The 56465-nt window shown below is 64.8% G+C and carries 55 protein-coding genes (2 of these 55 running past the window's edge); 19 read left to right on the forward strand and 36 right to left on the reverse strand.

Translation table 11 applies throughout. The features are described 5' to 3' along the window. From accD to K2O51_RS25085, 25 genes are all read right to left on the reverse strand, one after another. On the reverse strand, positions 1 to 792 hold the 5' portion of the coding sequence (gene accD / locus K2O51_RS24970; RefSeq protein ID WP_011298454.1) for an acetyl-CoA carboxylase, carboxyltransferase subunit beta. It extends 81 nt beyond the left edge of the window; 792 of the gene's 873 nt are visible here — the first part of the coding sequence; the start codon lies at positions 790 to 792; its stop codon lies beyond the left edge, outside the window. Positions 793 to 983: 191 nt separating this feature from the next. Continuing rightward, the gene (trpA, locus tag K2O51_RS24975) at positions 984 to 1781 is read right to left on the reverse strand and encodes a tryptophan synthase subunit alpha (RefSeq protein WP_220630914.1); all 798 of its coding nucleotides are present in this window, start codon (positions 1779 to 1781) and stop codon (positions 984 to 986) included. Position 1782: 1 nt separating this feature from the next. After that, positions 1783 to 2697 (reverse strand): DNA-methyltransferase, encoded by a 915-nt coding sequence (locus tag K2O51_RS24980; protein WP_011298456.1) that lies wholly within the window; start codon positions 2695 to 2697, stop codon positions 1783 to 1785. Further along, positions 2697 to 3890 carry a tryptophan synthase subunit beta gene (gene trpB, locus K2O51_RS24985; RefSeq protein ID WP_140951970.1) on the reverse strand — a complete coding sequence of 398 codons (1194 nt, stop codon included), beginning with the start codon at positions 3888 to 3890 and terminating at the stop codon, positions 2697 to 2699. The genes K2O51_RS24980 and trpB overlap by 1 nt, the downstream gene beginning before the upstream one ends. A gap of 122 nt (positions 3891 to 4012) precedes the next feature. Beyond that, complete coding sequence (locus K2O51_RS24990; RefSeq protein ID WP_011298458.1) at positions 4013 to 4729, reverse strand: phosphoribosylanthranilate isomerase; 717 nt, start codon at positions 4727 to 4729, stop codon at positions 4013 to 4015. Beyond that, complete coding sequence (gene truA / locus K2O51_RS24995) at positions 4716 to 5537, reverse strand: tRNA pseudouridine(38-40) synthase TruA (RefSeq protein ID WP_140951966.1); 822 nt, start codon at positions 5535 to 5537, stop codon at positions 4716 to 4718. Before truA ends, K2O51_RS24990 begins: the two co-directional genes overlap by 14 nt. Positions 5538 to 5654: 117 nt before the next feature. After that, entirely contained in the window at positions 5655 to 8495 is a 2841-nt protein-coding gene (locus tag K2O51_RS25000) for a motility hub landmark protein FimV (protein ID WP_220630915.1), read from the reverse strand. A gap of 280 nt (positions 8496 to 8775) precedes the next feature. Beyond that, on the reverse strand, positions 8776 to 9912 hold the full coding sequence (gene asd, locus K2O51_RS25005) for an aspartate-semialdehyde dehydrogenase (protein WP_011298461.1): 1137 nt from the start codon (positions 9910 to 9912) through the stop codon (positions 8776 to 8778). Between the two features lie 90 nt (positions 9913 to 10002). Next, the gene (locus K2O51_RS35595; RefSeq protein ID WP_258234652.1) at positions 10003 to 10134 is read right to left on the reverse strand and encodes a hypothetical protein; all 132 of its coding nucleotides are present in this window, start codon (positions 10132 to 10134) and stop codon (positions 10003 to 10005) included. A 101-nt stretch (positions 10135 to 10235) separates the two neighbouring features. After that, positions 10236 to 11303 (reverse strand): 3-isopropylmalate dehydrogenase, encoded by a 1068-nt coding sequence (gene leuB / locus K2O51_RS25010; RefSeq protein WP_011298462.1) that lies wholly within the window; start codon positions 11301 to 11303, stop codon positions 10236 to 10238. 35 nt (positions 11304 to 11338) lie between these two features. Then, positions 11339 to 11989: a 3-isopropylmalate dehydratase small subunit gene (gene leuD / locus K2O51_RS25015; protein ID WP_011298463.1), complete on the reverse strand. Its 651-nt coding sequence runs from the start codon at positions 11987 to 11989 to the stop codon at positions 11339 to 11341. Positions 11990 to 11999: 10 nt separating this feature from the next. Continuing rightward, positions 12000 to 12128, reverse strand: a complete 129-nt coding sequence (locus K2O51_RS25020) for an entericidin A/B family lipoprotein (protein ID WP_011298464.1) — start codon at positions 12126 to 12128, stop codon at positions 12000 to 12002. Between the two features lie 14 nt (positions 12129 to 12142). Continuing rightward, on the reverse strand, positions 12143 to 13552 hold the full coding sequence (gene leuC / locus K2O51_RS25025; protein WP_140951986.1) for a 3-isopropylmalate dehydratase large subunit: 1410 nt from the start codon (positions 13550 to 13552) through the stop codon (positions 12143 to 12145). A 319-nt stretch (positions 13553 to 13871) separates the two neighbouring features. Beyond that, positions 13872 to 14573, reverse strand: coding sequence for an ABC transporter ATP-binding protein (locus tag K2O51_RS25030; protein WP_011298466.1), 702 nt, complete (start codon positions 14571 to 14573; stop codon positions 13872 to 13874). Next, the gene (gene livG / locus K2O51_RS25035; protein WP_140951983.1) at positions 14573 to 15346 is read right to left on the reverse strand and encodes a high-affinity branched-chain amino acid ABC transporter ATP-binding protein LivG; all 774 of its coding nucleotides are present in this window, start codon (positions 15344 to 15346) and stop codon (positions 14573 to 14575) included. Before livG ends, K2O51_RS25030 begins: the two co-directional genes overlap by 1 nt. A gap of 8 nt (positions 15347 to 15354) precedes the next feature. Continuing rightward, entirely contained in the window at positions 15355 to 16632 is a 1278-nt protein-coding gene (locus K2O51_RS25040; protein ID WP_140951962.1) for a high-affinity branched-chain amino acid ABC transporter permease LivM, read from the reverse strand. 12 nt (positions 16633 to 16644) lie between these two features. After that, positions 16645 to 17571 carry a high-affinity branched-chain amino acid ABC transporter permease LivH gene (gene livH / locus K2O51_RS25045; protein ID WP_011298469.1) on the reverse strand — a complete coding sequence of 309 codons (927 nt, stop codon included), beginning with the start codon at positions 17569 to 17571 and terminating at the stop codon, positions 16645 to 16647. A gap of 115 nt (positions 17572 to 17686) precedes the next feature. Next, the gene (locus K2O51_RS25050; protein ID WP_011298470.1) at positions 17687 to 18802 is read right to left on the reverse strand and encodes a branched-chain amino acid ABC transporter substrate-binding protein; all 1116 of its coding nucleotides are present in this window, start codon (positions 18800 to 18802) and stop codon (positions 17687 to 17689) included. Between the two features lie 527 nt (positions 18803 to 19329). Next, positions 19330 to 20631: a citrate synthase gene (gltA, locus tag K2O51_RS25055; RefSeq protein ID WP_011298471.1), complete on the reverse strand. Its 1302-nt coding sequence runs from the start codon at positions 20629 to 20631 to the stop codon at positions 19330 to 19332. 44 nt (positions 20632 to 20675) lie between these two features. After that, a complete protein-coding gene (locus K2O51_RS25060) occupies positions 20676 to 20963 on the reverse strand; it encodes an FAD assembly factor SdhE (protein ID WP_011298472.1) in 288 nt (95 codons plus the stop codon). Between the two features lie 93 nt (positions 20964 to 21056). Next, positions 21057 to 21758, reverse strand: a complete 702-nt coding sequence (locus K2O51_RS25065; RefSeq protein ID WP_011298473.1) for a succinate dehydrogenase iron-sulfur subunit — start codon at positions 21756 to 21758, stop codon at positions 21057 to 21059. Positions 21759 to 21792: 34 nt separating this feature from the next. Beyond that, a complete protein-coding gene (gene sdhA, locus K2O51_RS25070; RefSeq protein ID WP_011298474.1) occupies positions 21793 to 23571 on the reverse strand; it encodes a succinate dehydrogenase flavoprotein subunit in 1779 nt (592 codons plus the stop codon). Between the two features lie 3 nt (positions 23572 to 23574). Then, positions 23575 to 23940 carry a succinate dehydrogenase, hydrophobic membrane anchor protein gene (gene sdhD, locus K2O51_RS25075; RefSeq protein WP_011298475.1) on the reverse strand — a complete coding sequence of 122 codons (366 nt, stop codon included), beginning with the start codon at positions 23938 to 23940 and terminating at the stop codon, positions 23575 to 23577. Between the two features lie 11 nt (positions 23941 to 23951). After that, positions 23952 to 24362 carry a succinate dehydrogenase, cytochrome b556 subunit gene (sdhC, locus tag K2O51_RS25080; RefSeq protein WP_011298476.1) on the reverse strand — a complete coding sequence of 137 codons (411 nt, stop codon included), beginning with the start codon at positions 24360 to 24362 and terminating at the stop codon, positions 23952 to 23954. A gap of 247 nt (positions 24363 to 24609) precedes the next feature. Further along, entirely contained in the window at positions 24610 to 25473 is an 864-nt protein-coding gene (locus K2O51_RS25085) for a GntR family transcriptional regulator (protein ID WP_011298477.1), read from the reverse strand. Positions 25474 to 25851: 378 nt separating this feature from the next. Here K2O51_RS25085 and K2O51_RS25090 point away from each other — a divergent pair, with 378 nt between their 5' ends. From K2O51_RS25090 to K2O51_RS25120, 7 genes are all read left to right on the forward strand, one after another. Then, a complete protein-coding gene (locus K2O51_RS25090; protein WP_011298478.1) occupies positions 25852 to 26835 on the forward strand; it encodes a malate dehydrogenase in 984 nt (327 codons plus the stop codon). Between the two features lie 137 nt (positions 26836 to 26972). Further along, entirely contained in the window at positions 26973 to 27953 is a 981-nt protein-coding gene (locus K2O51_RS25095; RefSeq protein WP_011298479.1) for an HpcH/HpaI aldolase/citrate lyase family protein, read from the forward strand. Positions 27954 to 28018: 65 nt separating this feature from the next. Further along, positions 28019 to 29200, forward strand: coding sequence for a bifunctional 2-methylcitrate synthase/citrate synthase (gene prpC / locus K2O51_RS25100; RefSeq protein WP_011298480.1), 1182 nt, complete (start codon positions 28019 to 28021; stop codon positions 29198 to 29200). 209 nt (positions 29201 to 29409) lie between these two features. Beyond that, positions 29410 to 29946, forward strand: a complete 537-nt coding sequence (locus K2O51_RS25105; protein ID WP_011298481.1) for a hypothetical protein — start codon at positions 29410 to 29412, stop codon at positions 29944 to 29946. 268 nt (positions 29947 to 30214) lie between these two features. Beyond that, positions 30215 to 32920, forward strand: coding sequence for an aconitate hydratase AcnA (gene acnA, locus K2O51_RS25110; protein ID WP_011298482.1), 2706 nt, complete (start codon positions 30215 to 30217; stop codon positions 32918 to 32920). Between the two features lie 228 nt (positions 32921 to 33148). Next, positions 33149 to 33289: a hypothetical protein gene (locus K2O51_RS25115; RefSeq protein ID WP_166487010.1), complete on the forward strand. Its 141-nt coding sequence runs from the start codon at positions 33149 to 33151 to the stop codon at positions 33287 to 33289. Positions 33290 to 33388: 99 nt separating this feature from the next. Beyond that, on the forward strand, positions 33389 to 34591 hold the full coding sequence (locus K2O51_RS25120) for a DUF2863 family protein (protein ID WP_011298484.1): 1203 nt from the start codon (positions 33389 to 33391) through the stop codon (positions 34589 to 34591). Between the two features lie 71 nt (positions 34592 to 34662). Here the strand turns inward: K2O51_RS25120 and trmB are convergent, their stop codons facing one another. Then, positions 34663 to 35340: a tRNA (guanine(46)-N(7))-methyltransferase TrmB gene (trmB, locus tag K2O51_RS25125; protein WP_041679664.1), complete on the reverse strand. Its 678-nt coding sequence runs from the start codon at positions 35338 to 35340 to the stop codon at positions 34663 to 34665. 161 nt (positions 35341 to 35501) lie between these two features. Here trmB and K2O51_RS25130 point away from each other — a divergent pair, with 161 nt between their 5' ends. Then, entirely contained in the window at positions 35502 to 37097 is a 1596-nt protein-coding gene (locus K2O51_RS25130) for an ABC transporter substrate-binding protein (protein WP_011298486.1), read from the forward strand. A gap of 40 nt (positions 37098 to 37137) precedes the next feature. Here the strand turns inward: K2O51_RS25130 and K2O51_RS25135 are convergent, their stop codons facing one another. The 3 genes from K2O51_RS25135 to K2O51_RS25145 all read right to left on the reverse strand — a co-directional run bounded on the left by K2O51_RS25135 (position 37138) and on the right by K2O51_RS25145 (position 40037). Next, on the reverse strand, positions 37138 to 38010 hold the full coding sequence (locus tag K2O51_RS25135) for a class I SAM-dependent methyltransferase (protein ID WP_181184508.1): 873 nt from the start codon (positions 38008 to 38010) through the stop codon (positions 37138 to 37140). 71 nt (positions 38011 to 38081) lie between these two features. Continuing rightward, complete coding sequence (locus tag K2O51_RS25140) at positions 38082 to 39224, reverse strand: PLP-dependent cysteine synthase family protein (protein ID WP_011298488.1); 1143 nt, start codon at positions 39222 to 39224, stop codon at positions 38082 to 38084. Positions 39225 to 39356: 132 nt separating this feature from the next. Beyond that, positions 39357 to 40037, reverse strand: a complete 681-nt coding sequence (locus K2O51_RS25145; RefSeq protein ID WP_235679762.1) for a lipocalin-like domain-containing protein — start codon at positions 40035 to 40037, stop codon at positions 39357 to 39359. Positions 40038 to 40061: 24 nt separating this feature from the next. Here K2O51_RS25145 and K2O51_RS25150 point away from each other — a divergent pair, with 24 nt between their 5' ends. Together K2O51_RS25150 and K2O51_RS25155 are read left to right on the forward strand one after the other, a co-directional pair. Beyond that, the gene (locus K2O51_RS25150; RefSeq protein ID WP_011298490.1) at positions 40062 to 40430 is read left to right on the forward strand and encodes an ArsR/SmtB family transcription factor; all 369 of its coding nucleotides are present in this window, start codon (positions 40062 to 40064) and stop codon (positions 40428 to 40430) included. Next, entirely contained in the window at positions 40427 to 41509 is a 1083-nt protein-coding gene (locus tag K2O51_RS25155) for an SRPBCC domain-containing protein (protein WP_220630916.1), read from the forward strand. Before K2O51_RS25150 ends, K2O51_RS25155 begins: the two co-directional genes overlap by 4 nt. A gap of 15 nt (positions 41510 to 41524) precedes the next feature. On the opposite strand, the gene K2O51_RS25160 is transcribed toward K2O51_RS25155, so the two are convergent. The 3 genes from K2O51_RS25160 to K2O51_RS25170 form a co-directional block, all read right to left on the reverse strand. Continuing rightward, positions 41525 to 42028, reverse strand: coding sequence for a DNA-deoxyinosine glycosylase (locus tag K2O51_RS25160; RefSeq protein ID WP_011298492.1), 504 nt, complete (start codon positions 42026 to 42028; stop codon positions 41525 to 41527). 90 nt (positions 42029 to 42118) lie between these two features. Next, positions 42119 to 44020, reverse strand: a complete 1902-nt coding sequence (gene htpG, locus K2O51_RS25165; RefSeq protein ID WP_011298493.1) for a molecular chaperone HtpG — start codon at positions 44018 to 44020, stop codon at positions 42119 to 42121. Between the two features lie 128 nt (positions 44021 to 44148). Beyond that, positions 44149 to 45687 (reverse strand): aminotransferase-like domain-containing protein, encoded by a 1539-nt coding sequence (locus K2O51_RS25170; RefSeq protein WP_011298494.1) that lies wholly within the window; start codon positions 45685 to 45687, stop codon positions 44149 to 44151. A gap of 84 nt (positions 45688 to 45771) precedes the next feature. On the opposite strand from K2O51_RS25170, the gene K2O51_RS25175 reads away from it, so the two are divergent. The 8 genes from K2O51_RS25175 to K2O51_RS25210 all read left to right on the forward strand — a co-directional run bounded on the left by K2O51_RS25175 (position 45772) and on the right by K2O51_RS25210 (position 51645). Next, entirely contained in the window at positions 45772 to 46449 is a 678-nt protein-coding gene (locus K2O51_RS25175) for a VOC family protein (RefSeq protein WP_011298495.1), read from the forward strand. A 42-nt stretch (positions 46450 to 46491) separates the two neighbouring features. After that, positions 46492 to 47205 carry an alanyl-tRNA editing protein gene (locus K2O51_RS25180; protein WP_011298496.1) on the forward strand — a complete coding sequence of 238 codons (714 nt, stop codon included), beginning with the start codon at positions 46492 to 46494 and terminating at the stop codon, positions 47203 to 47205. A gap of 5 nt (positions 47206 to 47210) precedes the next feature. Further along, the gene (locus K2O51_RS25185; protein ID WP_011298497.1) at positions 47211 to 47849 is read left to right on the forward strand and encodes a LysE family translocator; all 639 of its coding nucleotides are present in this window, start codon (positions 47211 to 47213) and stop codon (positions 47847 to 47849) included. A gap of 25 nt (positions 47850 to 47874) precedes the next feature. Further along, positions 47875 to 48867 (forward strand): DMT family transporter, encoded by a 993-nt coding sequence (locus K2O51_RS25190; RefSeq protein ID WP_011298498.1) that lies wholly within the window; start codon positions 47875 to 47877, stop codon positions 48865 to 48867. Between the two features lie 11 nt (positions 48868 to 48878). Beyond that, on the forward strand, positions 48879 to 49334 hold the full coding sequence (locus K2O51_RS25195) for a RidA family protein (RefSeq protein WP_011298499.1): 456 nt from the start codon (positions 48879 to 48881) through the stop codon (positions 49332 to 49334). 17 nt (positions 49335 to 49351) lie between these two features. Further along, positions 49352 to 49681: a DHCW motif cupin fold protein gene (locus K2O51_RS25200; RefSeq protein ID WP_011298500.1), complete on the forward strand. Its 330-nt coding sequence runs from the start codon at positions 49352 to 49354 to the stop codon at positions 49679 to 49681. A 43-nt stretch (positions 49682 to 49724) separates the two neighbouring features. Further along, the gene (locus K2O51_RS25205; RefSeq protein ID WP_011298501.1) at positions 49725 to 50909 is read left to right on the forward strand and encodes an aminotransferase-like domain-containing protein; all 1185 of its coding nucleotides are present in this window, start codon (positions 49725 to 49727) and stop codon (positions 50907 to 50909) included. A 91-nt stretch (positions 50910 to 51000) separates the two neighbouring features. Continuing rightward, complete coding sequence (locus K2O51_RS25210) at positions 51001 to 51645, forward strand: glutathione S-transferase family protein (RefSeq protein ID WP_011298502.1); 645 nt, start codon at positions 51001 to 51003, stop codon at positions 51643 to 51645. A 21-nt stretch (positions 51646 to 51666) separates the two neighbouring features. On the opposite strand, the gene K2O51_RS25215 is transcribed toward K2O51_RS25210, so the two are convergent. Next, positions 51667 to 52314: a LysE family translocator gene (locus K2O51_RS25215; protein WP_011298503.1), complete on the reverse strand. Its 648-nt coding sequence runs from the start codon at positions 52312 to 52314 to the stop codon at positions 51667 to 51669. A gap of 375 nt (positions 52315 to 52689) precedes the next feature. Here K2O51_RS25215 and K2O51_RS25220 point away from each other — a divergent pair, with 375 nt between their 5' ends. Next, on the forward strand, positions 52690 to 54366 hold the full coding sequence (locus K2O51_RS25220) for an L-lactate permease (protein ID WP_011298504.1): 1677 nt from the start codon (positions 52690 to 52692) through the stop codon (positions 54364 to 54366). A gap of 89 nt (positions 54367 to 54455) precedes the next feature. Here the strand turns inward: K2O51_RS25220 and K2O51_RS25225 are convergent, their stop codons facing one another. The 3 genes from K2O51_RS25225 to parC form a co-directional block, all read right to left on the reverse strand. Continuing rightward, positions 54456 to 54986: a chromate transporter gene (locus K2O51_RS25225; protein ID WP_220630917.1), complete on the reverse strand. Its 531-nt coding sequence runs from the start codon at positions 54984 to 54986 to the stop codon at positions 54456 to 54458. Next, positions 54983 to 55540 (reverse strand): chromate transporter, encoded by a 558-nt coding sequence (locus K2O51_RS25230; RefSeq protein ID WP_220630918.1) that lies wholly within the window; start codon positions 55538 to 55540, stop codon positions 54983 to 54985. Before K2O51_RS25230 ends, K2O51_RS25225 begins: the two co-directional genes overlap by 4 nt. A 113-nt stretch (positions 55541 to 55653) precedes the next feature. Then, positions 55654 to 56465 carry the final stretch of a DNA topoisomerase IV subunit A gene (gene parC, locus K2O51_RS25235; RefSeq protein ID WP_011298507.1) on the reverse strand. Its footprint extends 1531 nt past the window's final position, so 812 of the gene's 2343 nt are visible here — the last part of the coding sequence; its start codon lies beyond the right edge, outside the window; it ends in the stop codon at positions 55654 to 55656.

The raw sequence follows: 56465 nt of genomic DNA on the forward strand, positions 1-56465 counted from the left end.
GATCATGTCGATGGCGCCCTTCTGCAGCAGGAATTCGGCGCGCTGGAAGCCTTCCGGCAGCTTTTCGCGCACGGTCTGCTCGATCACGCGCGGGCCGGCAAAGCCGATCAGCGCCTTCGGCTCGGCGATCACGACATCGCCGAGGAACGCGAAGCTGGCCGACACGCCACCCATGGTCGGGTCGGTCAGCACGCTGATGAAAGGCAGCTTCGATGCCGAAAGCTGGTTCAGCATCGCCGTGGTCTTGGCCATCTGCAGCAGCGACAGCAGGCTTTCCTGCATGCGCGCACCGCCCGTGGCGGTAAAGCAGATGAACGGCACCTTTTGCTCGAGCGCCGCCTGGGCGCCACGCACGAAGCGCTCGCCGACCACGGAGCCCATCGAGCCACCCATGAACTCGAACTCGAAGCAGCTCGCCACCACCGGAATGGTGTGGATCGCACCGCCCATCACGACCATCGCATCGGTCTCGCCGGTCTCGTCCATGGCGGCCTTGATGCGGTCGGGGTACTTCTTGCTGTCCTTGAACTTGAGTGCGTCCACCGGCACGATTTCCTGGCCGATTTCATAGCGGCCTTCGGCGTCGAGCAGCGCGTCCAGGCGCGCGCGCGCGCTGATGCGCATATGGTGGTCGCACTTCGGGCAGACGTGCAGGTTGGCCTCGACGTCGGTCCGGTACAGGGTGGACTCGCACGACGGGCACTTGACCCACAACCCCTCGGGAATGCCCTTGCGGGTACGGGGGTCGGTCTGTTGAATCTTGGGAGGCAGGAGTTTATCCAACCAGCTCATGAAAGCTCCTTTCGGATGACTGCCGCTCGCGATGCGCGACTTGCGCTACGCATTGGCCCGGTGAAACCGGAGGAACGGCAGGGAATCAACCCGAGAATTTACCATGCCGGCATGGTTCGGCCGAAGCAGAACACGCATGGCGCGCAGGCTCCGGCACTTTTTCGCCACCATCAGGCAGCCAACTCATCACTTCAGGCGTCCAGCGCCTCGCGAATTCCGGCGATGAACGCACGCAGCGATTCTACCGCGTGGCCGCGCGGCGCATCTTCGAGCAGCTGAACCAGCCGGCTACCGATCACCACGGCGTCCGCCACGCTGCCGATCGCGCGTGCCGTCTGCGCATCACGGATGCCAAAGCCCACGCCAACAGGCAGGTTCACGTGCTTCTTGATCAGTGGGAGGCGTGCCGCGACACTGTCGAGATCCAGCGTGGCCGAACCGGTCACGCCCTTGAGCGAGACGTAGTAGACATAGCCGCTCGCCACCTTGCCAACGGCCTCGATGCGCGCATCCGTCGAAGTCGGCGCCAGCAGGAAGATCGGATCGATGCCGTTGTCGCGCATCAGCACGGCGAACGACTCGCACTCTTCCGGCGGATAGTCGACCACGAGCACGCCGTCCACGCCAGCAGCACCAGCGGCCTTGGCAAATGCGGCCTCGCCCATGCGCTCGATCGGGTTGGCATAGCCCATCAGCACGACCGGCGTATCGGCATTGGTCTGGCGGAATTCACGCACCCACTGCAGCACCTGCGTGAGCGACACGCCATTGGCGAGCGCGCGCTCGGAGGCGCGCTGGATCACCGGGCCATCGGCCATCGGATCGGAGAACGGCACGCCGAGCTCGATCACGTCGGCGCCGCCGGCAACGAGTGCGTGCATCAGGTCCACCGTCAGCCCCGGTTCCGGGTCGCCTGCGGTAATGAACGGAATCAGGCCCTTCTTGTTCTGCGCGGCGAGAGCCGCGAATGTCTTCTGGATGCGTGACATATCAGGGAATCAGGTGAGGCAGCTGCGCCGACGAATCCTCGTCATTGGCAGCCGCCGATGTTGGGTTGCGGTCCGCCTCGGACCTGGCCAGTTGCGCGGCCGCGGCCACACGCCCGCGCGCCACCTCGACATACTCGGGATTGATCTCGAAGCCCGCGAAGCGCCGGCCATGGCGCAGGCACGCCACCGCGGTAGTGCCGCTGCCCGCGAACGGGTCCAGCACCAGCCCGCCCGGCGGGCAGCTCGACAGCACCATGCGCTCGACGATTTCCAGCGGCTTCTGCGTCGGGTGATTGGCGCGCTCGGGATCCTGGCGGTGGATGCGCGAGATGCTCCACAGGTCCTTCGGGTTGTAGCCCATCTCGAGCCACTTCTTGCCCTCGAAACGCGGGCGGCTGCGCGCCTTCTTGGTCTCCGGGTCGTACGGAATTCGCACCGGGTCCAGGTCGAAGTAGTAATCGCGCGCCCTGGCGAAGAAGCCGATGTTGTCGTGCACCGACGAATACTTGCGCGTGGTGCCGCCCATGCTCGGCACGCGACGGTCCCAGATGATCTCGTTGATCATCGTCAGGCGGCGCTTGAGCATCACGAACAGCTCCGGCGAATACTGCCACGTGCAGAACAGGTACAGGGTGCCCTTCGGCGCCAGCTTTGGGCAGACGGCATCCATCCAGCGCTCGGACCATTCGAGGTAGGCATCGCCCGACAGCAGGTCGGAATCATTGCCGTAGTCCTTGCCCAACCCATAGGGCGGATCGGCGACGACAAGGTCGACCGAGCCGTCCGGCAGGCGTGCAATGCCTTCGAACATGTCTTCCTGGAACAGCTGCAGCGCAGGCGCGTCCGGCGCACCGGGCAGGTCCGAAGCCCCGCCCAGGGCCAGCTCCGACGGTACGGAAGGTGGCAGCGCGCGCATCAGAGCTTGAGCCCCGAGCGTTCGGCGACGGTGTGCATGTCCTTGTCGCCGCGGCCGGACAGGTTCACCAGCAGCAGCTTGTCCTTGGGCAGTGTCGGCGCGAGCTTGCACGCGTAGGCGATCGCATGGCTCGATTCCAGCGCGGGGATGATGCCCTCGATGCGGCAGCAATCGTGGAAGGCCTTGAGCGCCTCCTCATCGGTGATCGGCACATACTGCGCGCGGCCGATGTCCTTGAGCCACGCGTGCTCGGGACCGACGCCCGGATAGTCCAGACCGGCCGACACCGAATGCGTCTCGATGATCTGCCCATTTTCGTCCTGCAGCAGGTAGGTGCGGTTGCCATGCAGCACGCCCGGCGTACCGCCGATCAGTGCCGCTGCATGGCGCCCCGTGTCCAGCCCATCGCCGGCGGCTTCGACACCGATCAGCTGGACGTCCTTGTGCTCGATGTACGGATAGAAGATGCCCATTGCATTCGAGCCGCCGCCCACGCAGGCGATCACGGCATCCGGCTGGCGGCCAGTCATCTCGGGCATCTGCACCTTGGCTTCCTCGCCGATCACGCACTGGAAATCGCGCACCATCATCGGGTACGGGTGCGGGCCGGCCACGGTACCAATGATGTAGAACGTGGTCTCGACGTTGGTCACCCAGTCGCGCATCGCTTCATTGAGCGCATCCTTGAGCGTGCGCGAGCCACTTTCCACCGGAACGACGGTCGCGCCGAGCAGCTTCATGCGATAGACGTTCGCGGCCTGGCGCTTGACATCCTCGGAGCCCATGTAGACCACGCACTCCATGCCGAAGCGTGCGGCGATAGTGGCCGTGGCAACGCCGTGCTGGCCGGCGCCGGTCTCGGCGATCACGCGCTTCTTGCCCATGCGCTTGGCCAGCAGTGCCTGGCCGATCACGTTGTTGATCTTGTGGGCGCCGGTGTGGTTCAGGTCCTCGCGCTTGAGGTAGATCTGCGCGCCGCCGAGCAGCTCGCTCCAGCGCTGCGCATGATAGATCGGCGACGGACGGCCGACGAAGTGCTTCAGCTCGCGGCGGAATTCGGCGTCGAACTCGGCGTCTTGCTGGTAATGGGCATAGGCCTCGCGCAACTCATCGAGTGCGTGGACCAGCGTCTCGGAGACGAAGGTGCCGCCATAGGGGCCGAAATGGCCACGGGAATCGGGCAGGTCGTACATGTCTGGGCTCTTCAGGTCAGCGGCCTTGCCTCGCGGGCAAGGGCGCAAATTTTGACTGCGATGCGAGCGGCGCTACTGCAATTCGCCGGGGCCATGGTGAAGGGGCCGATCTTGCGACCGCTTCATCCTGCCTCGGCACTGCGGACTGCGCGCACGAACGCGGCGATGCGGGCGTGGTCCTTCACGCCCTTGGCGGCCTCGACTCCGCTGCTGACATCCACAGCGTAGGGCCGCACGCGTTCAATCGCGCCAGCGACGTTTTGCGCGTTCAACCCACCACTCAAAACGATGCGAGGAGCGCCGTTTGCGTTCGGGTTGCCGGGAGACGGATGGTTGGAAGCAAGCCATGCCGGAGGGATCAGGGTCCAGTCGAAGACGTGGCCGCCGCCGCCATAGCCCTCGACGAAAGCGTCGAGCAGCAAGCCAGCGGCATCGCGGTATTGACCGGCGAATTCTACCAAATCGAGCCCTGGCCGCACACGCGCCGCGCGCAGAAAAGGCAGGCGGCAGCGCTGGGCGGTCTGGGTGCAGGACTGCGGGGTCTCGTCGCCGTGGAACTGGAGCATCGTAAGGGGCACACGCTCGGCGACGTGGGCCACGTCTTCCATCTCGGCATTGACGAACAGGCCGACCACGGACACGAACGGCCCCGCGACCTCGGCAAGTTCCGCTGCGCGGGCCAGATCCACATAGCGCGGACTGGGCGGATAGAACACCAGCCCGATCGCGTCAGCACCCGCGTCAACCGCGGCGCGGACGTCGTCCTCGCGCGTGAGGCCGCAGATCTTGATGCGGGTGCGGGCCGGTGCCGCGGCGTCGGCACGCTCAGGCTGCGTCATGGCGGAATACTCCGTGGAACAGGCTGGCGGATGGGTCCGCCACCGGAATCTTGTAAGCCTCAGGATACTTCACGTCCGCGAGGTAGAGACCGTCCGGCATGAAGGTGGGCGCTGCGAGCTTGCGATCACGGGCGGCGAGCACTTCGGCCAGCCATTCCGGCGGATAGCGTCCGCGCCCTACCGCCACCAGGCAACCCATCAGGTTGCGCACCATGTGATGCAGGAAGGCGCTCGCGCGGAAGCGCAGGAAGACCCAGTTGCCGTCCGCCTTCAACGTCACGTCATACATGGTCTTGACCGGTGACTTGGCCTGGCACTCGGCCGCACGGAACGACGAGAAATCCTGCTCGCCAAGCAGGCAGCGCGACGCGGCCTGCATGGCATCCACGTCAAGCCTCTGGCCCGGCGGCAACATAAGGTACCCGGCCCGGCCATGCGCGAGTGGCACGCGGTGCGGGCCAGTGTAGAGCGCGTAATAGTACATTCGCTCAAACGCCAGGAAACGCGCATGGAAACTCTCGTCGACCGGCCGAGCCCATTGCAGCGCGATCGACGGCGGCAGGAAAGCATTGATGCCGCGCACCCATGAGAACGTGGTGCGATCCAGCGTCGTGTCGAGATGGATCACCTGCCCCAGCGCATGGACGCCGGCATCAGTGCGCCCGGCAACGGTCGTCAACAGGCGCACGCCCGCGAAGCGCTCGATGGCGTCTTCGAGGTAATCCTGCACGGTGTTGCGATGCGGCTGCGACTGCCAGCCCGAAAAGGCGGCACCGTCGTAGTGGAGGCCGATGGCGATGCGGTTCATGGAGCGGGAAACTGGCCTGCGATGGCCGACAAAAACAAATGCGCCGGAAGGGACGCTTCCGGCGCATCACTTCGGGCCGCGGCATGACTGCCGCCTGCCCGGATCGTCGATGATAACTCAGACCACCTCAAGCAGCAGCGAACGCGCCTCCGCCTGCAGGTCGTCCTGCGACTGCTCCACGACTTCCTGCAGCAGCTCGCGCGCCCCTTCCTTGTCGCCGATCTCGATATAGGCGCGGGCCAGGTCCAGCTTGATCTGCATGTCGCGCCCACCGTCCATGCCGTCTGTCGACAGCGTGCTCGGCGAAACGCCCGGCGTGGTGTCGGGACCGGTGTCGCCCAGGGCGGCCAGATCGATCGGCTCTGGCAGTTTGCCGTCCCGGATCATGGTCGGCGAAGGAAGCTGCGTGGTCGCATCGGCTTCGTCCCTGGACTCGGTGGCGGCGTCGGCATTGAAGTCGAGCGAGAGGCCCGACATGTCGAATTCCATCATGCGAGAGCGGGTCGGCGTGTCCAGCCGGGGCACGTCTGCGAGGGTGTCGTCACCGTCGACCGGCAGCGTCAGGTCCAGGTCACCGTCGAACTTCGCTGCAGGCTCCAGCGGTGCGTCGGCGCGCATGGCGGTGTCGCTGAAGACCAGCGACGCCGACTCCGGCGCAATGATCGGATCACCAGCCGCCGGTGCCGGGAAGGCATCCAGCGGCAGCGCCAGATCACCCAGCGAAGGTTCGCGCGGCGCCACGGCCGGATCGTGCGACGGGTCCTGCGTGCGCCACTGGTCCGACGCCGGCGTGGACGTTTCCGGCCCGCTGCTCGTGTCCGGCGACACCGCCAGGTACAACGCATTGCCCGCATCGAGTGCGCGCCCCATTTCCGCGGCCTTGAGCCATTCCGCCCCTTGTCCGCCGGTCTGGGCGAACATCTCTTCTGCAATCACGCGGAAACCTTCCACATCCTGACGATTACTGTAAATCTCCAGGAGCTTGAGCCGGATCGGCTGCTGCTCCGGGTCCTTCTCGAGCGCTTCACGCAGGATCTCTTCCGCCTGCACGTCGCGCCCGTAGGCGATATAGACCTCCGCCTCGGCGAGCGGGTCGACCTCGCTGGCTTCCGGCATGTTGTTGCCGATGCGGAAATCCGCGCCGAACACGCTGTGCTGCGACGTGTCCACGCTCTGCCCGCCGGCTGCACCGAACAGCGAATTGGCGCCGGCCATCACGGTGCTTTCCTGCGACAGGATGGAGTCACCGAAGGCTCCGCCATCCGCCGACTTCTGCTGCTGGCGGCGACGGTAGATCGCATAGCCGCCAAGCAGCGCCACCAGCAGGCCACCACCGGGCAACAGCATAGGATTGGCCAGCAGACCGTCGAGGAACGACGGCTCCGGCGCCGGCTCGGCCTGGACCACGACCGGTGGACGCTTGGGTGCGGGCGCTGCAGCCTGTGCAGTGCTGGCACCGGCAACCGGTGCCGAGGCAGCCGGAGTAGCCGGACTAGTAGCCACCGCAGCGGTTGCCGCCGCTGCAGCCTGGGCCGGCGCGGCACTTGCGGCATCGACTTGTGCCGTCGGTGTGGCCGGTGCGGCCTGGGCCGGTGCATCAGTCTTAGGCGGTTCGGCCGCGACCACGGTCGGCGCCTTGGCTTCCGCCGGCGCAGCCTTTTCCGCCCTGCCCTTGTCGGCCGCAGCGGCCTGGTTAGCCTGGTTGGCCTGGTTGGCCTGGGATAGCTTGGCGATCTCGCTGTTCTTCAGCTCGAGCAGCTTCTGCATGTCGCCAACGTTCTTCTGCAACTGCGCCAGCCGCGATTCGGCTTCCTTCAGTTGCCGGTCGCGCGCGACGTTTTCCTCGGCCTGCGCGGTGGCATTAGCCTGGCCCGCGCGCTCGCCCTTGCTCAGCTTGAGTTCGTTCTGCGGACCAGCGGCCGGAACGGCCTGGTCCTGCACGCGCGCCGTGACATTGCCCGACTGCTGGCGCCCGCTGTCCGCCTCGACCGACTTCGCCGCGGCAGCACCAGCCAGCCGGCTGCGGTACGCGTCAAAGCCCTGCGTACGGGCCACCACCTCGCGGCGAGCGGCCTTGGGCGTGAGCGACTGCGCCTGCTGGCGCGAAGGCACCTGCAGCACCGTGCCGGATTTCAGGCGGTTGATATTGCCGCCGATGAAGGCATTAGGATTATTGCGGTACAGCGCGACCAACATCTGATCGAGTGATACGCCCTCCTGATCGAGCAGCGCATCGTTGGCGATCGACGACAGCGTGTCCCCGCGCTTGACCGTGTACGCTCCGCTTGCCGGTGACTCGCCCCCGGTGACAGCCTGAGCCGCGTGGCTACGACGACTGGCGGGCTGCCTCGCGGGCCTTGCGGCCTGCGCCTGCGCTTGGGCAGCGGGCTGCGTGCTCTGGGCGGCAGCCGGTGCGGGTTCCTGCAATGGCACCGGCGCCGGTGCGGCAGCCGGCGAGGCATCCGGCGTGGCGGCCTGCACGACCGTCGCCGGCGAGAAAGTCTGGTTGGAAGGCTTGGCCCCGGCGGGGTCAAGCAGGAAAGTATAGGCCCGCGACACCTTGCCGCTGGACCAGCTCATGTCGATCAGAATATCGACGAACGGCTCGCTGATCGGCTGGCTGGACCGGACCTTGGCCACGTAGCTGCCATTGGGACGGCGCTCGATATCGAGTCGCAAGCTGCTCACGGCCGGCAGATACGTCAGCCCCGCGCTTGCATACGCCGCCGGCGAGGCCAGCTTGACGTTCAATCCCGCTGCCTCTTCGGCAGTCACCCCGCTGATGTCGATCTCCGCCTGCAGCGGTTGCCCCAGATTCGACTGTACCCGCAATTGCCCGAACCCCGCGGCATACGCAGCTGGCTGCGCAAGCAGCAGCCCGAGAGCCGTGACGGCCAGCGTTGACCAGCGCTGACGGACGGTTGGCGCATTCTTCCGGCGATGTTGGCTCACACTCACCTTATGCTCCGTTATGTTTTAGTAGCGATAGAAACCCGACCCCAAAGCATTCACTCCGGCCAGCGGGCATTCTAGTGTGCCTCTCACCGGATTGCGCAAGCGTGCCGACGGAGGGCCGGCAAGCGGTCGCATGCCGGCGTATTGTGACGCATCGCCCGAAAAAATAGGCGTTCAGATGTAACAACGCCGCGCACGGGCGCGGCGTCACGGACAAAGCTGTTGTTTCTGTTGCCTGGCTGCAACGAAAGCCTCCAGGCATCAGCAACGTCGCTCCCCGGGATCAGGACTCGATCAAAATGCGCAGCATACGGCGCAGCGGCTCGGCCGCGCCCCACAGCAGCTGGTCGCCAACCGTGAAGGCCGACAGGTACTCGCCGCCCATCTGCATCTTGCGCAGGCGCCCGACCGGAATGGTCAGCGTGCCCGTCACGGCAGCCGGGGTCAGGTCGGTCATACTGGCTTCACGCGTGTTCGGCACCACCTTGGCCCACTGGTTGGCCGCCGCGAGCATGCCTTCGATCTCGTCCAGCGGCACGTCCTTGCGCAGCTTGATGGTCAGCGCCTGCGAATGGCAGCGCATGGCGCCAATGCGCACGCACAAGCCGTCGACGGCGATCGGCGTGGCGCCGGTCGCACCCAGGAAGCCTTCGCCGCGACCCAGGATCTTGTTGGTCTCGGCGCCGCCCTTCCATTCTTCCTTCGACTGGCCGTTGCCCAGGTCCTTGTCGATCCAGGGAATCAGATTGCCGGCCAGCGGCACGCCGAACTGCTTGGTTTCTTCGGCGGACAGGCCATGCTGCGTCGCCAGGATCTGGCGGTCGATTTCCAGGATGGCCGATGCCGGGTTATCCAGCAGCGACTTGACCGATGCGTTCAGCGTACCGAACTGCGTCAGCAGTTCGCGCATATGCTGCGCACCGCCGCCCGAGGCGGCCTGGTAGGTCATCGAAGTCATCCACTCGACCAGGTCGGCCTGGAACAGGCCGCCGAGGCCGATCAGCATGCAGCTGACCGTGCAGTTGCCGCCGATGAAATTCTTCACGCCCTTGGACAGGGCATCCTTGATCACACCCTGGTTCACCGGATCCAGCACGATGATGGCATCGTCCTTCATACGCAGCGACGAAGCCGCGTCGATCCAGTAGCCCTTCCAGCCCGCTGCGCGCAGCTTCGGGAAGACTTCGTTGGTATAGTCGCCGCCCTGGGCGGTCAGCACCACGTCGCACTTCTTCAGCGCGTCGATGTCGTTGGCATCCTTGAGCGTGGTTTCGTTCTTGGCCATGGCGGGCGCCTTGCCGCCGGCATTGGACGTGCTGAAGAAGACGGGCTCGATATGGTCGAAATCACGCTCTTCCTGCATGCGCTGCATCAGGACGCTGCCGACCATTCCCCGCCAACCGACGAGACCTACAATCATGATTTACCTCGGATGTGATTTTTACTTCCCCGCCATTTTCCTCGCCCGGCGTGGCTGCGCGGGGAAGACGGGCAGGCACGACGAACGGATCTAGGCGATCGCGGTTTTAATAATCGTTTTAATCGTCGTTGCGGTCTGGCCGAGCGAAATCGTGCCGACCGGGCCGCGGGTAACGGTCAGGGCAGCAACAGCAGTCAGGGTGGACTGGGAAAATCGGGCCATTCGCAGAGTCTACACGATTTTGCGGCGGTGCCGCAGCGTGGAAAATCGGGGACAAATAAAAGAAAAGGCGCTGCAGCGCAGCGCCTTTTCCGGATTGTGACTTACAGAGCGGCCAGTACGGCCTCGCCCATTTCGCGCGTGCCGACCTGCTTGCAGCCCGGCGTCAGGATGTCGCCGGTGCGATAGCCCTGTGCCAGCACCTTCTTCACGGCGTTCTCGATGCGGTCGGCCTGTTCGGCCTTGTTCAGCGAGTAGCGCAGCATCATCGCCGCCGACAGGATGGTCGCCAGCGGATTGGCGACGCCCTTGCCCGCGATGTCCGGGGCCGAACCGTGCGACGGCTCGTACAGGCCCTTGTTGTTCGCATCAAGCGAGGCCGACGGCAGCATGCCGATCGAGCCGGTCAGCATCGCGGCCTCGTCCGACAGGATGTCGCCGAACATATTGCCGGTGACGATTACATCGAAGCTCTTGGGCGCCTTGACCAGCTGCATCGCGGCGTTGTCGACGTACATGTGCGACAGCTCGACGTCCGGATACTCCTTGCTGACATCGATCACGATGTCCTTCCAGAACTGAAAGGTCTCGAGCACGTTGGCCTTGTCGACGCTGCACAGCTTCTTGCCGCGCTTGGCCGCGGCCTGGAACGCCACATGCGCGATGCGGCGGATTTCCGGCTCGCTGTAGCGCATGGTGTCGAAACCTTCGCGGGCGCCCTTGAACAGGCCGTCCGGCGCCTCACGCACGCCGCGCGGCTGGCCGAAGTAAATGTCGCCATTCAGTTCGCGCACGATCAGGATGTCCAGGCCCGCGACCAGTTCCGGCTTCAGGCTCGATGCGCCCGTCAATTCCGGATAGCAGATCGCCGGGCGGAAGTTGGCGAACAGCTGCAGGTGCTTGCGCAGGCCCAGGATGGCCTGCTCGGGGCGCAGCGCGCGCTCCAGGCTGTCGTACTTCCAGTCGCCCACGGCGCCGAACAGGATGGCATCGGCTTCCTTGGCCAGCTTCAGCGTGTTCTCCGGCAGTGGGTGGCCTTCGGCCTCGTAGCCGGCGCCGCCCACCGGGGCGGTTTCCATCTCGAACTTCTCGTCGAGCGCGTTCAGGACCTTGACGGCCTCGGCAACGATTTCCGGACCGATGCCGTCACCTGGCAGGACTGCGATCTTCATGCTGTGTTTTCCTTGTTTGATTTCCGCTGTGGCGTTCAGCCGACCACGCGGTTGTTCAGCCACGGCATCTTCGCCACGCGCTCGGCTTCATAGCTCTTGATCTTGTCGGCATGGCGCAGGGTCAGGCCGATATCGTCAAAGCCATTCAGCATGCAGTACTTGCGGAACGGGGCGATGTCGAACTCATAGCCCTGGCCCGACGGCGTGAGCACGACCTGCTTGTCCAGGTCGATGGTCAGCTTGTAGCCGTTGAACGCGTTGGTCTCGTTGAACAGGTGGTCGATTTGCTGCTCGCTCAGCACCACCGGCAGCAGGCCGTTCTTGTAGCAGTTGTTGAAGAAGATGTCGGCGAAGCTCGGCGCGATCACGGCGCGGAAGCCGTATTGCGAGAGCGCCCACGGCGCATGTTCGCGCGAGCTGCCGCAGCCGAAGTTGCGGCGCGCGAGCAGGATCGACGCACCCTGGTAGCGCGGCTGGTTCAGCACGAAGTCCGGGTTCAGCGGACGCTTGCTGTTGTCCATGCCGGGCTCCCCGACGTCCTTGTAGCGCCATTCGTCGAACAGGTTCGGGCCGAAGCCGGTGCGCTTGATCGACTTCAGGAACTGCTTCGGGATGATGGCGTCGGTATCGACGTTCTCGCGGTCCAGCGGCGCCACGAGGCCGCTGTGTACAGTGAACTTGTCCATGTCTCTTTCCTTACTTCTTGGCCGCGCGCTCGAGCGAGCTGCCGGCGGCCTGCGTGTCCTTGCCCAGACCGGCCATGGTGTTGCAGCCGGCCAGTTGCAGCATGCCGAAGCATGCCAGCAGAGCGATCAGGGTTCTCATCTGCAGCACTCCGCTCAGCCGAGCTTGCGGATGTCGACGAAGTGGCCTTCGATGGCGGCCGCGGCGGCCATCGCCGGGCTCACCAGATGGGTGCGGCCACCCGCGCCCTGACGGCCTTCGAAGTTGCGGTTCGACGTGGACGCGCAGCGCTCGCCCGGCTCCAGGCGATCGGCATTCATCGCCAGGCACATCGAGCAACCCGGCTCGCGCCATTCGAAGCCTGCGGCCTTGAAGACCTTGTCGAGCCCTTCGCGCTCGGCCTGTTCCTTGACCAGGCCCGAACCCGGCACGACCATCGCCAGCTTCACGTTCGAAGCCACCTTGCGGCCCAGCTTCTGCACCACCCACGCGGCGGCGCGCATGTCTTCGATGCGGCTGTTGGTGCAGGAACCGATGAACACCTTGTCCACGTTGATGCTTTCCATCGGCACGTTGGGCTGCAGGTTCATGTACTCGAGCGCGCGCTCCATGGCGTTGCGCCTGGTCGGGTCCTTTTCCTTTTCGGGATCCGGCACGCGGTCTTCGATGCTGACGACCATTTCGGGCGACGTGCCCCAGGTCACCTGCGGGCGGATGTCCTCGGCACGCAGCTCGATCACCTGGTCGAAACTGGCGCCGGCGTCCGAATGCAGCGTGCTCCAGTAGGCCACGGCCTGGTCCCACTCTACGCCCTGCGGCGCATACGGACGACCCTTCACGTATTCCAGCGTGACATTGTCCACGGCCACCAGCCCCGCACGTGCGCCGGCTTCGATGGCCATGTTGCAGACCGTCATGCGGCCTTCCATGGTCAGGTCGCGGATGGCCGACCCGGCGAATTCGATCGTGTAGCCGGTACCGCCGGCCGTGCCGATCTTGCCGATGATGGCCAGCACGATGTCCTTGGCGGTGCAGCCGCGCGGCAGCTTGCCTTCCACCTTGACCAGCATGTTCTTGGCCTTCTTGCCCAGCAGCGTCTGCGTGGCCAGCACGTGCTCGACTTCCGACGTACCGATGCCATGCGCGAGCGCACCGAATGCACCGTGCGTGGAGGTATGCGAGTCGCCGCACACCACCGTCATGCCCGGCAGCGTGGCGCCCTGCTCCGGCCCGATCACGTGCACGATGCCCTGGCGATGATCGTTCATCTTGAACTGGGTGATGCCGAAACTGTCGCAGTTTGCGTCCAGCGTATCGACCTGCAGCTTCGACACCGGGTCGGCGATACCTTCGCTGCGGTCAGTGGTCGGCACGTTGTGGTCCGACACCGCCAGGTTCGCGCTGATGCGCCACACCGGACGCTCTGCCATCTTCAGGCCTTCGAACGCCTGCGGGCTGGTCACTTCATGCAGCAGATGACGGTCGATGTAGAGCAGCGTAGTGCCGTCTTCCTCGACGTGGACGGTGTGGTCATCCCAGAGTTTGTCGTAGAGCGTCTTGGCCATGATGCATGGGGCGGCCAGCGTGCCATTCCGGCGGAAATGGCGCACGGTACCGCGCAAGTAGTTTGCAGGGATCTTTGTGTGGTCCGGCCGCCTCGTTACCGGGGCAGGACACGGCGACGGCAACCGCGATGATGACGCTGGAGGCCGTCGGAAGCGAGCGCTTTTTGCAATGCTTGACTTCTCAAGCGATTATGCCATGGGTGAGGCGCCGGCCTGCCCCGGCACAGCCTTGCGCTGCGCCGCGATTGGCGAAAGGGGGCTTTCGTGGATGGCGAAAGCCATACCGTCGCCCCCGCGACGCGGGAACGACGGCATGGGATCAGCCGCCCAGATAGGCTGCCTTGATCCGGTCGTTGGACAGCAGGTTGGCGCCGGTATCGGCCAGCACTACCTTGCCGGTTTCCAGCACGTAGCCGCGGTCCGCGACCTGCAGCGCCTTGTTGGCGTTCTGCTCGACCAGGAACACAGTGACGCCTTCGTCACGGATCGTGCGGATGATGTCGAAGATCTGCGCGATGATCAGCGGCGCCAGACCGAGCGTGGGCTCGTCAAGCAGCAGCAGGCGCGGCCGGCTCATCAGCGCGCGGCCGATCGCCAGCATCTGCTGCTCGCCGCCCGACATGGTGCCGGCGCGCTGGGCCGACCGCTGGTTCAGCCGCGGGAACAGCTTGAACACGTGCTCGATGCCCGCCTCGATGTCTTCGCGCTTGGCGAAGAATGCCCCCATCTTCAGGTTTTCCAGCACCGTCAGGCTCGGAAACACGCGCCGCCCTTCCGGCGAGATGGCCATGCCCATGCGCATGATCTCGTGCGTCGAACGGTTCGTGATGTCCTGCCCCTCGAACAGCACGCGGCCGCTCGACGCGCGCGGCGATCCGCACACGGTCATCATCAGCGTCGTCTTGCCGGCGCCGTTGCTGCCGATCAGGGTGACGATCTCGCCCTTGTTGACTTCGATCGATACGCCCGACAGCGCCTCGACGGCGCCGTAGTGGGTATGGACCTGTTCCAGCTTCAGCATCAGTCCTCTCCCAGGTAGGCCTTGATCACGCGCGGGTCGTTGCGCACTTCCTCGGGCTTGCCGATCACGATCGGCTTGCCGTGCTCCATCACCAGGATGCGGTCGGACACGCCCATCACCAGGCTCATGTCGTGCTCGATCAGCAGCACGGCGATGCCGTACTCCTTGCGCAACTGGTCGATGAGCTGCGACAGCTCGATCTTCTCTTGCGGGTTCAGGCCCGCAGCCGGTTCGTCCAGCATCAGCAGGCGCGGCTTCGTGATCATGCAGCGCGCGATCTCGAGCCGGCGCTGGTGACCGTACGACAGCGTGCCTGCCTCTCGGTTGGCAACCTTGGTCAGGCCCATGCGCTCCAGCCATTCGGCGGCACGCTCCAGCGCTTCACGTTCGGCGCGGCGATAGGCCGGCGTCGCGAACAGTCCGCGCAGGATGCCCGCCTGCACCTGCAGGTGCTGCGCGACCAGCAGGTTCTCCACCACGGTCAGGTTCTTGAACAGGCGGATGTTCTGGAACGTGCGCACCAGGCCCTTGCGCGCCACCATATGGCTCGGGAGGCCGGCGATGGCATGGCCGTCCAGCGTGACCTCGCCCGCCGTCGGCTTGTAGAAACCGCCGACGCAGTTGAACACCGTGGTCTTGCCGGCGCCATTCGGGCCGATGATCGCGAAGACCTCGTCGCGCCTGACATCGAACTCGATGCCATCCACCGCCAGCAGGCCGCCGAAGCGCATCTGCAGGCCGGAAACTTTCAGCAATTCCGCATTTGCATTCATCGCCGTACTCATCGGGGAAGCTCCACGTGCGGACGGCTCGCGGGCAGCAGGCCCTGCGGACGCCACATCATCATCAGCACCATCACCAGGCCGAAAATCAGCATGCGGTATTCGGCGAAACCGCGCGCCACTTCGGGCAGCACGGTCAGCAGGATCGCGGCGAGGATCACGCCCAGCTGCGAACCCATGCCGCCCAGCACCACCACGGCCAGCACCAGCGCCGATTCGATGAAGGTGAACGATTCCGGATTGACCAGTCCCTGGCGGGCCGCGAAGAACGCGCCGCCGATGCCCGCGAACGCCGCCCCCAGCGTGAACGCCGACAGCTTGATGCGGGTCGGGTTCATGCCCAGCGATCGGCACGCGATCTCGTCCTCGCGCAGCGCTTCCCACGCACGGCCCATCGGCATGCGGATCAGGCGGCTGGTTACGAACAGCGTGAAGCCCACCAGCAGCAGCGCGAGCAGGTACAGGAAGATCACCATGTGCTCGCCCTTGTAGTCCAGCCCGATCAGCTCATGGAAAGTGCGTGCGCCTTCGACGGTGGCGCTGCGCGCCATCTCGAAGCCGAATACAGTGGGCTTCGGAATGCCCGAGATTCCGTCCGGGCCGCCGGTGTACTCGGTCAGGTTGCGCGCGAGCAGGCGGATGATCTCGCCGAAGCCCAGCGTCACGATGGCCAGGTAGTCACCGCGCAGGCGCAGCACAGGGAAGCCGAGCAGGAAGCCGAAGGTGGCAGACATCGCTGCAGCAATCGGCAGGCATTCCCAGAAGCCGAGGCCGAAGTACTGGTTCAGCATGGCGTAGGTATAGCCACCCACGGCGTAGAAGCCCACGTAGCCAAGGTCCAGCAGTCCGGCGAAGCCGACCACGATATTCAGGCCAAGCCCGAGAATCACGTAGATCAACGCAAGCGTCGCCACATCCACCGCACCGCGCGAGCCGAAGAAAGGCCACACGAGGCCCACGACCAGCAGCACCCACACCGCCGCGCGCTGCTGGCCGACGCCGAGTTGCGGCATGGCCGGCATGCGCACGGCGCTGCCGGCACGCGACAGCAGCGGCTTGAACAGCTGGAACAGGAAGACCGCCGCCACGGCGATCCACACCGGCCGCCAGTGCGGCTCCAGCACGACCTTGTAGCCGTCCAGCTTGAGTTGCAGGCCGAGCACGGGAATGGTCAGGATGGCCGTCATCACCGCGGCCACCACGGCATTCTTCAGGGATTGCCCTGCGGGCAGGGCAGAAGCCCGGTTTGCGGGCATTGCAGAAGTCCGGTTTGTCATGTCGCGTCTCCCTCAGACCTTTTCCACGTCTGGCTTGCCGAGCAGGCCGGTCGGGCGGAACAGCAGCACCAGCACCAGCAGGCTGAAGGCCACCACGTCCTTGTATTCGGCCGGCATGTAGCCCGACGCGAAGGTTTCGACCAGGCCCAGCAGCACGCCGCCGAGCATCGCGCCCGGGATGCTCCCAATGCCTCCCAGCACCGCGGCGGTGAACGCCTTGATGCCGGCGATAAAGCCGATAAACGGATTGAGCTTGCCGATGGTCAGCCCGATCAGCACGCCGCCGACCGCGGCCAGCATCGCGCCGAGCACGAACGTGAACGAGATCACGCGGTTCGTATCGATACCCAGCAGGTTGGCCATGCGCATGTCCTCAGCGCACGCGCGGCACGCGCGGCCCATGCGGGAATGGCCGATGAACAGCGTCAGCGCGATCATCAGCACCAGCGTCACGCCGACGATCAGCAGACGGGAATATGGCACTGTGACGGTGAAATCGCTGCCCATCTGGAATTCGATGGCGCCCGAGATCAGGATCGGCACGGACACGTCGCGCGCACCCTGCCCGATCTGCACGTAGTTCTGCAGGAAGATCGACATGCCGATGGCCGAGATCAGCGGCACCAGCCGCGGCCCGCCGCGCAAGGGCCGATACGCCACGCGCTCGACCGCGAAGCCATAGCAGCCGGTGATCACGACGGAGACCAGCAGAGCGGCACCCAGCACCAGCGGCAACGGGTAGCCGGCCTGCACGCCGATGGCGGTCAGTGTGACCAGACCCACGTACGCACCGATCATGTAGATCTCGCCGTGGGCGAAGTTGATCATGCCGATGATGCCGTAGACCATCGTGTAGCCGATGGCGATCAACGCATAGATCGCACCCAGCGTCAGGCCATTGACCAGCTGCTGGGTGAACTGTGGAAGAAATTCGTTCATGGGGGGAAGCCTCAGGAAGTCGAAGCCCGGATGAAAGCCCGCGCCGAAGCCCGATAGCGGACCATCCCGCGGCCCCTTGTGGAGGCGCGGGATGGCTACGAAGGAAAGGCCGGGATCAGTTGGCGGCGGTCTTGCTGGCGTCCTTGTGCCAGGTGTAGACCACGAACTTGAAGGACTTCAGGTCGCCCTTGTCGTCGTACTCGACCTTGCCGATCGGGGTCTGGAAGGCGTTCTTGTGCATGTACGCCGCGACCTTGGTCGGATCGGTGCTCTTGGCGCCGGCGATGGCGTCGCCGAGGATCTTGACGGCGGCGTAGGACGGCATCTGGAACGGGCCGTTGGCATCACGCTTCTTGTCGGCGAACGCCTTCACCAGGCCTGCGTTGGCAGGGTCGGCCGAGAAGTCGGCCGGCAGCGTCACCAGCATGCCTTCGGAAGCCGGGCCCGCAATCGCGGTGACGTCCTTGTTGCCCACGCCCTCGGGGCCCATGAACGTGGCCTTCACGCCCTGCTCGCGCGCCTGGCGCATCAGCAGGCCCATTTCCGGGTGGTAACCGCCGAAGTAGACGAAATCCACGCCCTGCGACTTCAGCTTCGTGATCACGGCGGAGTAATCCGAATCGCCGGCGTTGATGCCTTCAAACAGCGCCACCGGGATCTTGGCGGCTTCCAGGTCCCTCTTCACCGAGGTAGCGATGCCCTGGCCGTAGGACTGCTTGTCGTGCAGCACGGCGACCTTCTTCGGCTTGACCTTGCTGATGATGTACTGGGCGGCAGCCGGGCCCTGCTGGTCATCGCGGCCGATGGTGCGGAAGATGAACTTGCGCTTTTTCGCTTCGGTCAGTTGCGGTGCGGTGGCCGACGGCGTGACCATCACAATGCCTTCGTTCTCGTAGATATCCGAAGCCGGGATGGTCGAGCCCGAGCACACATGGCCAATGACGTACTTAATGCCCTGGCTGACGATCTTGTTGGCCACGGCCACGGCCTGCTTCGGCTCGCAGGCATCATCCATCATCACCGCCTCGAACTTGTTGCCGCCGGCACCACCGGCTGCGTTGATCTGTTCAATGGCGGTCAGCGCACCGGCCTTGACCATATCGCCATACTGCGCCACGGCGCCGCTCATCGGGCCGGCAATAGCGATCTTCACGGTTTCGGCGTTGGCGGCAGCGCCAAGGGTGGCCAGCACGGCGGCCAACGAAATGGACGTAAGGCGGGAAAGCGTCATCAGGAGCTCCTCGATTGGTATTGTGGTCATACGGGCAAGAGACGGCATGACCTGCGCAATCGAACTACACCCCGCGGACGACAGAGAAACCAGGTCCGAGACGCGGAAGACGGGTCCGGCAAGAAGACAGCGAATGCGGGGCCCGGCATGTGTCAGCCCCCGGAAGGATCAGGGGAGCATGGTTCGGAAAGACAACGTTTGATGCGTTCTCTATTGCGCAAGCGCTGTCGCCTGCCCCGCTTGCCGCACGGCTTGCCGGAAGGGTGACCCGGCTGCCATCGGCAGAGCAGCCCGCATTATAGGGTCAAATTCCCTGCCGGATACGAAAATCGCACAACAAATGCGGAACCCGTTTGGTCGATCGCGACACAATTCACCACAAATTGCGCTTCTGACCACTCGAGGTGCAACTTCCTGCTACTGCGATCGCTGCATCGCACAAGACGCGTGACGCCGGAAAGACAAACGCCCCGGCGAGCCGGGGCGTTTGGGATTGCTGCGGTGCGCAGCCAGAGCGATTCCCGCGCTTAGCGCTTGGAAATGTCCGGCACGTCGCGCGAAGCGGCGCCGTTGAACAGCTGGCGCGGACGGCCGATCTTGTATTCCGGATCGGTGATCATCTCTTCCCACTGCGAGATCCAGCCCGGGGTACGAGCCAGCGCGAAGATGCAGGTGAACAGCGACGTCGGGATACCCAGCGCGCGCTGGACGATGCCCGAGTAGAAGTCGACGTTCGGGTACAGCTTGCGGCTGACGAAGTATTCGTCTTCCAGCGCGATCTTTTCCAGCTCCATGGCGAGCTTGAACAGCGGGTCGTTGTGCAGGCCCAGTTCGTTCAGCACTTCATGGCAGGTTTCGCGCATCAGCTTGGCGCGCGGATCGTAGTTCTTGTACACGCGGTGGCCAAAGCCCATCAGGCGCACGCCCGAGTTCTTGTCCTTGACCTGCTTGATGAACTCGCCGATGTTGTCGACGCTGCCGATCTCTTCCAGCATCTTCAGCGCGGCTTCGTTGGCGCCGCCGTGAGCCGGACCCCACAGGCAGGCCACGCCAGCGGCGATCGCTGCGAAGGGGTTCGTACCCGACGAACCGGCCAGACGCACGGTCGAGGTCGAAGCGTTCTGCTCGTGGTCGGCGTGCAGGATGAAGATTCGGTCCAGCGCACGCTCCAGCACCGGGTTCACGGTGTACGGGGCGCACGGCGTGCCGAACAGCATGCGCAGGAAGTTGCCCGAGTAGGACAGGTCGTTCTGCGGGTAGATGTACGGCTGGCCGATGTTGTACTTGTACGCCATGGCGACCATGGTCGGCATCTTGGCGATCAGGCGGATGGCCGAGATCTCGCGCTGGTGCGGATCATCGATGTCCATCGCGTCGTGGTAGAACGCGCTCATGGCACCGACCAGGCCGGTCAGCACGGCCATCGGGTGCGCATCGCGGCGGAAACCGCGCAGGAAGAACTGCAGCTGCTCGTGAACCATGGTGTGGTTCATGACGTGGCCGGTGAATTCTTCCTTCTGCTTGGCGTTGGGCAGTTCGCCCTTCAGCAACAGGTAGCAGGTTTCGAGGTGGTCGCACTTCTGCGCCAGTTGCTCGATCGGGTAGCCGCGGTACAGCAGCTCGCCCTTGTCGCCGTCGATGTAGGTGATCTTCGAATTGCACGAAGCCGTCGACATGAAACCGGGGTCGTAGGTGAACTTGCCGGTCTGGCCGTACAGCTTGCGAATGTCGATCACGTCCGGGCCTACGGTGCCCTTGTAGATCGGCAGCTCAACGCTGGGGGAACCATCGGAGAACGATAGCGTGGCTTTCACATCGGACGGCGTCATGTCGGATCCTTCAAATGCTGTGAATAATAATATTGACCAAATACTCAGACCGAACGCAGCAGGCCAATGATGCGCTGCATCGGGGGCGTGTCGAGCTCACCGTCTAGCTCCTTGCGGGCAAGGAGCAGGTCCATCAACTCGTTGTCGCTGAGCTCGAACAGCTCGCTCAGCGAAGCCACATCCTCATCGGACAGGCTCTCCTCGTAACGGTTGAAGAATCGCTCGACGATGATGTCGTTCTCCAGGAGGCCGCGACGCGCACGCCAGCGCAGGCGCGCACGCTTGTGCGGATCGGCCTGATGGGAGAAGGTGGTGGAGAGACTCTCGGTCATGGCTTCCTGCTTTCCGGCGCGCCCGCCTGATATAGCCGCTCAGGCTGACGCGCCGCTTACAACTACTGCTCTTTACTGCAAACCACCGTCGGATCAGACCGCGCGGCGGACCATCAGCTCTTTGATCTTGCCGATGGCCTTGGTCGGGTTCAGACCCTTCGGGCACACGTCCACGCAGTTCATGATGCTGTGGCAACGGAACAGGCGGTACGGGTCGTTCAGGTTGTCCAGACGCTCACTGGTGGCCTGGTCGCGGCTGTCCGCGATGAAGCGGTATGCCTGCAGCAGACCGGCCGGGCCGACGAACTTGTCCGGGTTCCACCAGAACGACGGGCACGACGTCGAGCAGCTCGCGCACAGAATGCACTCGTACAGGCCGTCGAGCTCGTCGCGCTCTTCCGGCGACTGCAGACGCTCTTTCTCGGGCGGCGGCTCGTCGTTGATCAGGAACGGCTTGATCGAGTTGTACTGCTTGAAGAAGTTCGTCATGTCGACGATCAGGTCGCGCACGACCGGCAGGCCGGGCAGCGGACGCAGCACGATACGGTCCGGCAGCTCGCGCATATTGGTCAGGCAGGCCAGGCCGTTCTTGCCGTTGATGTTCATCGCGTCCGAACCGCACACGCCTTCACGGCACGAACGGCGGAACGAGATGGTCTCGTCCAGCTTCTTCAGCTTGACCAGCGCGTCCAGCAGCATGCGCTCGTGACCGTCGAGCTCGACCTCGTAGGTCTGCATGCGCGGTGCCGCGTCCTTGTCCGGATCGTAGCGGTAGACTTCGAAAATACGCTTCATTTCTGTAGGTCCTGTTTTCTCTACGATGCGGTGCTCAGAAAGTACGGGCCTTCGGCGGAACGCTTTCCACCGTCAGCGGCTCCATCTTCACCGGCTTGTAGTCGAGGCGGTTGCCTTCGCTGTAGAACAGCGTGTGCTTGAGCCAGTTCTGGTCGTCGCGGTTCGGGAAATCGCTGTGGGCGTGCGCACCGCGCGATTCCTTGCGGGCAGCGGCCGAAATCATCGTTGCCTTGGCCACTTCCACCAGGTTGGCCACTTCCAGGGCTTCAACCAGCGCGGTGTTGAAGACCTTGGACTTGTCCTTCAGGTGGATGTTGTTGGCGCGCTCCGACACTTCCAGGATGCGCTCAACGCCTTCGTCCATCAGCTTTTGCGTACGGAACACGCCGGCATGCGACTGCATGTTCTTGCGGATGTCGTTGGCGACGTCCTGCGTGTATTCGCCCGACGACGTGGCCTGCAGCTTGGCCAGGCGCGACATCGCGAGGTCCGCGGCATCGGCCGGCAGCGGCTTGTGTTCCTTCTGCTTCAGGTTCTGGGCGATGATGTGGTTGCCGGCGGCACGGCCGAACACCACCAGGTCCAGCAGCGAGTTGGTGCCCAGGCGGTTCGCGCCGTGGACCGACACGCACGAGCATTCGCCGATCGCGTAGAAACCGTTCAGCACCTCGTTCGGGTTACCGTTCTTCGGCACCACGACCTGGCCGTGGAAGTTCGTCGGAATGCCACCCATCTGATAGTGGATGGTCGGGACGACGGGAATCGGTTCCTTGATCGCGTCGACGTTGGCGAACTTCATGCCGATTTCGCGGATCGACGGCAGGCGCTTCATGATGGTCTCGGCACCGACGTGGGTCAGGTCGAGCAGCACGTAGTCGCCGTTCGGGCCGCAGCCGCGGCCTTCCTTGATTTCCTGGTCCATCGAGCGCGACACGAAGTCACGCGGCGCCAGATCCTTCAGCGTCGGGGCATAGCGCTCCATGAAGCGCTCGCCGTCCTTGTTGCGCAGGATACCGCCTTCGCCGCGCACGCCTTCGGTGATCAGCACGCCCGCGCCGGCCACGCCGGTCGGGTGGAACTGCCAGAACTCCATGTCTTCCAGCGGCACGCCAGCGCGAGCGGCCATGCCCAGACCGTCACCGGTATTGATGAAGGCGTTGGTCGACGCAGCGTAGATACGGCCGGCACCGCCCGTGGCGAACAGCGTGGTCTTGGCTTCGAGGATGTAGACCTCGCCGGTTTCCATTTCCAGCGCGGTCACGCCCAGCACGTCGCCGTCCTGGTCGCGGATCAGGTCCAGCGCCATCCATTCGACGAAGAAGTGGGTCTTGGCGCGCACATTGCGCTGGTACAGCGTGTGCAGCAGTGCGTGGCCGGTACGGTCAGCCGCGGCGCAGGCGCGCTGCACGGGCTTTTCACCGTAATTGGCCGTATGGCCGCCGAACGGACGCTGGTAGATCGTGCCGTCCGGGTTACGGTCGAATGGCATGCCGAAGTGTTCGAGCTCGTACACGACCTTCGGGGCTTCACGGCACATGAACTCGATGGCGTCCTGGTCGCCCAGCCAGTCGGAGCCCTTGATGGTGTCGTAGAAGTGATAGTGCCAGTTGTCTTCGCTCATGTTGCCGAGCGAAGCACCGATGCCGCCCTGCGCCGCCACGGTGTGCGAGCGGGTCGGGAACACCTTGGACAGCACGGCCACGTTCAGGCCGGCTTCCGCGAGCTGGAGGGATGCGCGCATCCCGGCGCCGCCAGCACCGACGATGACCACGTCAAAGCGGCGACGCGGCAATCCAGTCTTGACTGCGACCATTTATTACACCCTCCAGAGAATCTGAGCAGCGTAGCCCGCACAACCGACGAGCCACAGAATCGTAAGAACTTGCAGCACGAGGCGCACGGCCATCGGCTTCACATAGTCCATCCAGATGTCACGTACGCCGATCCAGGCGTGATACAGCAGCGACAGGATGGTCAGGAACGTGATGATCTTCATCCACTGGTTGGAGAAGAGCCCTGCCCACGCTTCGTACGAAGCGCCGTTCGACAGCAGGAAGGCAATAGCCAGGATCACGGTGAACACCACCATGATCACAGCCGTGACGCGTTGCGCGAGCCAGTCTTTCAGGCCGTAGTGGGCACCGACGACAAGACGCTTGGGACCGATATTATTGTTTGCCACCTTGATTCTCCTCAGAACAGGCCGAACAGCTTCAGGCCGAAAATCAGGGTAAGCAGCAGGCTGACAACCAGCACGCTGATGGCAGACTTAGCCGAAGCGGGCTTGGAAACGCCGACGTGCACGTCCAGCAGCAGGAAGCGGATACCAGCGCAGAAGTGATGCAGATAACCCCAGATCAGGGCCAGCACAACCAGCTTGACGAAGCCACCGGACAACAGGGCCGAGAACTTTGCGAAGCTCAGTTCGGAGGTAATGCTCTGCTCAAACAGGTACAGAACAAAGGGAAGAAGAAGGAACATCATTGCGCCGCTCACGCGATGCAGGATGGACACCTTGCCGGCCCAGGGCAACCGGTATTTCGCGATCTGCGAGATACCGATATTCCGGAACTCCGGCCTGGCTTTGTTGACGGCTTCAGCCATGCGAGACCCCATTTTGCGGTAAACAAAAAACGAAACTGCCATTGCCCTGCATGCAAAAGAATGCATTGGGGCAAATCCATGAGATTTTAGCGCCTTTGTTGCGCGCCGCACCAATAATTTTCAGCTATCAGGCCCGGACAGCCGGCGCGCGACAATCGCACACGGCGCGTCGCGATGCGCCAAATCCACCCCTGCCACGCAACAGCTACCGCGATCATGACAATTGCCGCAATAATCCCGGCGGCATTCAGCTCAGGTCGTTCTGGTAATAGTGGCGCGTCGTCACATACAGGCCGCGCCGCACTTCGACCGGACGGTCGCCATACGTGTACGACACACGCTCGACTGACAGCAGCGGTGACCCGACCGGGACGGAAAGCAGGGCGGCCGCCGTCTCGTCGGCAGCCACCGCGCGAATCTTCTCAGAGGCCCGAATCATGCGGGTACCGAATTCGGCCTCGAACAATGCGTACATGGGGCCCTTCCACTCAGTCAGCTTCTCTGCCGTGAGCCCCTTGAAGTTGGCGCCGAGCAGCCAGATCTCGTCCAGCACGGTCGACTCGCCCGAAAATGTCAGCACGCGGCGAATCTGCACGACGCTGTCGCCGGTGCGGATATCGAGCAGCCGAGCGATCTCGGCGGGCGCGCGCAGCCGCTTGCATTCGAGCACGTGGCTGGCGCCATAATGCGGTTCGCCTTCGTCCGGCACCAGCCGCAGGAAGCGGAACTTGACCACGTCTTCGTGGTGGGTGGTGACGAAGGTACCCTTGCCTTGCCGCCGCGCCACCAGGTTTTCGGCCGCCAGTTCATCGATGGCCTTGCGCACGGTGCCCTGGCTGACCTTGTAGCGCGATGCCAGCTCCATTTCGCTGGGTATCATGTCACCCGGTTTCCACTCGCCCGATTGCAGGCTGCGCGTGATCAGGGCCTTGATCTGCTGGTAAAGCGGACTGAAAGTCGGCGACGGCACGGCGTGGACAGCGGTGGAAGGCGGCTGCTGGGAAGACGATGAGGAAGACGACGGCTGCGCCCCGGCGCCGGAGGTGGCGGCGGCAGAATCCTGCGCTCCGGGTAGGGCAGCGCCGGTCAGGGACGTAGGCAGGGAGGACATAGCCGGATTTCACCACAAAACGGCGAAGCCCGTCCAGCCTGACGTTAAACGTCTTATGTCTTATATAAGACATATGAATTGACATGAGGGGGAGCCCCGGCCTACACTCGCGCTGGTCCACGCCAGCGGCGCGCGTGACACAGACATGACAGCCGCTCAATCTGGCTAATGCGCCCCGCTTCGCAGTAGACTTACGCTTCGTTGCTTCACCATGACCCGTTGTGGCTACCCTCACCGGTTCCCCCAGTGGCTTTGCCACCTGGTTCCGGCAGAGTGCCGCTCCCCGCTGTGGCGACAACCAGCACGTGGTGACGAGCCTCCCCCTACGCGGCACGCCACCCACCGGTTTCCCCCATCTATTCGTTTGGAGATTTACTCATGGCTAAAGCCCCAATGCGCGTCGCAGTGACCGGCGCCGCTGGCCAGATCGGCTACTCCCTGCTGTTCCGCATCGCCAACGGCGACATGCTGGGCAAAGACCAGCCGGTCATCCTCCAACTGCTCGACCTGCCCCAGGCCCAGGCGGCCGTCAAGGGCGTGGTGATGGAACTGGAAGACTGCGCCTTCCCGCTGCTGGCCGGCGTGGTCATCACCGATGATCCGAAGGTTGCGTTCAAGGACGCCGACGTTGCCCTGCTGGTGGGCGCCCGTCCGCGCAGCAAGGGCATGGAACGCAAGGACCTGCTCGAAGCCAACGCCCAGATCTTCACGGTGCAGGGCAAGGCACTCGACGAAGTCGCCAGCCGCAACGTCAAGGTGCTGGTGGTCGGCAACCCGGCCAACACCAACGCCTACATCGCCATGAAGTCGGCACCGAGCCTGCCGCGCGAAAACTTCACCGCCATGCTGCGCCTGGACCACAACCGTGCCCTGTCGCAGATCGCCGCCAAGACCGGCAAGCCGGTGGCCTCGATCGAGAAGATGTTCGTGTGGGGCAACCACAGCCCGACCATGTACGCCGACTATCGCTACGCGACTGTCGACGGCAAGAGCGTCAAGGACATGATCAACGATCCGGTGTGGAACAACGACGTGTTCCTGCCGACCGTTGGCAAGCGCGGCGCCGCCATCATCGAAGCGCGTGGCCTGTCGTCGGCTGCCTCGGCTGCCAACGCCGCCATCGACCACGTGCATGATTGGGTGCTGGGTACCAACGGCAAGGTCGTCACCATGGGCATCCCGTCGAACGGCGAGTACGGCATCCCGGCCGACACCATGTTCGGCTACCCCGTGACCTGCGCCAACGGCAAGTACGAAATCGTCAAGGGTCTGGAGATCGACGCCTACAGCCAGGAAAAGATCAACATCACCTTGAACGAACTGGAAGAAGAGAAGGCCGGCGTGCAGCACCTGCTCGGCTGATCCTCGGACCCTGTCCGCATAGGAAACCGGAGCACCGCAACGATTCACGAATCGGCGCGGGCTCCGGTTTTTTTGTATTGGGCCCCTACCCTCGACTGTTTCGGCCCATCCCACAACCTTTCCCCACTGAAATCCAAGTGCATCCCTCCGAGGTCTTGTTCCAGGGCGAAGCCATCCCCATCCAGTTGCCGGTGTGTGACCACTACGCGGGCAGCGAAAAGCTGATGCTCAAGTCGCTGGCCCTGCAGCAAGAGCTTGGCCCCGTTTTCGACATCACGTTCGATTGCGAGGACGGTGCCGCCGTCGGCCTGGAACGCGAACACGCCGAACTGTGCGCAAGCCTGATCAACGGTCCGCTCAACGCCCACAACCGTGTGGGCGTACGCATCCATGACCCGGCCCATTCGTGCTGGAAGCAGGATGTCGACGTGCTGGTGCGCGCGGCAGGTACCCGGCTGGCCTACGTGGTCGTGCCCAAGGTGACCGACGTCGTCGAAGTGGCGCGCGTGACCGACCACGTCAACCAGGCAGCCCGCGCGGCAGGCATTGCCCGTCACATCCCAATCCATGTGCTGATCGAGACGCACGCGGCGCTAGAGCAGGCATTCGACATCGCTTCGCTGGTGCAGGTGGAATGCCTGAGCTTTGGGCTGATGGACTTCGTGTCGGCCCACCATGGCGCCATTCCCGGCGAGGCCATGCGCTCGCCGCAGCAGTTCGAACATCCCCTGGTCCGCCGCGCGATGCTGGAGATCTCCGCAGCGTGCCACCGCCACGGCAAGGTGCCTTCGCATAACGTCAGCACCGACGTCCAGGTGCCCCAGCGCGCGGGCGATGATGCGCACCGCGCGCGCAGCGAGTTCGGATACCTGCGCAAGTGGAGCATCCACCCGGGACAGATCGAGCCGATCGTCGCCGCGTTCCGACCCGGCATCGAGGAAATCGGCGCGGCCAGCCAGATTCTGCTGGCCGCCCATGAAAACAATTGGGCCCCGATCCGGCACGACGGCCAACTGCATGACCGTGCCAGCTACCGTTACTACTGGTCGCTGCTGCAACGCGCTCACGCCACCGGCACGCCGCTGCCGAAGAACGTGGCCGAGTTGTTCTTCGACTAGTCCGCGGCCCGCCCTGCACGCGCACAACAAGCATCCGGCATAGACCGATTCCAAAGGAGAACAGGATGTCCGCAGCCAATCACACCACCCCGGCAGACGCTCCGCAATCGGCGGGACCGAAGCCCAAGAAGTCCGTTGCCCTTTCGGGCGTGACCGCCGGTAATACCGCGCTATGTACCGTCGGCCGTACCGGCAACGACCTGCACTACCGCGGCTATGACATCCTGGACGTGGCCGATGCATGCGAGTTCGAGGAAATCGCCCACCTGCTGGTCCATGGCAAGCTGCCGAACAGGGCCGAACTGGCCGCCTACAAGACCAAGCTGAAGTCACTGCGCGGCCTGCCCGCCAACGTCAAGGCCGCGCTGGAATGGGTGCCTGCCTCGGCCCACCCGATGGACGTGATGCGCACCGGCGTGTCGGTACTGGGCACCGTGCTGCCGGAGAAGGACGACCACAACGCCCCGGGCGCTCGCGACATTGCCGACCGCCTGATGGCCAGCCTGGGCTCGATGCTGCTGTACTGGTACCACTACAGCCACAACGGTCGCCGCATCGAAGTGGAAACCGACGACGACTCGATCGGCGCCCACTTCCTGCATCTGCTGCATGGCGAAAAACCGTCAAAGCTGTGGGAACGCGCCATGCACACCTCGATGATCCTGTACGCCGAGCACGAGTTCAACGCATCGACCTTCACCGGCCGCGTGATCGCCGGCACGGGCTCGGACATGTACTCGGCCATCTGCGGCGCGATCGGCGCGCTGCGCGGCCCGAAGCACGGCGGGGCCAATGAAGTGGCCTTCGAGATCCAGAAGCGCTACGACAGCCCGGACGAAGCGCAGGCCGACATCGCCCGCCGCGTCGAGAACAAGGAAGTCGTGATCGGCTTCGGCCATCCGGTGTACACCATTGCCGACCCGCGCAACCAGGTGATCAAGGAAACCGCGCGCAACCTGTCGAAGGACGCCGGCTCGATGAAGATGTTCGACATCGCCGAACGCCTGGAAACGGTGATGTGGGACATCAAGAAGATGTTCCCGAACCTGGACTGGTTCAGCGCCGTGAGCTACCACATGATGGGCGTGCCGACCGCAATGTTCACGCCGCTGTTCGTGATCGCTCGCACTTCGGGCTGGGCTGCGCATATCATCGAGCAGCGCATCGACAACAAGATCATCCGCCCGAGCGCCAACTATACGGGCCCCGAAGATCTGAAGTTCGTACCGATCGGCAAGCGCAAGTGATTGGCATGTGAGGCCCAGGCACCTGAGGCGCGGCATGTGAAGCGCGCCTCCGCCACATTCGCGCAGTATCGTCCGGATTATGTAACGAAAGGACAGGCTGCTTGCCCTACTCCGCAAATCGTAGAGAATAGCGGCGGAATCTTGCCCAGGCTCCGGACTCTCCGGGGCTTGCCAGACCATAAAGACACAGACCCTGAAAGGTTATTCCCATGAAAAAGCTCATCCTCGCTGCGTGCATCGGCGCGTTCACCCTTGGTACCGTCGGCACCGTGATGGCCCAGGAACCGGCCAAGAAGACGACCACCAAGAAGGCGACCGCCAAGAAGAGCAAGGCAGCCCCGGCTGCCGAGACCGCCTCCACGCCGACGGGCGAGAAGTGGCAGTGCGAACTCGGCAACGTCCTGTACATCTCCGGCAACATGCTGCGCGATGAAGTGCTGACCGTGCACTGGCAAGGCCGCGACTACAAGCTGCCGCGCCAGTCCACCGTGACCGGCGCTGACCGCTACTTCGACGCCCGCTCCGGCCTGGACCTGGTGGTGATCCCGAGCAAGGCCATGTTGTTCAACAAGAACCTGGGCCAGCGCCTGGCCGACGAATGCCAGAACGCCGAGATGCAGGCCGGCGGCGCCGCGCCGACGCAAGCCGGCGGCCTGCGTGCGCCGGTGGCCTCGCCCCTGCTGGCCACGCCGCAGCAGCAACCGCAATCCGACGCCACGCAGCAGTCGGCGGCACCGAAGCAGTAAATCCCGCAGTTTCCCGGCCCAGCCTCCTCGAGGTTCGGGCCGGACCCGGCTTGCCATGCCGGCGGGGAATGGTTGCCGGCATGGCGGTCATGGCGCGAACACGGCGTTCGCCGGCCCGGCGCTGGCGACCCGTGAGCGCGGCAGTTAGAGTATCGGTGCGCAGCCGACATCGGACCGCGGTGATCGCCGTGGCGGCGCACCAAGGGGTCAGGTCCGAGTCAACGCCACTGCATCATTCCTCGCTAGGTTCCTCGATCGGAGTATGGCAATGCCCTACAACCTCAATAAGACGCTAAAAGAATTCAAGATCGGCTCTTCAGGCAACGGCCAGTTCTATTCCCTCCCCCAACTGGGCGAGGAGCTGAACGTGGCGATCGAACGCCTGCCGGTGTCGATCCGCGTGGTGCTCGAATCGGTGCTGCGCAATTGCGACGGCAAGAAGGTCACCGAGGAACATGTCCGCCAGCTTGCCAACTGGAAGCCGAACGCGGAACGCGTCGACGAGATTCCGTTCGTGGTGGCGCGTGTCGTGCTGCAGGACTTTACCGGCGTGCCGCTGCTGGCCGACCTCGCCGCCATGCGTAACGTGGCCGAGAAGATGGGCAAGAACCCCAAGCAGATCGAGCCGCTGGTGCCAGTGGACCTGGTCGTCGATCACTCGGTCCAGGTCGACCACTTCCGCGAAAAGAAGGCGCTCGACCTGAACATGCAACTGGAATTCCAGCGCAACAACGAGCGATACCAGTTCATGAAGTGGGGCATGCAGGCGTTTGACACCTTTGGCGTGGTGCAGCCGGGCTTCGGCATCGTGCACCAGGTCAATCTCGAATATCTCGCGCGCGGCGTCCATAAGAAGGACGGCGTGTACTACCCCGACACCCTGGTCGGCACCGATAGCCACACCACCATGATCAACGGCATCGGCGTGGTGGGCTGGGGCGTTGGCGGCATTGAAGCGGAAGCCGGCATGCTGGGCCAGCCGGTGTACTTCCTGACGCCGGACGTGGTGGGCGTGGAACTGACCGGCCGCCTGCGCGAGGGCGTGACTGCGACCGACCTCGTGCTGACCATCACCGAGATGCTGCGCAAGGAAAAGGTCGTCGGCAAGTTCGTCGAGTTCTTCGGCGAAGGCACGGCCAGCCTGGCGCTGCCGGACCGCGCCACGATCGGCAACATGGCGCCCGAGTACGGCGCCACCATGGGCTTCTTCCCGGTGGACGAGAAGACCATCGATTACTTCAAGGGCACCGGCCGCACGGAAGAGGAAATCGCCGCGTTCGAAGGCTATTTCCGAGCGCAAAACATGTTCGGTATCCCCAAGTCCGGCGAGATCGACTACAGCAATGTGGTCAAGCTGGACCTCGGCACCGTCGCGCCGTCGCTGGCAGGCCCGAAGCGTCCGCAGGACCGCATCGAGATCGGCAACGTCAAGAGCACGTTCAGCTCGCTGTTCAGCAAGCCCGTGGCCGAGAACGGCTTCAACAAGGAGCCGGCCGAACTCGATCGCACCTACCAGACCACGGACGGCATCGACGTCAAGAACGGCGACGTGCTGATCGCCGCCATCACGTCCTGCACCAACACGTCCAATCCGAGCGTGCTGCTTGGCGCCGGCTTGCTGGCCAAGAAGGCCGTGGAAGCCGGGCTGACGGTGGCGCCGCACATCAAGACGTCGCTGGCGCCCGGAAGCCGCGTGGTGACCGAGTACCTGACGGCCGCCGGCCTGCTGCCGTACCTCGAAAAGCTTGGCTTCGGCGTGACCGCCTACGGCTGCACCACGTGCATCGGCAACGCGGGCGACCTGACGCCGGAACTGAACGAGGCCATCGTCACGAACGACCTGGTCGCGGCCGCCGTGCTGTCGGGCAACCGCAATTTCGAGGCCCGCATCCATCCGAATATCCGTGCCAACTTCCTGGCTTCGCCGCCGCTGGTGGTGGCCTACGCCATCGCAGGCAATGTCACGCGCGACCTGATGACCGAGCCGGTCGGCAAGGGCAAGGGCGGCAAGGACATCTGGCTCGGCGACATCTGGCCGAGCTCGGAGGAAATCCACGCGCTGATGAAGTTCGCGATGGACGCCAAGACGTTCAAGGGCAACTACGAGCAGGTCAAGAAGCCGAGCAAGCTGTGGGGCGCGATCAAGGGCACCAAGGGCCAGGTCTACGACTGGCCCGCGTCGACCTACATCGCCGAGCCGCCGTTCTTCCAGGACTTCAGCATGGAGCCGTCCGGCGCCACTGCGAGCGTGCGCGGCGCACGCGCGCTCGGCGTCTTCGGCGATTCCGTGACGACCGACCACATCTCCCCGGCCGGTTCGATCAAGGACACCTCCCCTGCCGGCAAGTACCTGCTGTCGCATGGCGTGCTCAAGGCGGACTTCAACAGCTACGGTTCGCGCCGCGGCAACCATGAGGTGATGATGCGCGGCACGTTCGCCAACGTGCGCATCAAGAACCTGATGATCCCGCCCAAGGCCGACGGCTCGCGCGTCGAAGGCGGCCTGACGATCCACCAGCCGACCGGCGAGGAAATGTCGATCTACGACGCCGCCATGAAGTACATCGCCGAAGGCACGCCGACGATGGTGTTCGGCGGCGAGGAATACGGCACCGGCTCGTCGCGCGACTGGGCGGCCAAGGGTACGCAGCTGCTGGGCGTGAAGGCCGTGATCGCGCGCAGCTTCGAGCGCATCCACCGTTCCAACCTGGTCGGCATGGGCGTGCTGCCGCTGCAGTTCAAGGGCACCGACAGCGCGCAGACGCTGGGCATCACGGGCAACGAGACCTTCGACATCGAGGGCATCGAGGGGGATCTCAGGCCGCAGCAGGACCTGGTGCTGGTGATCAACCGTGCCAATGGCGACGTGCAGCGCGTGCCGGTGCTGCTGCGCATCGACACGCCGATCGAAGTCGATTACTACAACCACGGCGGCATCCTGCCGTTCGTGCTGCGCCAGCTGCTGGCCGCCTGAACCGGCTGAGGCAGCACCACGCCGCCCGCCATGCCCGGCCTACGCGCCGGGCGCGGCGGGCGGTTTTCGTTGGTTCCGAAGCGCCCCTCCCATCACCTGGCGCCATCGCCGGCATGTAAGTTCCACGCAAGCCGGGGCTGCCACACTGTCCCTCACAAGAACGGCGCTCAGCGCCCGCGGGACGGTGGTACGACCATCGCTTCCCCACCCATCATGACAGGAGACACCATGGTCAAGATCATCATCGCATTCGTTGTCGTCGCCGGCGCTGCCTTCTACCTGCTCAGCAAGGGCGGCGGCGACGTATCGATGGGCGGCGAGCAGCACGGCACCGAAACCCACGCCCCGGCCGCGCCCTCGCAAAAGTAAGATCGTTTGCAGGAGGTGCCGGCGGTATCGGGCTGGCATCATTCCTGTCGACGCAGCGAGTAGAATACCGTTTTACGCAAAAACGGATAATTTCACTCTATGGCAGGTTTTCGCCCCAAGGCTTCCCCGCGTCTTTCGCCCGATGCCGAGCGACTGGTGGCCGATGCGCTCGCCCTTGACGCATCGGGCAGCCGCATGGAGGACGCATACTGGGAACGGCGGCTCTCGCAACGCCTGGGCCGGCTGCTGAAGAACGGCAGCCAGACCGCGCTTGACGCGGCGCTCGAACACCTGTTCAAGCACAATGCGGATGCCTCGGACGTGCTGGCCGAACAGGCCGAGACGCTGGCCGAATCCGCCATGGTGGAAGTCGACGGCGTGCGCTATGACGCCCTGCTGGTGGCTGCCCCCATCCTCGCGCATACACGTTACGCGATTCCGTCCGGCTCGCTGAAGCCGGACCTCGCGCAGACGTTGGCTGTGCACCTGCAGGCGCATGTGCTGGCCACCGGCACCAAGGTCGCGCTGTCGCCGTACCTGTACAGCATCGACCAGCTGCCGCGCACGCACAGCGACACGTTCGCGCTGACACACAAGCTCGCGGCTGCCGCCCTGAGCGGTACCGTGCCGAAGGTCGACCTGCGCGACCTGCCTGAGACCGCACCGATCCTGGCTGATCCCCGCTACCTGCTGGCGGTGGTCGTCGCTCCGCACGAACAGGCGCTGTTCCGCTGGCAGGAAGATGCCAAGGAGCATCATGCCGAGCGCTCCACCTGCCTCGAGCAGTGGCGCAGCCAGGTGCAGGCCACCGTGGCGCTGCTGCTACCGGGCTGCGAGTTCGAGCTGCTGCTGCCGGATGCGTTCTTCCTGTCCTGCCGCGAGTCCGACAAGAGCATCCGCCCGCTGACCGTGCGCGCGGCCGTGAATTACCTGAGCGGCACGCTCGACGTTCCCGCCGGCCAGCTGGCGGCCGTTGTCGCGGCGTTCGGCGAGGAAGTGGTGGAAGAGTACCGTGTCGGCTTCACGATGCGCGGCGAGAAGGATGTGATCTACGGCATCGTCTGGCCCGTCTACGGCCGCGAAGCCGGCGAAGTCGATGCCGACGAAAAGGGCAACCCGCTCGAACAGATCTGCGAGGAACTGCGCAATGCCGGCGTCGAAGACATCTTCCGCCACGCCGCACTGTTCGATCCCGAGTACTGCGAAGACTGCGGCACGCCGCTCTATGCGGACCGCAACGGCGAGATCGTTCACGCCGAGCTGCCCGAAGATGCGCCGACACAGCAGCCGCTGTTCCACTGACGCGGAACGGCGCCACGGCGCCGCTTCAGCCCCATGCAACGGCCCGCACTGCGGGCCGTTGTGCTTTCCGCTTACCGCTGGGCTACGCAGCGCCAGAGGCCATGCCCTGAAGCCGCATACTTGCGCTCGAACGGCGTCATGGCGGTTTCAGGCTGCCACGCCTCGGTCACCGACGGCCGGCCCAGCATGCCCAGCGCCGTTACGAATTCGTCGACATAGACCTTCCAGTTGCTGCGGCACTCGAGATAATCGCCACAGGCCGCCAGCGCGGGAAAGACCGCATGCCCTTGCCAACGCCGACCCAGGTGGCCGATTTTCGGCCAGGGATTGGGATAGAGCACATAGTGCCGCGCCACCGGCACGCCATACTCCTGCAACACGCGCCACACATCGACCAGATCGGCCCGCGCCCAGCAGAAGTTGCCCGGTATCGGCGCGTCACCCCACCAGTCCTTGCCGGCGCCAAGGCGCTTTTCCGACTGATCCACGCCAATCACGAAATGGTCCGGGAAGGCCGTGGCCAGGCGCAGCGTGCTTTCGCCCACGCCGCAGCCTGCGTCGAGGATCAGCGGCACGTTGCCGGCTTGCCGCCAGCGCGCCAGCGCCTCGTCCAGCGCACGCCGGCTCACCTCGCCGATCGGCTTGCGGAACGGCTCGGCAAGATGGCGCGTCACACGCGCCGCGAGATGTTCGTGGATGTCGGACTGCGCCGAGACAATGGTGGGGGAATTGGCAAACATGGCCGCCATTTTACCGGCGCCAATCAACCGCATCTGATCGGAAAGCCTGCAGGGATGTCGTTTTGCCGGCACAATGCGGGCAAATTGCCTGACAACCGCTTGAGAACAGCCCATGGCCGCGCGCCCTCCTCGCCCGCGGCCGCCCGGGCCAGCATGAGGAGCCTAGCGCCATGAATTCCCGCCGCCCGTCCATCGTTTCCGGAGTCGCCCGCACCGCACTGCTGTGCGGCGCCTTGTTCGCGTTGTCGCCGGTTGGCAGCGCATACGCCGAAGACCTGCGCGTCGGCCTGGCGGCCGATGTCACCTCCATGGACCCGCACTGGAACAATGCCGGGCCGAACAATGCCATCGCGCTGCATATCTTCGAGTCGCTCGTGTTCATGGACAAGAATGCACGCTATATCCCGGGGCTCGCGCTGTCGTGGAAGCCCGTCAACCCGACCACGTGGGAAATCAAGCTGCGGCCGAACGTCAAATGGCACGACGGCTCGCCGTTTACGAGCGCGGACGTCAAGGCATCGCTCGAGCGGCCCGAGAAGCTGACCAACAGCCCCGGCTCGTTCACGAGCTACACCAAGCCGATCGCGCGCATCGACACGCCCGACGCGCTCACGGTGCGGCTGACCATGAACGTGGCCAACTATGCCAACCTGGCCAATGACCTGAACAGCGTGCCGATCATGCCGAAGAAGGTCGCCGCGACGCTTACGCAGGCCGATTTCGATTCCGGCAAGGCCATGATCGGCACTGGCCCGTTCAAGTTCGTGCGCTTCGCCCGCGGCCAGGAAATTGTGATGGCGCGCAATCCCGACTACTGGGGCGCCAAGCCTGAGTGGGATCGAGCCATCTTCCGCATCATCACCGACAACGGCGCCCGCACCTCCGCCCTGCTCGCCGGCGATGTCGACGTGATCGAAAGCGTGCCCGCCGCCGACGTGGCCAAGCTCAAGCAGAACCCGAAATTCCGCATCGAGCAGACCGTGTCATGGCGCACGATCTTCTGGCAGATGGACCAGTCGCGCGACAACCCGCCCTACGTCACCGACAAGGCCGGCAAGCCGCTGGGCAAGAACCCGTTCAAGGATGCACGCGTACGCGCGGCAATCTCCAAGGCCCTCAACCGCGACGCGATCGTCAGCCGCATCATGGAAGGCCTTGCGGTGCCGGCCTCTTCGCTGGTGTCGCCGCAGATCTTCGGGCACCCCGGCACCAAACCCGACGCCTACGATCCGGAAGGCGCGAAGAAACTGCTCGCCGCCGCCGGCTATCCGAACGGTTTCGGGCTGACGCTGCACGCAACCAACAACCGCTACCTGAACGATGCCGCCGTGGCGCAGGCTACCGCGAGCATGCTAACGCGCGTAGGCATCCAGACCAAGGTGGAAACCTTGCCCGTGGCCGCGTACTTCACGCGCGCGCGCCAGGGCGATTTCTCGTTCGAGATGCTGGGATGGGGTTCCGCCGCCGCCGACGTGGCGCTGCGCTCGATCGCCGGCACGCCTGACCCCAAGACCGGCTACGGTACGTGGAACTGGGGCAAGTACAGCAATCCGCAGTTGGACAAGCTGATCGAGAAATCACTGACCACCGTCAGCAGCGACAAGGCGCGCGAGGATAACGCCAAGGCCGCCGCGAAGTTCGCGCTGGACGACCATGCGGTCATCCCGTCGCATAGCCAGCTCGCGATGTGGGCGATGAAGACCGGCCTGAAGTACGAGGCGCGCACCGACGAATGGTCGCTGGCGCAGTTCTTCCACAAGCAGTAACGGCCGCGAGCCCGGAGCCTGGCTCCGGGCAGCGGACCGATCAGATCACCAGCTTTTCTTCCTGCCGCGCATTGGCGGCACGCAGCTTCTTCACCCAGTCACGCGCCGGCAGCTTGGTGTTTGTCTCTACCACGTCGGCGCGCGCTTCCAGCGTTTCCCACGACACATCGATCGCCGGGCCGTTGAACGCGAGCGCGATGACGTTGCCGTCGTGCACCTCGGGGAACACCAGCACGCGGTTGTCGAAGGCATCGCAGATGCGTTCGATGTTCTTCGGGAAGCTGTCGTGATCGCCGAACAGGTTGATAGTCATCACGCCCGGCGCCTTCAGTGTGCGGCGGCAGGCGCGATAGAAGGCCGTGGTGTCCAGCACCGGGCCGCGTGCCGTGGCGTCGTACAGGTCCACCTGCAGAGCATCGACCGAAGCCGTGCTCGCGGCATCCATCACGTAATCCCACGCGTCCTGCTCGCGCACGCTAAGGCGCGCATCGTCCTCGCGCAGGCCGAACATGCTGCGGCCGGCAACGATCACCGCCGGGTTCAGCTCGACCGCGGTCACGCGTGCCCGCGCGAAATGCCGGTGGGAGAACTTGGTCAGCGCCGCCGCCCCGAGTCCGAGCTGCACGACGTGGAAGTCCGGCGCCGATGGCGACAGGAACAGCAGCCAGGCCATCATCTGCTGCGCGTATTCGAGTTCGATGGCATCGGGCTTGCGCAGGCGCATCGCACCCTGGACCCATTCGGTGCCGAAGTGCAGGTAACGCACGCCATCCATCTCGGAAAACGTGACGGGGGCAAAGCGCGGCGTCATGCGCTTTTCTTCCTTGGCCGGGCGTTCGCCACGAGTCCGGGTGCCGCGCGCGGGGCGGCGCGAGGCGACGGCCTCGATCGATTTGCGTTTCAGTAGGGTCATGTCTTGCTTGTTCGGGCGGGCTGGACGCAGCCAGCGCAGGAAAGCCGCGATTGTGACAGAAACGCGCGCGATCATTGTCCCGCGCTGCCGGGAATGCCGGAACCGGCCTCTGCCAGCCCGGCCACCGCGTGCGGAGTCAGCACCGGCTCGCCCTTGACCGCACGCCCGATCAGCGCATCCGCGACATCCACGGCAATGCGCTGCTCCTGGTACCAGTCATCGTCGTAATACGTCGTCGCGTACCGCTCGCCGCTGTCGCAAAGCAGCGTGACGATCGCGCCGGCCTGCCCCGCCGCGCGCATGCGTTGCGCGAGGTACAGCACGCCGACAAAGTTGGTACCGGTCGATCCGCCTACGCGCCGCCCGAAGCGTTGCGCCAGATAGCGCATGGCCGCAAACGAGAGCGCGTCGGGCACCTTGAGCATCGCGTCGACGCACGTCGGGATAAAGGAGCGCTCCACGCGCGGGCGGCCAATGCCTTCGATGCGAGAGCCCGTATCAAGCGTCAGCGCCAGGTCCGGCTGGCCTTCCAGGCAACCCTGGAAATGGTCGAAGAACACCGAGTTCTCCGGATCGGCGCACAGGATGCGCGTCTGATGCCGCCGGTACGCCACGTAGCGGCCGAGCGTCGCTACCGTGCCGCCCGTGCCCCCGCTGGCCACGATCCATGCGGGCACGGGGTGCGCCTCCTGTGCCATCTGCTTGAAGATGGACTCGGCAATATTGTTGTTGGCCCGCCAGTCCGTCGCGCGTTCGGCGTAAGTGAACTGGTCCATGAAGTGCCCGCCCGATTCGCGCGCGATGCGGTGTGACTCGGTGTAGATCTCCGACGGATTGGCGACGAAGTGGCAGCGCCCGCCGTAGAACTCGATCGCCTCCACCTTCGCGCGCGAGGTGCCGGCAGGGATCACCGCCACGAATGGCAGTCCGAGCAGGCGCGCGAAATACGCTTCCGAAATCGCGGTCGAGCCGCTGGAAGCCTCCACCACTGTGCTGCCTGCGTGCAGCCATCCGTTGCACAACGCGTAAAGGAACAGCGAACGCGCCAGCCGGTGCTTGAGGCTGCCGGTCGGGTGGCTCGATTCGTCCTTGAAGTAGAAACGGATATCCGGATAGCCCGGCAGGTCCAGCGGAATCAGGTGGGTATCGGAAGACCGGTTGAAATCGGCCTCGATCCTGTGGATCGCTTCGTGGGTCCAGTCCGAATGCGGCATGGCACTTCCCCCGGTAAAACTGCAGATGGCGGGCCGGGCGGCAGGCGGCCCGGAACTGTGGGGCGAGCCGTCATCGTACAGGAAGTGCCGTGGCGTTCCACTACAGCAATGCCGTGGTGCCTCTCTTCATCATCATCTGGCGCGCTTCAACACCACCTCACCCGAACCGCCGCCAGAAGCGGCCGGCGTGGTCCACCGCAATTCATCTCCCGAAAGGACGAACGGTCTTCGTTGCTCGACACCGTTCCAGTTCGGAAAAGTACTAGAGTCGATGCGAAAGGTGATGGTCTTGTCGGCCTCGTTGACGACATACGTACCAAAGTGCGCGATCGAACCTTGCGCGACGGCGCGATACTCTTCCGCACTGCCTTTCATTCGATCGTTAGATGCGTACTTTGGCAGGTCGCCGCGCGCATTGACCAGCGCGTAGTGACCACGACCGTCAAAGATCACGAGACCATGGGGGTTGGGCCCGTACATTGGCGTGCGGCTTCCGTCTGAGCGGACGGTATCGACTGAGACATAGGTCCACGCGCCAGCCAGTTGGTCCAGCGACTGTTGAGCCAACGCAGCGCCAGACTGCAGCGCGAGTCCCAGGAACACCATCCGCAGGATGGTGGAACCGCTATGGATGCATTTCATGGTTCGCCTCGTGGAAGCATCGCCCCGTGTCAGGCCTTGCCGGTACAGCGCGTCACCGGCAACGCTGGCCAACCTACTCGTCTCGTGGCATGCGCTCTGTTCGCTTCCCGACAGTTCGGCGTAGTTCACCGCCTCCACGAACCACCAGATGTAACAGCCCTTGACCTTCATTTAACCAATGCGTTAAATGACATCATGCCAAACGCAGACGACCCGCTCTCCACCATCTTCGCCGCCCTGGCCGACCCGACGCGACGCGCGATTCTTGCGCGGTTGTCGGAGAGCGACGCTCCGGTCAGCGAACTGGCGCGGCCGTTCGACATCTCCGCCCCGGCCATCTCCCGTCATCTGCGGGTGCTGGCCGATGCCGGGCTGATCGAGCGGGAAATCAACGCACGCTGGCGCATCTGCCATCTGCGCCCCGGCGCATTGCGCGATGCGCATGGCTGGCTGGAGACCTATCGCCAGCTTTGGGAAGGCAATCTCGACAGGCTGGTGGCCTTCGTCGAGCAAACGGAATCCGAGACCGCTGTTACCCATCGAAAAAAGGGGACCAAGTCATGACCCAAGCCGCAACGTTTCATCTGGAGATGACCCGCCAGATCCGCGCGCCGCGCGAGCGGGTGTTCGATGCATTTACCGACCAGGCCGCGCTGGCTGTCTGGCATTGCCCGCGCGGCATGCAGGTGCGGGAAGCCAGCGCCGACGCGCGCCTGGGGGGCCGCTACCGGCTTGTGATGGGCGCGAAGGACGGCGAGCAACACATCGTCGGCGGCGAGTATCAGGCCATCGATCGTGCCAACTTCCTGGCGTACACGTGGCAATGGGAAGGCAGCGAACTACCGGCCGGCGTGCGCACGCTGATCGAGATCACGCTGACCGACAAGGATGGCGGCACGCATCTGCATATGCGCCATTCCGGCTTCCCCGACGCAGCCACGCGCGATTCGCACGACAACGGCTGGCAATCGGTCTTCAACAACCTCAGCGACTATCTGGATGCCGAAGGCAGCGCCGGCACGCTGACCGTCTACGGCGATGCGCGCAGCACCTACGTGCGCACGGTGCGCCTGGCGCTCGAAGAGAAAGGCGTGCGCTACACGCTCAAGCCGGTCCCGCCGCATAGCGACGAACTGCTGTCCCACAACCCGTTCGGCCGCATTCCCGCATTCAGCGACGGCCCGATCGATTTCTACGAAACGCGCGCCATCCTGAGCTACATCAACGAAGTCTTCGGTGGCCCGAACCTGATTCCGCAGACCGGCCCAACTGCCCGCGCACGCTGCGAGCAGTGGATCAGCCTGATCAACTGCCACGCTTACGATGCGATGGTGCGCCGCTACGTCTTGCACTATGTGTTCCCTAAAGGCAAGGACGGCCAGCCCGATCGCGCGGTCATCGATGCGGCACTGCCCGATATCGAAAAGCAGCTCGATGTCCTGGAGCAGGCATACGGCGGACGCGATTTTCTGGTCGGCAATGCCTTGTCGATGGCCGACCTGTTCTTCGCGCCGATCGTCGAATACCTGGGGCGATTCCCCGAAAGCGCGGCGATGCTGGAAACGCGGCCGAATATCCGGCACGCTCATGCGATCATGCGTGCGCGGCCGAGCTATGCGGCTACGCAGCCGGAGTTGGGATAGGCAGCCGGGTGAATGTCAGCGCGACCCGGCAGGCAGCCACGTTTGCAACGCCTGCCAGGCGCTCAGCTTTTCCCCGTAGGACCTGGTGTGCGCAGGGCTGCTGGAGGGCAGCCTGACGATGTGATGGCGATCGCCATGCTCGCGCAGTGCTTTCAATCCAATACGCTCGGCGGTACCGCCGTTGAACGCAATCACGGCAAGGCTCGGCAGCGAATCGATCAGGCCGATCAGGTCATTGCCGGCGTGATCGCGGATGTTGCTGTCGAGACTGCCTTCGCGCTTGGCTTCGGCCACGACATCCCACAGGCCGATGTGGTGAGCCAGCAGTGTCTGCAGGCGCAACGGGTAGTCCATCTGCACCAAAGCTTCGCCGATCGTATCGCCAACGAGGCGCCAAAACTGATTCTGCTTGTGCGCGTAATACTGGCCTTGCGCCAGCGACGCCTCCCCCGGCAGGCTTCCAAGAATCAGCACCCGTGTTTCGGCATCGACTACAGGAGGAAAGCAGCGCTTCAGCATCGTCAATCGACTTCAGTTGTATCCTTCTCCTTCACGCAGGCCAGAAGCAAAAAAGGGCCGGTCGCCCGGCCCTTCTCTTCACGCCTATGTTCAGGCCAGCAGCTTGTTCACACGCTGCACGTAAGCGGCGGGATCATCCAGCATACCGCCTTCCGCGAGCAGTGCCTGGTCGAACAGCACCAGCAGGCGGTCATTGAAGCCGTCCCCTTCCGGCAGGTCGCGCAGCTTCTTCACCAGCGCGTGCTCGGGGTTCAATTCCAGGATCGGCTGGGCGTCCGGCGCTTTCTGGCCGGCCTGCTTCAGCAGGCGCTGCAGGTAGCCGCTCATATCGCCTTCGTCCGAGACCAGGCACGATGCCGATGCGGTCAGGCGCAGCGTCACGCGCACGTCCTTGGCCTTGCCTTCGAGCACGGTCTTGGCGCGGGCGACCACGTCCTTCCATTCGGTTTCGGCCTTTTCCTGCTCTGCCTTTTCGGCTTCGTCAGCGAGGCTGCCGAGGTCCAGGTCGCCGCGGGCCACGGAGACCAGCTCCTTGCCGTCGAACTCGCGCAGGAACGACAGCATCCATTCGTCGACGCGGTCGGTCAGCAGCAGGACTTCGATGCCCTTCTTGCGGAACACTTCGAGGTGCGGGCTGTTCTTTGCAGCGGCCCAGGTGTCGGCGGTGACGTAGTAGATCTTGTCCTGGCCTTCCTTCATGCGGCCGACGTACGCAGCCAGCGATACGCTCTGCTCGGCGTTGTCATTCTGCGTCGAGGCAAAGCGCAGCAGCTTGGCGATACGTTCCTGATTCGCGTTGTCTTCGCCCAGCCCTTCCTTGAGTGCCTGGCCGAACTGCTGCCAGAAGGTCGTGTACTTGGCGCGCTCGGCTTCTTCCTCGCTGTCGGCCAGCGATTCGAGCATCGACAGCACGCGCTTGGTGCTGCCTTCGCGGATCGCCTTGACGTCGCGGCTTTCCTGCAGCAATTCGCGCGAGACGTTCAGCGGCAGGTCAGCCGAATCGATCACGCCCTTGACCCAGCGCAGGTACGACGGCAACAACTGCTCGGCGTCGTCCATGATGAAGACGCGCTTCACGTAGAGCTTGAGTCCGTGCTTGTGGTTGCGGTCCCACAGGTCGAATGGCGCGCGTGCCGGGATGTACAGCAGCTGCGTGTATTCGCTGCGGCCTTCGACGCGGTTGTGCGTCCAGGACAGCGGCGCTTCATTGTCGTGCGCGATGTGCTGGTAGAACGCGATGTACTGCTCGTCGGTAATGTCCGACTTCGGACGCGTCCACAGCGCGCTGGCCTGGTTGACGCTCTCCCACTCGTCGGTACGCTTGTAGGCGCTGGTGTCGGCATCCCACACTTCCTTGGGCATGCGGATCGGCAGCGAGATGTGGTCCGAGTACTTCTGGATGATGCTCTTCAGGCGCCAGGCCGACAGAAAATCGTCCTCGCCTTCGCGCATGTGCAGCGTGATGGTGGTGCCGCGCTCGGCGCGCGTGATGGCGTCGACGGTGAACTCGCCGTCGCCGGTGCTTTCCCAGCGCACGGCTTCGTCGGCGGCCACGCCCGCGCGGCGGGTCTCGACGGTGACCTTGTCGGCCACGATAAAGGCAGAGTAAAAGCCGACGCCGAACTGGCCGATCAGCGCGGCGTCCTTCTGCTGGTCGCCGGAAAGCTGCTGGAAAAATTCCTTGGTACCTGAACGGGCGATGGTGCCGAGGTTGCGGATGGCCTCGTCGCGGCTCATGCCGATGCCGTTGTCGGTGATCTTCAGCGTGCGGGCAGCGGTGTCTGCCTCGATGCGGATGGCCAGGTCGGCGTCGTTCTCGAGCAGGGAGGGATTCGCGATCGCCTCGAAGCGCAGCTTGTCAGTGGCGTCCGAAGCATTCGATACCAGCTCGCGCAGGAAAATTTCCTTGTTGCTGTACAGCGAGTGGATCATCAGGTGCAGCAGTTGCTTCACTTCCGCCTGGAAGCTCATCGTTTCGTGCGGTGCGGACATGGTTCTCCTCTTCGAATCCGGAAAATCAGGGAATGGGGTCTGGCGCGTCGCCAATGCCTCCCGAAATAGGGCCGGCACCGGCGGATTTCAAGACCCCGCTTTCCTGTAAGAGCCGAATCAGTGGCTTGTCAGAGGCGTTCGAGCTGCCGGGACAGGAAATCGAGCATGTCCGGATCGCCGCTGCTGGCGACGTTGAAGCGCATCCATCCGGACGGCATCTGCGACGGCGAGAACAGGCTGCCGGGCGCGAACAGGTAGCCTTCCTCGTGCCCGGACGTGGCGATGGCGTTGGTGTCACGACCGGTGTCGGCCCACAGGTACATGCCGGCGTGCTGCCCCGGGAACAGGCGCAGGCCACGGCGCTCCAGCTCGCGACGGGTCTCGTCGCGGGCCCGGTCCAGCCGCCCGCGCACGCGCTCGACGTGCTTGCGGTAGTGGCCTTCGGTCAGCACCTTGTACAGCACGCGTTCGTTGATCTCGGGCGTGGCCAGCCCGGCCAGCAGTTTGCTGTCGGTCAGCGTCGCAGCCAGCTCCGGATGGGCGGCGACGAAGCCGACGCGCAAGTTCGCAGCGAGCGTCTTGGAGAAGCTGCCCAGGTAGATCACGCGGCGAAGCTGGTCGAGGCTGGCAAGCCGCGTCGCGGCATGGCCCGGCGGGCACAGGTCGCAGTAGATATCGTCCTCGACGATCAGAAAGTCGTACTGCTCGGCCATCTGCAGCAGCCGGAACGCCTTGGCGGCCGACAGCGACGTACCTGTCGGGTTATGCAGCACCGAGTTGATGACGAAGAGCCGCGGCCGGTGCGCCTGGACGATGCGTTCGAGCGCTTCAAGATCGGGGCCCTCGGCCGTATAAGGCACACCGATCACCTGCGCACCCTGCGCGGCAAAGCGGCCGAACATCACGAACCAGGCAGGGTCCCCGACCAGCACGGTGTCGCCGGGGCGCAGGTAGAGCCGCGCGATCAGGTCCAGCGCCTGCGTGATGCCCGACGTCAGCACGATCTGTTCCGCCGTGGCGCCGATCTCCAGTTCCTCGAGCCGCGTGCGCAGTTGCTGGCGCAGCGGCAGGAAGCCCTGTGGCGTGCCGCTGGCGAGGAAATGGTTGCCGGGCTGGCGGCCGAGCCCGCGCAGCGCACTGGCAATCAGTTCGCCATCGAGCCATTCGTTGGGCAGGAAGCCGAGGCCGGGCGCCTTGTGGGTCTCCGCGGTATGGAACATGCTGCGCAGCAGCCAGGTCACGTCGATATTGCGCGCGGCCACCGCCACCGGCGCCACCGGGACCGCCGACGCCTGCGCCACGCGCTCGCGCACGTAAAAGCCCGAGCCGCGACGCGATTCCAGATAGCCGAGCGCCACCAGGCGTTCGTACGCCTCCACCACGGTGAAGCGGGAAATCCCCTTCTCCTGCGCCAATTGCCGGATCGACGGCATGCGCATGCCCGCGCGGAACACGCGTTCGTCGATGCGCATGCGGGCCCATTCGGTCAGTTGCTCCACCAGCGTCATCTGCGCCGACGGCACCGGGTCTGGCATGCGTTCCGTGCTGCCCGTCGCGCCTGGCGGCACGACCAGCCGCAGGCCACGCGCCGGGGCATCCTGCAAGCCGCCTCCGCTATCCTTGCGCTCTGGCGTGGCCGATGAATCTTGCTGCTGGCTGCCGTCCATGTGGTGCTCCTGCAACTGTACTGAATACGATCCGCATAACTGTACCGGTACTGTACCGACTACCTTGTCTACCATCAAGCCACGATGAAGCTCGCTCTCGATCACCTCGTCATCGCCGCCCAGACGCTCGACGCCGGCACGGAGTACGTCGCCGACGCGCTAGGCATCGCCCCTCAGGGAGGCGGCGCCCATGCGGCCATGGGCACGCATAACCGCGTGCTGGGCCTGTTCGGCGGCATGTATCTCGAGGTGATTGCTGTCGATCCCGATGCCTCGGCGCCGCAACGTCCGCGCTGGTTCGGGCTCGATAGCGACAGCGTGCGCGAACGTCTGCAGGCCGGACCCTGCCTGCTGCACTGGGCGGCCCGCGTCGAGCGGCCCGCCGACCTGTCGCGCTGGCAAGCGCAGTATCCCGACCGGATCGCCCGGGTCATTCCGATGCAGCGCGGCGACCTGCGCTGGCGCATCACAGTGCCGGAAGACGGCAGCCTGCCCGCGTGGCAAGGCGAAGCTGCGAGCGCCGGCGGCGGCCTGCTGCCGAGCCTGATCCAGTGGGATGTGTCCCCGCATCCGGGCGCGATCCTGCCGCGGCAGGATCTGGCGCTGCGCAAGCTCACCGGCCGTCATCCGAATGCCGAACTGCTGCGCCAGGGCCTGGCGTGGCTCGGCGCAGAGCCGTTGATCACGATAGAGCAGGCCGACGGCCCGCCAGTGCTTATCGCCGAAATCGAAACGCCGCAGGGCATCCGCACCCTGCGCTAGAACCCGACATCAACAAGAACAAGACCACGGAGACACCCACCGATGACCGTCACCCGCAAACGCTTCGACGACGATCCCTATCTCGACCATTGCAGCGCCACGGTGCTGGCAGTGAGCGATGCCGGCATCGAACTCGACGAGACCATCTGCTATGCGCGCAGCGGCGGCCAGGCCGGCGACACGGCCACGCTGACGCTGGAGGACGGGCGCACCATGTCGATTACCGACACCGTCTACGCCGACGACCGCGCCCGCATTCTGCATGTCCCCGCGGAAGGCACGGCGCTGCCGCGCGTAGGCGAGCGTGTCACGGTCACGATCGACTGGGAGCGACGCCACCGGCTGATGCGCCTGCACACCTGCCTGCACCTGCTGGGCTCGCTGATCCCCGTGCCTGTGACGGGCTGCGGTATCTCGCCGGATTCGGCACGTATCGATTTCGACCTGCCCGAATCGACGCTCGACAAGGCCGTGCTGACCGAGCAGCTCAACGCGCTGATCCGCGCCAATACGGCCGTGCGCGTTACGCTGATCACGCCGCAGGAACTGGCCGCACAGCCGGAACTCGTGCGCACCATCGGCGCCGCGCCGCCGGCCGGTACCAGCAGCATCCGCATCATCGAGATTCCGGGTGTCGACCGCCAGCCTTGTGGCGGCACGCATGTGGCCAACACCAGCGAGATCGGCGCTGTGGTGGTGACCAAGATCGAGAAAAAAAGCCGCACCAACCGGCGCGTGGTCGTCAATTTCGCCTGACCGCCATGACCGGAGATTTCCTGACCGGCCTGTCGGCCGCGCAATTCCTTGCACTGGTTACGCTGCTGGCGGTGGGTTCGTTCACGCCCGGGCCTAACACCACGATCGCGGCGGTGACAGGCGCGAATTTCGGCCTGCGCGCAACGCTGCCCCATTGCGTGGGCGTGGCGTTCGGCTTTGCCAGCATCCTCGCGTTGTGCGCCGTTGGTGTCGGCGCGCTGATCCTGAGCACTCCGGCACTGGCCACCATCGTGCATATGGCCGGCGTGGGTTACCTGTTGTGGCTTGCGGCAAAGCTCGCGCGCAGCACGGTGCTGGCGGAGAAACAGGTGCTGCGTCCGCTCAATGTGTGGCAGTCGGCCGTGCTGCAGTACGCCAACATCAAGGCCTGGATGATGGCACTCGCCACCGCGGCGTCGTACATGGCCGGCGCCCCATCGCCCGCGCAGCGCGTGCTGCTGGTGTGCACGACGTTCGGCATGTTCGGCTTCGTCAGCAATAGCGTGTACGGCGTGCTCGGGGCATCGCTGCGGCAATGGCTGATGCAGGGCAACCGCGTGCGCTGGTTCAACCGTGCCATGGGGCTGGCGTTGGCGCTGACTGCCGTGTGGATTGCCGTCAGCGTGCGCCCCGCTGCAGCCTGATCCGACTCTCGTCGCCGACACGACCATGACTGCTTCGCACATCAACACCACCTCGCACCCGCCGCATTCCGGCGGCATGCTGCTCGGCTTCATCGGCGTAGCCATCTTCAGCCAGACGCTGCCGTTCACGCGCATGGCCGTGGCCGAACTCGACGCCACCTTTGTCGCCTTGGCCCGCGCCGTGATTGCCGCCGTGCTGGCGCTGGCACTGCTCGGCATGCGCGGCGCGCTGGACGCCAAGCGCCGTCCGCGCGGAACCCAATGGGCCCGGCTTGCGGTGACGGCGCTGGGCGTGGTGGTCGGTTTCCCGGTGTTCTCATCGCTGGCCATGCGTGAGGTACCGTCGAGCCATGGCGCCATCGTGATCGGCCTGCTGCCGCTTGCCACCGCGGTGTTCGCCGCATGGTTCGGGCGCGAACGGCCATCCGTGGCTTTCTGGCTGTCGGCCGTCGCCGGCAGCGCGCTCGTCATCGGCTTTGCCGTATGGCAGGGTGCGGGTGCACTGCAGCATGCGGACTGGTATCTGTTCGGCGCCGTGTTGCTGGGCGCGCTCGGCTATGCCGAAGGTGGCAAGCTGTCGCGTGAACTCGGCGGACTTGAAACCATCAGCTGGGCGTTGGTGGTGTCGCTGCCGGTGCTGCTGCCCGTGGTCGGCTGGCTCGGCTGGCGCGACAGCGCCGCGCTTGCCGCCGCGTCGCCACGCGCCTGGCTGGGCATGGCCTATGTGTCGGTGTTCTCGATGTTCATCGGCTTCCTGTTCTGGTACGCGGGGCTGGCAAAAGGCGGCGTGGCGCGTGTCGGGCAGATACAATTGCTGCAGCCGTTCCTGACGCTCGCGGGCGGCGCCGTGCTGCTGGCCGAGCCGCTCGACCCCGCCACCATCGCCTTCGCGGTGGCCGTGATTGCCGTGGTGGCCCTGGGCCGCCGCGCCGCCGTGCAACAAGCGGCCCCCATGACAAATGCGGGCACCGGACCCGCTGCGAAAACTACCCCCGTCCTCACCGAACGCCCTCACTGACAGGAGATCACATGTCCGTTTATGACACCCTTGCACGCCTCGGCGTGGAACTGCCCACCGCCGGCGCCCCTGCCGCCGCCTACGTCATGGCCGCGCAGACCGGCAATACCGTTTTCCTGTCGGGCCACATCGCCCGCAAGGACGGCAAGGTATGGGCTGGCAAGCTGGGCAAGGACATCGACACCGAGTCCGGCAAGGCCGCCGCACGTTTGATCGCGATCGACCTGCTGGCCACGCTGCACGCGCATATTGGCGACCTGAACCGCGTCACGCGCATCGTCAAGGTGATGAGCCTCGTGAACTCGACGCAGGAATACACCGAACAGCATCTGGTCACGAACGGTTGTTCGGAATTCCTGGCTGAAGTGTTCGGTGACAAGGGCAAGCACGCACGCAGCGCGTTCGGCGTCGCGCAGATTCCGCTCGGCGCCTGCGTCGAGATCGAGATGATCGTCGAAGTGAACTGACGGACGGCCGTTCCGCCATGCGCATCGACAACCTGCCTTTCGGCACGACCGACTGGTCCGCCGTCGAGCCCACGCGCCATCCCGGCGAACGGGGCGAGGCGCTGTGGCGCACGCGCCAGTTCGGCGATATCCGGGTGCGGATGGTCGAGTATTCGGCCGGCTACCTCGCGGACCACTGGTGCACCAAGGGGCATATCCTGTTCGTGCTGGATGGCGAACTGCATACCGAGCTGGAAGACGGACGCCAGTTCGTGCTCCGCGCCGGCACGAGTTATCAGGTGGCTGACCAGGCGGAACCGCACCGATCGTCCACGCCGACTGGTGCGAGACTATTTATCGTTGACTGAGCCGCCCGCCAGGCGGCTCTCCCCCAGAGAAAAGAGAAACATCATGACATGGGCCATCTCCCGCCGGGCGCAGCAACTGACCAGCTCGGCCATCCGCGAAATCCTGAAGGTCACCGAGCGTCCGGAAGTCATTTCGTTCGCCGGCGGCCTCCCCTCGCCGGCGTCGTTCCCGGTCGCGGCCATGGAGGCGGCGACGGCCCGTGTATTTGCCGACAATCCGGCCGCCGCGTTGCAGTACGCCGCCACCGAAGGCTACCTGCCGCTGCGCGAGTTCATCGCCAAGCGCCATAACGTTGGCGTGGAGCGCGTGCTGATCACCACCGGTTCGCAGCAGGCGCTGGACCTGATCGCCAAGGTGCTGATCGATCCGGGCAGCAAGGTGCTCGTGGAAACGCCGAGCTACCTTGGCGCGCTGCAGGCGTTCTCGCTGTTCGAGCCGGAGTTCACGTCGGTGCCCACGGACGAGAAAGGCCTGCAGCCGGAAGCCCTGACCGCCGCGCTGACCGCTGGCGCACGCTTCCTGTACGCGCTGCCCAACTTCCAGAACCCGACCGGCCGCCGCCTGCCGCTGGAGCGCCGCCAGGCGCTGGTGGCGCGCGCCAAGGAACTGGGCGTGTTGATCGTGGAAGACGATCCCTACGGCGAACTGAGCTACACCGGCGACCAGCTGCCGACGCTGCTGTCGATGAACCCCGACGGCGTGATCTACATGGGCTCGTTCTCGAAGATCCTGGCACCGGGCCTGCGGCTCGGCTTCGTGATTGCGCCGCCGGAACTGCATTTCAAGCTGTGCCAGGCCAAGCAGGCTTCTGACCTGCACACCCCTACCTTTACGCAGCGCGTGGCCTACGAGACCGTGCGGGATGGGCTCCTCGAGCGCCACATACCGACCATCCGCGAGCTGTACGGAAAGCAATGCAAAGTCATGCTCGACGCGCTGGCGCGCCACATGCCCGAAGGCGTAAGCTGGAATGCACCCGAAGGCGGCATGTTCATCTGGGTGCAGCTGCCGCAGGGCCTGGACAGCATGGCTATCCTGGAAGAAGCGGTGAAACGCAATGTGGCCTATGTGCCGGGCGCGCCGTTCTATGCCAGCAACCCGCAACGCAATACGCTGCGCCTGGCGTTTGTCACGGTGCCGCCGGAACGCATCGAGCAGGGTGTGGCAATCCTCGGCACGCTGTTCCGCGAAGCCATCACTGCGGCATCGCAGGCCCGCGCTGCCTGAAATACCACACTGAGATGCCACACTGAGGTGTAACACTGCAGTGCAACAATGAGGCGAAACAGCCAACGCAAAAGATCAGGGGAGAGTCTTCATGCTGCGGATCTGGGGTCGACTGTCGTCGATCAACGTACAGAAAGTGGTCTGGTGTGCGCGCGAACTGCACCTGGACCATGAACGCGTGGACATCGGCGTCAGCCAGGGCGACCTGGACACCGAGGCCTATGTCCGCCTGAACCCCAACCGGCAGATCCCGGTGATCGAGGATTTCCGGGGCACGGACGTGGGCGGCGAGCCCTTCGTGCTGTGGGAATCCAATGCCATCGTGCGCTACCTGTGCGCGCAGTACGGCGAGGGCACGCTGTGGCCCGAAGACGTCAAGGCGCGCGCATCGGCCGACCGCTGGATGGACTGGCAGACCACCACCTTCAGCCCGGCCATGGTCACTGCGTTCCTGAACATGGTTCGCGTCCCGGCCGAACAGCGCGACGAGGCCGCGATTGCCGCATCGTGCAAGCGCACCGAACCGCTGGCCGCGCTGCTCGACAAGGCGCTGGCCGGCCGCGAGTTCATCGGCGGCGACCGCTTCACGATGGCGGATATTTCGCTGGCCTGCGCGGCGCACCGCTGGATGGGCACGCCGGTTCCACATGAGCCGCGTCCTGACCTGGAGCGCTGGCTGGCTGCCATGCGCGCCCGGCCTGCGGCGGGCGGCATCCTGGAACTGCCGCTGCGTTGACGACGCGGCGGCAAGCCTGCCTCACTTAGCGGCGCGCGATCCCGACGCCGCCGTGAACACACCCAGTCCGATGAAGGCAGCGGCCGTCAGGTAGCGGCCCGCCGCACGCGCGCGACCCGCGCGGCGCAGTGCCGGCATGACGGCAGCTGCGGCGGTCACGTAGCAGATGTCGGTACTGGCCGCGATCAGCACGAAGCCGATGCCCAGCGCAAGGCTCTGCGCCAGCGCGGAGCCGGCCGGGTTCATGAACTGCGGCAGGAAAGCGGCAAAGAAAATGGCCGTCTTGGGATTGAGCAAGGCTACCACGAAGCCATCGCGGAGCACCTGGCGCAATGGCCGTGCCGGCGGCGGCGTGTCCGTGGCGACCGCCGGCGCTGCACGCAAGGTACGGATGCCAAGCCAGATCAGGTACGCGGCCCCCGCGTACTTCACCACCGTAAAGGCCAGCGCCGAGACCGAAAACAAGACCGCCAGCCCGAGCGCCGCGCCGGCCGCGTTACCCAGGTTGCCCAGCGCTACGGCGCCGACCGACGCCAGCCCCGCGCGACGTCCCTGCGCGAGCGTGCGCGTCACGATATAGACCACGGCGGGTCCCGGCGTTACCGCCAGCGCAAGGCTGGCCAGCACGAATGCGCCGAGCAGTGGCCAGGGAGGAAGGAATTCGGGCATGGGAGTCTCCTGCTTCTTTGTTTGTCGTTTTCGCGGTAATGCGGGAAACAGACTACGCAGCGCGTACACGGTTGCCAAGCAACATTATGCGCATTGGCTCGCAGGCATACATTTCTAATAGGCGCCGTTTAGAGTACTCTGCCCCTAGGACAGCACGTGCGCCATGCTGCCCCCCAGGCAAACCCTGATCCCTGAATCCGCTTCATGTATGCCATGACGGGATTTAAGGTGGCGCTGCGGGAACCCATCCTTACAATCCTTGTTCGACTCGCGTGTGCGGTTGACGCCGCACGTCTGTACGCGTTGTACACCGGCAGCCCAGGGCACGTAGATCGCCCGGGACGCCCGAGCCAAACCTGAGGAGGATTATCAATCGTGTGGAGTCAAGTCTATGACCCGCTAGGCAATATGGCGCTGTCGACCATTGCTGCGGGTGTCCCGGTGGCCGTGCTGCTTGCAGCGCTGGCTTTCTTTCACATGCAGGCCCACCTGGCCGCCGGTCTGGCGCTGGTCGTGGGCGTCGTGGTTGCTGCAGCAGTCTTCGGCATGCCGGCAGCCATGGCTGGCAAGGCCGCGGGCCTCGGCATCGTATCGGGTCTCTTCCCGATTGGGTGGATTGTCCTCAACATCATCTTTCTGCATCGGCTGACGACGCTGAACGGGTCATTCAAGGTCTTGCAGAACTCGATCTCCGGCGTGACCGAAGACCGTCGCCTGCAGCTGCTGCTGGTTGCCTTCAGCTTCGGCGCGTTTTTTGAAGGCGCGGCCGGCTTCGGCACGCCGGTGGCCGTGACCGGCGCCATCCTGATCGGCCTGGGCTTCTCGCCGCTGGCCGCCTCGGGCCTGGCGCTGATCGCCAACACCGCGCCGGTGGCCTTCGGCGCGCTCGGGGCCCCGATCATCGGGCTGTCGTCGGTGACGGGCATCGACCAGGTCACGCTGTCGGCCATGATCGGCCGCCAGTTGCCCTTCTTCTCGGTGCTGGTGCCGTTCTGGCTGATCTGGGCCTTTGCTGGCTTCCGCGGCATGCTCGCCATCTGGCCGGCGATCCTGGTCGCGGGCGTGACCTTCGCGGTGCCGCAGTTCCTGGTCTCGAATTTCCATGGCCCGTGGCTGGTGGACGTGATCTCGTCGCTAATCTCGATGGGCTGCCTGACGCTGTTCCTGAAGATCTGGCAACCGAAGGAAGTCTGGACGTCGACCAAGATCCTCGGCCGCCACGACGACTCCAAGGTCGACCACCCCGAGGCACTGGCCGCCGACGCCGCCGCCAGCGCCGCCTCGGCCGGCATCTCGGTCGCCAAGGCCTGGCTGCCGTGGATCATCCTGACCATCTTCGTGTTCGTCTGGGGCATCCCCGAGTTCAAGAAGTTCATGGATAACTTGTGGGCGTTCAAGTTCCCGATCCCGGGCCTGGACAAGGCAATCATCAAGCATCCGCCGGTCACGCCGAAAGAAATCGCCGAACCGGCGGTGTTCCTCTTCAACGTGCTGTCGATGGCCGGCACCGGCATCCTGGTCTCCGCCATTCTCGGCGGCCTGCTGATGGGCTACTCGGTGCCGCGTCTCGTCAAGGAATACTGGGAAACCATCAAGCTGACCAAGTTCTCGCTGCTGACCATCAGCGCGATGTTCGGCATCGGCTACCTGACCCGCTACTCCGGGCTGGATGCCACGCTGGGTCTCGCCTTCGCACAGACCGGCGTGCTCTACCCACTGTTCGGCACCATGCTGGGCTGGCTGGGCGTCGCGCTGACGGGCTCGGACACCGCGTCCAACGTGCTGTTCGGCGGCCTGCAGAAGACCACGGCCGAGCAGCTTGGCCTGTCGCCGGTGTTGATGGCCGCGGCCAACAGTTCAGGCGGCGTGATGGGCAAGATGATCGACGCGCAGTCCATCGTGGTGGCCTCGACGGCCACCAAGTGGTATGGCCATGAGGGCGACATCCTGCGTTACGTGTTCTTCCATTCGATCGCGCTGGCGATCCTGGTTGGGATCTTCGTCACGCTGCAGGCGTATGTGGAGCCGTTCACGCATATGGTCATTCATTAACGAGCCACAACGAGCCGTCCCGCACACCAGGCGGGCGTTTCGCCTGCGCCATGCAGCCCCGCTCCCAGCGGGGCTGTTTTTTTGTCCGGTCAGAGCACGCCAAGCAGGCCCGCCACCCCGCCGAGCCCCACCAGCACGAGCGGATGCACGCGTGTCTTCATCATCAGCAACACCGTCACCACGGTAACCGCGGCGGCGCCCCAGCCGTGGTCGACACTGCGCGCCAGTACCCAGCCCGACGAGAACAGCAGTCCGATCGTCAGCGCCGCCAGCCCGCGCCGGATCAGGCCAGGCCACGTCGCGTGCGGCGAACGGCCCGAAAAATACTCGAACGCGAGCGCGATCAGGCTCGATGGCCCGCACATGCCAAGCATGGCCGCGAGCGAACCGGCGAAGCCCGCGACCTGCCAGCCGAACAGCGAGACGAATAGCACGTTGGGCCCTGGCGCGGCCTGCGAGATGGCATACATCGCCGAGAATTGCGCATCGGTCAGCCAGCCGTTGGCCTCGACCAGGTAGCGGTGCATGTCAGGCAGCGTAGAACTGGCGCCGCCGATCGCCAACAGCGACAGTGCGCTGAAATGAGCAAACAGGCTGCCCAGCACCTCGGCCCCGCTCATTGCCGCCCTCCCCGGTTCGCGCGCCACTCGAGCATCAGCGCAAGCGGTACCAGGACCGCCATCACCGGCACGAGTGGCCAGCGCAGCAGGCCGATGACAAGGAATGCCGCGCCGCCGATCAGCACGGCGCGCGTGGTCAGCGACTGGCTCTGCGCGAGCCGGATCGCGGTGGCCAGCATGAGTCCGGCCGATACCGCCGTCATGCCGGCCAGCATGCGCTGCACGGCCGGCACGTCCTGATAGTGCTGGTACAGCAGCAGCAAGCCGAGCACCAGCCCCATCGGCACCATGACCAGCCCGCTGAACGCCGCCAGCGCGCCACGCCAGCCGGCAAAGCGCAGGCCGAGCATCAGAGCGAGGTTGATGACGTTGGGCCCGGGCAGGACCTGGCCGAGGCTCAGCAACTCGACAAAATCGCGGTCATCGAGCCAGCGGTTGCGCTCCACCACCGCGCGGCGCACGAACGGCAGCACGCCGCCAAAGCCGGACAGGCCCATGCGGGCGAATTCGATGAAGAGGGCGCGGGGAGTAGGAGGTGGGGCGAGGGAGGACATGAGGGGAGAAGGACAGCAACGGCAAGCAACAGTGGCAGCGTTAAATCTGCCGCTGCGGCACTCCCCTCTCCCACGACCGGGGGAGGGGAGAAAGAAACCCGGCCGTGTCGGGGTTAGTTGCCCGACGGCGGCACAACCCTGAACGGATCGATCCGCACACCCTTCAGCTTGGTCTCCAGCGCCTTGCCCTTGCGCGCCCGCTTGCCGACATAAGGCATCAGGTTCGCCCCAGCCAGCTTCTGCGTGTCAGGCTTGCCACCTCGCGGCGTCGTGCCGGACACCACCAGCCCCGGCGCACCAACGCCAACGGCCTGCAGCAGCTTCTCCTTCGGCTCCAGCTCCATCAGGATGACGCCGCGGCCGCCAGCCGACAGCACCTTGACCTCGTCGAGCGCAACCAGCAACAGGCGGCCGTTGCCGGACAGGCAGGCCACATGCGTGGCCTCGCTCGCGATCGGCGCGGGCGTCAGCGGTGCATCGCCGTCATCGAGCGTCAGGAACGACTTGCCGCCCTTCTGCCGGCCCGTCATGTCCGCGATCTTGGTCAGGAAGCCGTTGCCGCCCTGCGTCGCGATCAGCATGCGCTGCTCGGCGCTGCCCGCAAACGTATGCGCGATCTGGCTGCCCGGCTGAAGCTCGATCAGCGTGGTCAGCGGCACGCCGTCTCCACGGCCGCCCGGCAGGCTCGCCACGGGCACCGAATACACGCGGCCGTTGGTGCCAAAGGCCAGCAACACATCGATCGTGCGGCATTCGAATGTGTCGTACAGCGCATCGCCAGCCTTGAACGTGAACTGCTGCGCATCGTGACCATGGCCCTGGCGCGTACGCACCCAGCCCTTCTGCGACACCACGACCGTCACCGGTTCATCGACCACGCGCACCTCGGCGGCGGCGCGACGCTCTTCCTGGATCAGCGTGCGAC

The sequence above is a fragment of the Cupriavidus pinatubonensis genome (assembly GCF_019602855.1).
Taxonomy (GTDB): Bacteria; Pseudomonadota; Gammaproteobacteria; order Burkholderiales; family Burkholderiaceae; genus Cupriavidus; species Cupriavidus pinatubonensis.

Bases quoted from the DNA above. Each gene is read 5' to 3' on its own strand.
- K2O51_RS25020 (WP_011298464.1), bottom strand. From the start codon at position 12,128: ATGAGAACCCTGATCGCTCTGCTGGCATGCTTCGGCATGCTGCAACTG.
- htpG (WP_011298493.1), bottom strand. From the start codon at position 44,020: ATGTCCGCACCGCACGAAACGATGAGCTTCCAGGCGGAAGTGAAGCAA.
- K2O51_RS25065 (WP_011298473.1), bottom strand. From the start codon at position 21,758: ATGAAGCGTATTTTCGAAGTCTACCGCTACGATCCGGACAAGGACGCG.
- leuC (WP_140951986.1), bottom strand. From the start codon at position 13,552: ATGGCCAAGACGCTCTACGACAAACTCTGGGATGACCACACCGTCCAC.
- K2O51_RS25160 (WP_011298492.1), bottom strand. From the start codon at position 42,028: ATGCTGAAGCGCTGCTTTCCTCCTGTAGTCGATGCCGAAACACGGGTG.
- K2O51_RS25120 (WP_011298484.1), top strand. From the start codon at position 33,389: ATGGCAGGTTTTCGCCCCAAGGCTTCCCCGCGTCTTTCGCCCGATGCC.
- K2O51_RS25145 (WP_235679762.1), bottom strand. From the start codon at position 40,037: ATGAAGGTCAAGGGCTGTTACATCTGGTGGTTCGTGGAGGCGGTGAAC.
- K2O51_RS25115 (WP_166487010.1), top strand. From the start codon at position 33,149: ATGGTCAAGATCATCATCGCATTCGTTGTCGTCGCCGGCGCTGCCTTC.
- trpB (WP_140951970.1), bottom strand. From the start codon at position 3,890: ATGTACGACCTGCCCGATTCCCGTGGCCATTTCGGCCCCTATGGCGGC.
- livG (WP_140951983.1), bottom strand. From the start codon at position 15,346: ATGAATGCAAATGCGGAATTGCTGAAAGTTTCCGGCCTGCAGATGCGC.
- leuB (WP_011298462.1), bottom strand. From the start codon at position 11,303: ATGAAGATCGCAGTCCTGCCAGGTGACGGCATCGGTCCGGAAATCGTT.
- K2O51_RS25170 (WP_011298494.1), bottom strand. From the start codon at position 45,687: ATGGACGGCAGCCAGCAGCAAGATTCATCGGCCACGCCAGAGCGCAAG.
- K2O51_RS25060 (WP_011298472.1), bottom strand. From the start codon at position 20,963: ATGACCGAGAGTCTCTCCACCACCTTCTCCCATCAGGCCGATCCGCAC.
- trmB (WP_041679664.1), bottom strand. From the start codon at position 35,340: ATGGCGGCCATGTTTGCCAATTCCCCCACCATTGTCTCGGCGCAGTCC.
- K2O51_RS24990 (WP_011298458.1), bottom strand. From the start codon at position 4,729: ATGACGCAGCCTGAGCGTGCCGACGCCGCGGCACCGGCCCGCACCCGC.
- sdhA (WP_011298474.1), bottom strand. From the start codon at position 23,571: ATGGTCGCAGTCAAGACTGGATTGCCGCGTCGCCGCTTTGACGTGGTC.
- K2O51_RS25205 (WP_011298501.1), top strand. From the start codon at position 49,725: ATGACATGGGCCATCTCCCGCCGGGCGCAGCAACTGACCAGCTCGGCC.
- truA (WP_140951966.1), bottom strand. From the start codon at position 5,537: ATGAACCGCATCGCCATCGGCCTCCACTACGACGGTGCCGCCTTTTCG.
- K2O51_RS25185 (WP_011298497.1), top strand. From the start codon at position 47,211: ATGACCGGAGATTTCCTGACCGGCCTGTCGGCCGCGCAATTCCTTGCA.
- K2O51_RS25050 (WP_011298470.1), bottom strand. From the start codon at position 18,802: ATGACGCTTTCCCGCCTTACGTCCATTTCGTTGGCCGCCGTGCTGGCC.
- K2O51_RS25130 (WP_011298486.1), top strand. From the start codon at position 35,502: ATGAATTCCCGCCGCCCGTCCATCGTTTCCGGAGTCGCCCGCACCGCA.
- K2O51_RS25175 (WP_011298495.1), top strand. From the start codon at position 45,772: ATGAAGCTCGCTCTCGATCACCTCGTCATCGCCGCCCAGACGCTCGAC.
- K2O51_RS25135 (WP_181184508.1), bottom strand. From the start codon at position 38,010: ATGACCCTACTGAAACGCAAATCGATCGAGGCCGTCGCCTCGCGCCGC.
- trpA (WP_220630914.1), bottom strand. From the start codon at position 1,781: ATGTCACGCATCCAGAAGACATTCGCGGCTCTCGCCGCGCAGAACAAG.
- leuD (WP_011298463.1), bottom strand. From the start codon at position 11,989: ATGGACAAGTTCACTGTACACAGCGGCCTCGTGGCGCCGCTGGACCGC.
- K2O51_RS25090 (WP_011298478.1), top strand. From the start codon at position 25,852: ATGGCTAAAGCCCCAATGCGCGTCGCAGTGACCGGCGCCGCTGGCCAG.
- acnA (WP_011298482.1), top strand. From the start codon at position 30,215: ATGCCCTACAACCTCAATAAGACGCTAAAAGAATTCAAGATCGGCTCT.
- K2O51_RS25140 (WP_011298488.1), bottom strand. From the start codon at position 39,224: ATGCCGCATTCGGACTGGACCCACGAAGCGATCCACAGGATCGAGGCC.
- K2O51_RS25040 (WP_140951962.1), bottom strand. From the start codon at position 16,632: ATGACAAACCGGACTTCTGCAATGCCCGCAAACCGGGCTTCTGCCCTG.
- K2O51_RS25105 (WP_011298481.1), top strand. From the start codon at position 29,410: ATGAAAAAGCTCATCCTCGCTGCGTGCATCGGCGCGTTCACCCTTGGT.
- livH (WP_011298469.1), bottom strand. From the start codon at position 17,571: ATGAACGAATTTCTTCCACAGTTCACCCAGCAGCTGGTCAATGGCCTG.
- K2O51_RS25215 (WP_011298503.1), bottom strand. From the start codon at position 52,314: ATGCCCGAATTCCTTCCTCCCTGGCCACTGCTCGGCGCATTCGTGCTG.
- K2O51_RS35595 (WP_258234652.1), bottom strand. From the start codon at position 10,134: ATGGCCCGATTTTCCCAGTCCACCCTGACTGCTGTTGCTGCCCTGACC.
- gltA (WP_011298471.1), bottom strand. From the start codon at position 20,631: ATGACGCCGTCCGATGTGAAAGCCACGCTATCGTTCTCCGATGGTTCC.
- sdhC (WP_011298476.1), bottom strand. From the start codon at position 24,362: ATGGCTGAAGCCGTCAACAAAGCCAGGCCGGAGTTCCGGAATATCGGT.
- K2O51_RS24980 (WP_011298456.1), bottom strand. From the start codon at position 2,697: ATGCGCGCGCTGCCACCTTCCGTACCGTCGGAGCTGGCCCTGGGCGGG.
- K2O51_RS25085 (WP_011298477.1), bottom strand. From the start codon at position 25,473: ATGTCCTCCCTGCCTACGTCCCTGACCGGCGCTGCCCTACCCGGAGCG.
- K2O51_RS25200 (WP_011298500.1), top strand. From the start codon at position 49,352: ATGCGCATCGACAACCTGCCTTTCGGCACGACCGACTGGTCCGCCGTC.
- K2O51_RS25155 (WP_220630916.1), top strand. From the start codon at position 40,427: ATGACCCAAGCCGCAACGTTTCATCTGGAGATGACCCGCCAGATCCGC.
- K2O51_RS25150 (WP_011298490.1), top strand. From the start codon at position 40,062: ATGCCAAACGCAGACGACCCGCTCTCCACCATCTTCGCCGCCCTGGCC.
- prpC (WP_011298480.1), top strand. From the start codon at position 28,019: ATGTCCGCAGCCAATCACACCACCCCGGCAGACGCTCCGCAATCGGCG.
- K2O51_RS25030 (WP_011298466.1), bottom strand. From the start codon at position 14,573: ATGCTGAAGCTGGAACAGGTCCATACCCACTACGGCGCCGTCGAGGCG.
- K2O51_RS25195 (WP_011298499.1), top strand. From the start codon at position 48,879: ATGTCCGTTTATGACACCCTTGCACGCCTCGGCGTGGAACTGCCCACC.
- asd (WP_011298461.1), bottom strand. From the start codon at position 9,912: ATGATTGTAGGTCTCGTCGGTTGGCGGGGAATGGTCGGCAGCGTCCTG.
- K2O51_RS25230 (WP_220630918.1), bottom strand. From the start codon at position 55,540: ATGTCCTCCCTCGCCCCACCTCCTACTCCCCGCGCCCTCTTCATCGAA.
- K2O51_RS25190 (WP_011298498.1), top strand. From the start codon at position 47,875: ATGACTGCTTCGCACATCAACACCACCTCGCACCCGCCGCATTCCGGC.
- K2O51_RS25210 (WP_011298502.1), top strand. From the start codon at position 51,001: ATGCTGCGGATCTGGGGTCGACTGTCGTCGATCAACGTACAGAAAGTG.
- K2O51_RS25225 (WP_220630917.1), bottom strand. From the start codon at position 54,986: ATGAGCGGGGCCGAGGTGCTGGGCAGCCTGTTTGCTCATTTCAGCGCA.
- K2O51_RS25180 (WP_011298496.1), top strand. From the start codon at position 46,492: ATGACCGTCACCCGCAAACGCTTCGACGACGATCCCTATCTCGACCAT.